Annotated in this window: 54 protein-coding genes (2 of these 54 running past the window's edge); 29 read left to right on the top strand and 25 right to left on the bottom strand. The window is 63.3% G+C overall.

The window, feature by feature from the left end:
- The 6 genes from C8E00_RS12510 to C8E00_RS12485 all read left to right on the top strand — a co-directional run.
- A protein-coding gene (locus C8E00_RS12510) for an NfeD family protein (protein WP_133697856.1) crosses the window boundary here: on the top strand, positions 1–1,059 show its 3' portion. It extends 318 nt beyond the left edge of the window; 1,059 of the gene's 1,377 nt are visible here — the last part of the coding sequence; its start codon lies beyond the left edge, outside the window; its stop codon occupies positions 1,057–1,059.
- Positions 1,060–1,111: 52 nt separating this feature from the next.
- A complete protein-coding gene (locus C8E00_RS12505; protein WP_133697855.1) occupies positions 1,112–1,966 on the top strand; it encodes a slipin family protein in 855 nt (284 codons plus the stop codon).
- 60 nt (positions 1,967–2,026) lie between these two features.
- Positions 2,027–2,752, top strand: a complete 726-nt coding sequence (locus C8E00_RS12500; protein ID WP_133697854.1) for an HAD family hydrolase — start codon at positions 2,027–2,029, stop codon at positions 2,750–2,752.
- 293 nt (positions 2,753–3,045) lie between these two features.
- Positions 3,046–4,536 (top strand): SulP family inorganic anion transporter, encoded by a 1,491-nt coding sequence (locus C8E00_RS12495; protein WP_133697853.1) that lies wholly within the window; start codon positions 3,046–3,048, stop codon positions 4,534–4,536.
- A gap of 98 nt (positions 4,537–4,634) precedes the next feature.
- Positions 4,635–5,492 (top strand): universal stress protein, encoded by an 858-nt coding sequence (locus tag C8E00_RS12490; RefSeq protein ID WP_133697852.1) that lies wholly within the window; start codon positions 4,635–4,637, stop codon positions 5,490–5,492.
- A gap of 25 nt (positions 5,493–5,517) precedes the next feature.
- Complete coding sequence (locus tag C8E00_RS12485) at positions 5,518–5,880, top strand: RidA family protein (protein WP_133697851.1); 363 nt, start codon at positions 5,518–5,520, stop codon at positions 5,878–5,880.
- 22 nt (positions 5,881–5,902) lie between these two features.
- On the opposite strand, the gene C8E00_RS12480 is transcribed toward C8E00_RS12485, so the two are convergent.
- The 19 genes from C8E00_RS12480 to C8E00_RS12390 form a co-directional block, all read right to left on the bottom strand.
- On the bottom strand, positions 5,903–6,526 hold the full coding sequence (locus tag C8E00_RS12480; protein ID WP_133697850.1) for a hypothetical protein: 624 nt from the start codon (positions 6,524–6,526) through the stop codon (positions 5,903–5,905).
- Positions 6,527–6,609: 83 nt separating this feature from the next.
- On the bottom strand, positions 6,610–7,335 hold the full coding sequence (fabG, locus tag C8E00_RS12475; RefSeq protein ID WP_133697849.1) for a 3-oxoacyl-ACP reductase FabG: 726 nt from the start codon (positions 7,333–7,335) through the stop codon (positions 6,610–6,612).
- A complete protein-coding gene (locus C8E00_RS12470; RefSeq protein ID WP_133697848.1) occupies positions 7,332–7,805 on the bottom strand; it encodes a hotdog family protein in 474 nt (157 codons plus the stop codon). Before C8E00_RS12470 ends, fabG begins: the two co-directional genes overlap by 4 nt.
- A gap of 1 nt (position 7,806) precedes the next feature.
- A complete protein-coding gene (locus C8E00_RS12465; RefSeq protein ID WP_133697847.1) occupies positions 7,807–8,997 on the bottom strand; it encodes a beta-ketoacyl-ACP synthase in 1,191 nt (396 codons plus the stop codon).
- Positions 8,994–9,590 carry a DUF3261 domain-containing protein gene (locus C8E00_RS12460; protein WP_133697846.1) on the bottom strand — a complete coding sequence of 199 codons (597 nt, stop codon included), beginning with the start codon at positions 9,588–9,590 and terminating at the stop codon, positions 8,994–8,996. The genes C8E00_RS12465 and C8E00_RS12460 overlap by 4 nt, the downstream gene beginning before the upstream one ends.
- Entirely contained in the window at positions 9,587–10,858 is a 1,272-nt protein-coding gene (locus C8E00_RS12455) for an NAD(P)/FAD-dependent oxidoreductase (RefSeq protein WP_133697845.1), read from the bottom strand. Before C8E00_RS12455 ends, C8E00_RS12460 begins: the two co-directional genes overlap by 4 nt.
- Positions 10,855–13,170 (bottom strand): MMPL family transporter, encoded by a 2,316-nt coding sequence (locus C8E00_RS12450; protein WP_133697844.1) that lies wholly within the window; start codon positions 13,168–13,170, stop codon positions 10,855–10,857. Before C8E00_RS12450 ends, C8E00_RS12455 begins: the two co-directional genes overlap by 4 nt.
- Positions 13,171–13,190: 20 nt before the next feature.
- Positions 13,191–13,784 carry an outer membrane lipoprotein carrier protein LolA gene (locus C8E00_RS12445; RefSeq protein WP_166638318.1) on the bottom strand — a complete coding sequence of 198 codons (594 nt, stop codon included), beginning with the start codon at positions 13,782–13,784 and terminating at the stop codon, positions 13,191–13,193.
- 32 nt (positions 13,785–13,816) lie between these two features.
- A complete protein-coding gene (locus C8E00_RS12440) occupies positions 13,817–14,791 on the bottom strand; it encodes an LpxL/LpxP family acyltransferase (protein ID WP_133697842.1) in 975 nt (324 codons plus the stop codon).
- Complete coding sequence (locus tag C8E00_RS12435) at positions 14,788–15,546, bottom strand: glycosyltransferase family 2 protein (RefSeq protein WP_133697841.1); 759 nt, start codon at positions 15,544–15,546, stop codon at positions 14,788–14,790. Before C8E00_RS12435 ends, C8E00_RS12440 begins: the two co-directional genes overlap by 4 nt.
- Positions 15,539–17,341: an ApeI family dehydratase gene (locus C8E00_RS12430; protein ID WP_133697840.1), complete on the bottom strand. Its 1,803-nt coding sequence runs from the start codon at positions 17,339–17,341 to the stop codon at positions 15,539–15,541. The genes C8E00_RS12435 and C8E00_RS12430 overlap by 8 nt, the downstream gene beginning before the upstream one ends.
- Positions 17,331–17,906 carry a COG4648 family protein gene (locus C8E00_RS12425; RefSeq protein WP_133697839.1) on the bottom strand — a complete coding sequence of 192 codons (576 nt, stop codon included), beginning with the start codon at positions 17,904–17,906 and terminating at the stop codon, positions 17,331–17,333. The genes C8E00_RS12430 and C8E00_RS12425 overlap by 11 nt, the downstream gene beginning before the upstream one ends.
- Before the next feature lie 8 nt (positions 17,907–17,914).
- Positions 17,915–18,178 carry a phosphopantetheine-binding protein gene (locus C8E00_RS12420; RefSeq protein ID WP_133697838.1) on the bottom strand — a complete coding sequence of 88 codons (264 nt, stop codon included), beginning with the start codon at positions 18,176–18,178 and terminating at the stop codon, positions 17,915–17,917.
- 154 nt (positions 18,179–18,332) lie between these two features.
- Positions 18,333–19,040 (bottom strand): beta-ketoacyl synthase chain length factor, encoded by a 708-nt coding sequence (locus C8E00_RS12415; protein ID WP_133697837.1) that lies wholly within the window; start codon positions 19,038–19,040, stop codon positions 18,333–18,335.
- Between the two features lie 426 nt (positions 19,041–19,466).
- Positions 19,467–19,787: a YnfA family protein gene (locus C8E00_RS12410; RefSeq protein ID WP_133697836.1), complete on the bottom strand. Its 321-nt coding sequence runs from the start codon at positions 19,785–19,787 to the stop codon at positions 19,467–19,469.
- Positions 19,781–21,307 (bottom strand): PhnE/PtxC family ABC transporter permease, encoded by a 1,527-nt coding sequence (locus C8E00_RS12405; protein WP_133697835.1) that lies wholly within the window; start codon positions 21,305–21,307, stop codon positions 19,781–19,783. Before C8E00_RS12405 ends, C8E00_RS12410 begins: the two co-directional genes overlap by 7 nt.
- Complete coding sequence (locus C8E00_RS12400) at positions 21,304–21,996, bottom strand: ATP-binding cassette domain-containing protein (RefSeq protein WP_133697834.1); 693 nt, start codon at positions 21,994–21,996, stop codon at positions 21,304–21,306. The genes C8E00_RS12405 and C8E00_RS12400 overlap by 4 nt, the downstream gene beginning before the upstream one ends.
- A 2-nt stretch (positions 21,997–21,998) precedes the next feature.
- Complete coding sequence (locus tag C8E00_RS12395; RefSeq protein WP_133697833.1) at positions 21,999–22,850, bottom strand: putative selenate ABC transporter substrate-binding protein; 852 nt, start codon at positions 22,848–22,850, stop codon at positions 21,999–22,001.
- A 94-nt stretch (positions 22,851–22,944) separates the two neighbouring features.
- On the bottom strand, positions 22,945–23,805 hold the full coding sequence (locus tag C8E00_RS12390) for a MurR/RpiR family transcriptional regulator (RefSeq protein WP_133697832.1): 861 nt from the start codon (positions 23,803–23,805) through the stop codon (positions 22,945–22,947).
- A 243-nt stretch (positions 23,806–24,048) separates the two neighbouring features.
- Between C8E00_RS12390 and zwf the strand changes: the two genes are divergently transcribed.
- The 7 genes from zwf to ugpC all read left to right on the top strand — a co-directional run bounded on the left by zwf (position 24,049) and on the right by ugpC (position 31,385).
- Positions 24,049–25,524: a glucose-6-phosphate dehydrogenase gene (gene zwf, locus C8E00_RS12385; RefSeq protein WP_133697831.1), complete on the top strand. Its 1,476-nt coding sequence runs from the start codon at positions 24,049–24,051 to the stop codon at positions 25,522–25,524.
- Positions 25,525–25,576: 52 nt separating this feature from the next.
- Positions 25,577–26,254, top strand: coding sequence for a 6-phosphogluconolactonase (gene pgl / locus C8E00_RS12380; protein ID WP_208291933.1), 678 nt, complete (start codon positions 25,577–25,579; stop codon positions 26,252–26,254).
- A gap of 30 nt (positions 26,255–26,284) precedes the next feature.
- Complete coding sequence (locus C8E00_RS12375; RefSeq protein ID WP_133697830.1) at positions 26,285–26,947, top strand: bifunctional 4-hydroxy-2-oxoglutarate aldolase/2-dehydro-3-deoxy-phosphogluconate aldolase; 663 nt, start codon at positions 26,285–26,287, stop codon at positions 26,945–26,947.
- A gap of 172 nt (positions 26,948–27,119) precedes the next feature.
- Complete coding sequence (gene ugpB / locus C8E00_RS12370; protein ID WP_133697829.1) at positions 27,120–28,433, top strand: sn-glycerol-3-phosphate ABC transporter substrate-binding protein UgpB; 1,314 nt, start codon at positions 27,120–27,122, stop codon at positions 28,431–28,433.
- A gap of 67 nt (positions 28,434–28,500) precedes the next feature.
- A complete protein-coding gene (gene ugpA, locus C8E00_RS12365) occupies positions 28,501–29,376 on the top strand; it encodes a sn-glycerol-3-phosphate ABC transporter permease UgpA (RefSeq protein WP_133697828.1) in 876 nt (291 codons plus the stop codon).
- Positions 29,376–30,221: a sn-glycerol-3-phosphate ABC transporter permease UgpE gene (ugpE, locus tag C8E00_RS12360; RefSeq protein WP_133697827.1), complete on the top strand. Its 846-nt coding sequence runs from the start codon at positions 29,376–29,378 to the stop codon at positions 30,219–30,221. Before ugpA ends, ugpE begins: the two co-directional genes overlap by 1 nt.
- Positions 30,222–30,275: 54 nt before the next feature.
- Positions 30,276–31,385, top strand: a complete 1,110-nt coding sequence (ugpC, locus tag C8E00_RS12355) for a sn-glycerol-3-phosphate ABC transporter ATP-binding protein UgpC (RefSeq protein WP_133697826.1) — start codon at positions 30,276–30,278, stop codon at positions 31,383–31,385.
- Here the strand turns inward: ugpC and C8E00_RS12350 are convergent.
- Entirely contained in the window at positions 31,379–32,311 is a 933-nt protein-coding gene (locus C8E00_RS12350; protein WP_133697825.1) for a 2-hydroxyacid dehydrogenase, read from the bottom strand. The genes ugpC and C8E00_RS12350 overlap by 7 nt on opposite strands.
- Positions 32,312–32,374: 63 nt before the next feature.
- A complete protein-coding gene (gene ehuR / locus C8E00_RS12345; RefSeq protein ID WP_133697824.1) occupies positions 32,375–33,778 on the bottom strand; it encodes a MocR-like ectoine utilization transcription factor EhuR in 1,404 nt (467 codons plus the stop codon).
- 181 nt (positions 33,779–33,959) lie between these two features.
- On the opposite strand from ehuR, the gene doeA reads away from it, so the two are divergent.
- From doeA to C8E00_RS12290, 11 genes are all read left to right on the top strand, one after another.
- Positions 33,960–35,159, top strand: a complete 1,200-nt coding sequence (doeA, locus tag C8E00_RS12340) for an ectoine hydrolase DoeA (protein WP_133697823.1) — start codon at positions 33,960–33,962, stop codon at positions 35,157–35,159.
- Between the two features lie 31 nt (positions 35,160–35,190).
- The gene (doeB, locus tag C8E00_RS12335; RefSeq protein ID WP_133697822.1) at positions 35,191–36,207 is read left to right on the top strand and encodes a N(2)-acetyl-L-2,4-diaminobutanoate deacetylase DoeB; all 1,017 of its coding nucleotides are present in this window, start codon (positions 35,191–35,193) and stop codon (positions 36,205–36,207) included.
- Positions 36,208–36,226: 19 nt separating this feature from the next.
- Complete coding sequence (locus C8E00_RS12330) at positions 36,227–36,703, top strand: Lrp/AsnC family transcriptional regulator (RefSeq protein ID WP_133697821.1); 477 nt, start codon at positions 36,227–36,229, stop codon at positions 36,701–36,703.
- A 91-nt stretch (positions 36,704–36,794) separates the two neighbouring features.
- Positions 36,795–37,574 (top strand): formate dehydrogenase accessory sulfurtransferase FdhD, encoded by a 780-nt coding sequence (locus C8E00_RS12325; protein ID WP_133697820.1) that lies wholly within the window; start codon positions 36,795–36,797, stop codon positions 37,572–37,574.
- A 76-nt stretch (positions 37,575–37,650) separates the two neighbouring features.
- Positions 37,651–40,065, top strand: coding sequence for an FdhF/YdeP family oxidoreductase (locus tag C8E00_RS12320; protein ID WP_133697819.1), 2,415 nt, complete (start codon positions 37,651–37,653; stop codon positions 40,063–40,065).
- Between the two features lie 192 nt (positions 40,066–40,257).
- Complete coding sequence (locus C8E00_RS12315; RefSeq protein ID WP_133697818.1) at positions 40,258–40,914, top strand: hypothetical protein; 657 nt, start codon at positions 40,258–40,260, stop codon at positions 40,912–40,914.
- A 232-nt stretch (positions 40,915–41,146) separates the two neighbouring features.
- Positions 41,147–42,616 (top strand): NAD-dependent succinate-semialdehyde dehydrogenase, encoded by a 1,470-nt coding sequence (locus tag C8E00_RS12310; protein ID WP_133697817.1) that lies wholly within the window; start codon positions 41,147–41,149, stop codon positions 42,614–42,616.
- A 272-nt stretch (positions 42,617–42,888) separates the two neighbouring features.
- A complete protein-coding gene (locus C8E00_RS12305; RefSeq protein ID WP_133697816.1) occupies positions 42,889–44,295 on the top strand; it encodes an aspartate aminotransferase family protein in 1,407 nt (468 codons plus the stop codon).
- A gap of 58 nt (positions 44,296–44,353) precedes the next feature.
- The gene (eutB, locus tag C8E00_RS12300; RefSeq protein WP_133697815.1) at positions 44,354–45,349 is read left to right on the top strand and encodes a hydroxyectoine utilization dehydratase EutB; all 996 of its coding nucleotides are present in this window, start codon (positions 44,354–44,356) and stop codon (positions 45,347–45,349) included.
- Positions 45,350–45,410: 61 nt separating this feature from the next.
- Positions 45,411–46,370, top strand: coding sequence for a cyclodeaminase (locus C8E00_RS12295; RefSeq protein ID WP_133697814.1), 960 nt, complete (start codon positions 45,411–45,413; stop codon positions 46,368–46,370).
- 125 nt (positions 46,371–46,495) lie between these two features.
- A complete protein-coding gene (locus tag C8E00_RS12290; protein ID WP_133697813.1) occupies positions 46,496–48,046 on the top strand; it encodes an alkaline phosphatase D family protein in 1,551 nt (516 codons plus the stop codon).
- Positions 48,047–48,116: 70 nt separating this feature from the next.
- On the opposite strand, the gene C8E00_RS12285 is transcribed toward C8E00_RS12290, so the two are convergent.
- Entirely contained in the window at positions 48,117–48,725 is a 609-nt protein-coding gene (locus C8E00_RS12285) for a LysE family translocator (RefSeq protein ID WP_133697812.1), read from the bottom strand.
- A gap of 17 nt (positions 48,726–48,742) precedes the next feature.
- The gene (locus tag C8E00_RS12280) at positions 48,743–49,573 is read right to left on the bottom strand and encodes an AraC family transcriptional regulator (RefSeq protein WP_133697811.1); all 831 of its coding nucleotides are present in this window, start codon (positions 49,571–49,573) and stop codon (positions 48,743–48,745) included.
- A 210-nt stretch (positions 49,574–49,783) separates the two neighbouring features.
- Between C8E00_RS12280 and C8E00_RS12275 the strand changes: the two genes are divergently transcribed.
- The gene (locus C8E00_RS12275) at positions 49,784–50,386 is read left to right on the top strand and encodes an exopolysaccharide biosynthesis protein (RefSeq protein ID WP_133697810.1); all 603 of its coding nucleotides are present in this window, start codon (positions 49,784–49,786) and stop codon (positions 50,384–50,386) included.
- Between the two features lie 10 nt (positions 50,387–50,396).
- Here the strand turns inward: C8E00_RS12275 and C8E00_RS12270 are convergent, their stop codons facing one another.
- Positions 50,397–51,326 carry a LysR substrate-binding domain-containing protein gene (locus C8E00_RS12270; protein ID WP_133697809.1) on the bottom strand — a complete coding sequence of 310 codons (930 nt, stop codon included), beginning with the start codon at positions 51,324–51,326 and terminating at the stop codon, positions 50,397–50,399.
- A gap of 104 nt (positions 51,327–51,430) precedes the next feature.
- On the opposite strand from C8E00_RS12270, the gene C8E00_RS12265 reads away from it, so the two are divergent.
- Entirely contained in the window at positions 51,431–52,426 is a 996-nt protein-coding gene (locus C8E00_RS12265) for a DMT family transporter (RefSeq protein WP_133697808.1), read from the top strand.
- Between the two features lie 68 nt (positions 52,427–52,494).
- Entirely contained in the window at positions 52,495–53,184 is a 690-nt protein-coding gene (locus C8E00_RS12260) for a DUF4396 domain-containing protein (RefSeq protein ID WP_133697807.1), read from the top strand.
- A 53-nt stretch (positions 53,185–53,237) separates the two neighbouring features.
- Here the strand turns inward: C8E00_RS12260 and argC are convergent, their stop codons facing one another.
- The gene (gene argC / locus C8E00_RS12255; protein ID WP_133697806.1) at positions 53,238–54,185 is read right to left on the bottom strand and encodes an N-acetyl-gamma-glutamyl-phosphate reductase; all 948 of its coding nucleotides are present in this window, start codon (positions 54,183–54,185) and stop codon (positions 53,238–53,240) included.
- A 200-nt stretch (positions 54,186–54,385) separates the two neighbouring features.
- Here argC and C8E00_RS12250 point away from each other — a divergent pair, with 200 nt between their 5' ends.
- Together C8E00_RS12250 and C8E00_RS12245 are read left to right on the top strand one after the other, a co-directional pair.
- On the top strand, positions 54,386–55,066 hold the full coding sequence (locus C8E00_RS12250; RefSeq protein ID WP_133697805.1) for a haloacid dehalogenase type II: 681 nt from the start codon (positions 54,386–54,388) through the stop codon (positions 55,064–55,066).
- Positions 55,067–55,200: 134 nt separating this feature from the next.
- Positions 55,201–55,719: the beginning of a DUF748 domain-containing protein gene (locus C8E00_RS12245; RefSeq protein WP_133697804.1), read on the top strand. It continues 1,254 nt past the right edge of the window; only the first 519 of its 1,773 coding nucleotides appear in the window; it begins with the start codon at positions 55,201–55,203; its stop codon lies beyond the right edge, outside the window.

Genomic DNA, 55,719 nt, shown 5'->3' with positions numbered 1-55,719 from the left:
TCGCCTGCCGGAGCGCGTGCCGCCAGCGCCGGCACTTACCTGCTCTACGCCAGCCATGTCGCCGCCATGGCGCCGGCCACGCATCTCGGCTCGGCGACGCCGGTGCAGCTCGGCGGCGGTGGCGGCGAGCCGACGCCGGATGAAGCGCAAGAGGGTGACGATCAAGAGACGTCGTCGGCCATGGAGCGCAAGGTGCTCGAAGATGCCGTGGCCACCATTCGCTCGCTCGCCGAACGCCATGGGCGCAACGCTCGGTGGGCCGAACGCGCGGTCCGCGAGGCGGCCAATCTCACGGCCAACGAGGCGTTGGAGGCCAATGTCATCGAGATCGTGGCGAACGACCTCGACGCTCTGCTGACCCAGCTCGACGGGCGGCGCGTGGTCATGGACGACGGGACGCGCACGCTCTCGACGGACAACATGACGCTCGAGCGTCAACCGCCCGATTGGCGTGCCCGGGTACTGGCGTTCATCACCGATCCCAACGTCGCCTATTTCCTGATGATCATCGGCTTCTACGGGCTGATCTTCGAATTGCTGAGCCCGGGTACGTTGTTCCCCGGTGTCGTCGGCGCGATCTGTCTGGTGCTCGCCATGTATGCCTTCCAGGTGCTGTCGGTGGGGTATGCCGGCTTGGTGCTGATTTTCCTGGGCATGGCGCTGGTGGTGGCCGAAGCGTTCGTGCCCAGCATTGGGGTACTGGGATTCGGCGGCCTGGCGGCCTTCGTGGCCGGTTCGGTGATGTTGATGGACGACACGCACCAGGCGCTGGCACTGCCATTGGTGGGGGGCGTGGCTCTGGTGGCCGCTGGGTTCTTGCTGTGGGTCGTGATGGGAGTCGTGAGGCTACGCGAACATCGTCCTCAGGGCGGCCAGGAGGAGATGATCGGGCAGGAGGCCACGGTGCTGGCGGATTTTCAGGGGCAAGGCAAGGTCATGGTTCACGGTGAGCGCTGGCAGGCGCGCTGTGCCGCTCCCGTGGCCCGTGGCCAGCGAGTGCGAATCGTATCCAACGAAGGCTTGACGCTGGTGGTCGAGCCGATGACGACAACCCCCTAGCCGTTGAACGGCACATGGGGCGCGCCAACGCTTAGCGAGAAGGAGTGACGCCATGTTCGCGAGTTATGCCTATCTAGTCCCGATTGTTCTCGTGGTGCTGTTGCTGTTTGCGGCGATACGCATCCTGCCGGAGTACAAACGCGGCGTGGTGTTCTTCCTGGGACGCTTTCAGGCGGTGAAGGGGCCGGGGCTGTTACTGCTGATTCCCGGCATCCAGAAGATGCAGGTCGTCGACCTGCGCACCGTGACCCTGGACGTGCCGGAACAGGACGTCATCTCGCAGGATAACGTCACCGTGCGCGTCAATGCGGTGCTCTACTTTCGCGTGGTCGATCCGGAGAAGGCCATCATCCAGGTCGAGAACTTCGGGGTCGCCACCAGCCAGCTGGCGCAGACCACCTTGCGTTCGGTGCTCGGCAAACACGATCTCGACGAGATGCTCTCCGAACGCGACCGTCTCAACAACGATATCCAGGAGATTCTCGATGCCCAGACCGAGTCGTGGGGCATCAAGGTCGCCAATGTCGAGATCAAGCATGTCGACCTCGACGAGAGCATGATTCGCGCCATCGCCCGGCAAGCCGAAGCGGAGCGCGAGCGGCGTGCCAAGGTGATCCACGCCGAGGGCGAACTGCAGGCCTCGCACAAGCTGGTCGAGGCGGCGGATGTCATGGCCAGCAATTCGGCGGCATTGCAGTTGCGTTACCTGCAGACGCTCAGCGACATGAGCAACAAGAACGCCTCGACCATCGTGTTTCCGTTGCCGATGGACATCATGGAGGCCTTCAAGGGGCATTTGAACACGTCGGGCACCGTATCGTCGGGAGACAATTCCCAGAACGGCACCTCCGGCACGGCCTCGGGTCGCGCCTCGACGGGTGATGAGGCGACGGGCAACGAAGTGTGACAGACGTTTGTCATGAAGAGCGGTTAGAATGACGCCTCGTTTTTCCAGGAGCCAGTCGCCATGACCGCTGATAGCCGCCATCTGGCGATATTCGATCTCGACGACACGTTGCTCGACGGCGATTGCACGGGCCTGTGGATTGCCTGGCTGGTGAGACGCCGCTGGGTGGAGGATGGCGAGGCCTTCATGGAGCAGGTGGCGCGTCACGACCAGCAGTATCACGCCGGCACGCTGGACATGCAGGCACACCTGCGCTTCGTGCTGGCACCGTTGATTGGCCGTCAGCGCGAGACGGTGCGCAACGAGGTGATGACGTTCATCGAGGCCTGGATCCGGCCACGTTTGATGCCGGGCGCGCTCGAACGTTTGGCCTGGCACCGTGCGCAGGGCCATGACACCGTGATTATCTCGGCGTCGATGCATCACCTGGTGGCCCCCATCGCCGACGTCGTCGGTGCCGACGAGGCGTTGGCCACGCACCCGGCCTTCGATGCCGAGGGGTGTTTCACCGGTGAGCCGTCCGGTATCGTCACCTATCAGGCGGGCAAGTTGAAGGCGCTCGAGGCCTGGCTCGCCGAGCGCAAGGCCGCCCATCGGCCCGATGTCCTGTGGGGCTACAGCGATTCGCACAATGATCTGCCGCTGCTCGAGCACGTCGATCATGCGCATGTCATACAGCCAGATGCGCGCCTGGCACGCGCCGCAGAACGACGTGGCTGGCCGCGATTCGATTGGCGTGCTGCGTCTTCCTCTACGACCAAAGGTGCAAAGACGGCGTCGAGTTGATAGAATCCCGCGTTTTCTCGGGCACATGCCGCCATGTGTCCCCAACCGACCGTTCAAGGCCGATTGATTTCATGAGCGCAACGCCGCCCTAGCGTTTCCCCTCTCTCTGGAGCATTTCCTCGCTCCTGCGCGGCCCCGCGACGCATCAAGCGTTGCGGGGCCGTATCCGGCCGTCTTTTCGGTTTTCGTCGCATTCTCGACATCGGCACATGACACGATGCCGTGGCCTGGATCAGTCGTCGCCAGGCGCGCCGAGCGAAATATCTGACCTTTCTCATCGATGGACACAACGCATGTACGCATCAATCAAACAACGCTGGTTCTCGAACGTCCGATCGGACGTCCTGGCCGGCGCCGTGGTGGCGCTGGCGCTGATCCCCGAGGCGATCGCTTTCTCGATCATCGCCGGGGTCGACCCCAAGGTGGGGCTCTTCGCGTCCTTTTCCATGGCCGTGGTGATCGCCTTCACCGGCGGCCGGCCGGGGATGGTTTCCGCCGCTACCGGCGCCATGGCGCTGCTCATGGTGACCCTGGTCAAGGAGCATGGACTCGAATACCTGCTCGCCGCGACCCTGCTGACCGGGGTGTTGCAGCTCGTGGCCGGCTATCTACGCCTGGGCGCCTTGATGCGCTTCGTTTCGCGCTCGGTGGTCACGGGCTTCGTCAACGCCTTGGCGATTCTGATCTTCATGGCGCAATTGCCCGAGTTGACCGGCGTGACCTGGCATGTCTACGCCATGACCGCGGCCGGGCTGGCGATCATCTATCTGTTTCCTTATGTCCCGGTCATTGGCCGCATGCTGCCGTCGCCGCTGGTGTGCATCATCGTGCTCACCGCGGTCTACATGCTGGGCGATTTCTCCATGGTGCGCACCGTAGGCGACATGGGCGAGCTGCCGGATACGCTGCCGGTGTTCCTGTGGCCGGACGTGCCACTCAACTTCGAGACCCTGGCCATCATCTTCCCGTATTCCGCCGCGCTGGCGGTAGTGGGGCTGCTCGAGTCGCTGATGACCGCGACCATCGTCGACGAGCTCACCGACACGCCCAGCGACAAGAACCGTGAGTGCAAGGGCCAGGGCGTGGCCAACATCGCGACCGGTTTCCTGGGCGGTATGGCCGGCTGTGCGATGATCGGGCAGTCGGTGATCAACATCAAATCCGGCGGACGCACGCGGCTTTCCACGCTGTGCGCCGGGGTCATCCTGTTGATCATGGTGGTGTTCCTCGGCGACCTCGTCGCGCAGATTCCCATGGCGGCGCTGGTGGCGGTGATGATCATGGTCGCCATCGGGACGTTCAGTTGGGAGTCGCTGCGCGACATGCGCAAGCATCCGATGTCGACCAACATCGTCATGCTCGCCACGGTGGCCGTGGTGGTGGCGACCCACAACCTGGCCATCGGTGTGCTGGTCGGCGTGTTGCTGGCATCGCTGTTCTTCGCCAACAAGGTCGGCCAGATCCTGTACGTGGGCAGCGAGACAGGCGATGACGACAAGACACGCGTCTATCGTGTCGTTGGCCAGGTATTCTTCACCTCGGCGGATCGCTTCACCGACGCCTTCGACTTCAAGGAAACCGTGGAGCGTGTGCGTATCGACCTGACGCGTGCCCACTTCTGGGACATCACCGCCGTGGGCGCGCTCGACAAGGTGGTCATCAAGTTCCGCCGTGAGGGGACCGAGGTAGAGGTCGTGGGGCTCAACGAGGCCAGTGCCACTCTGGTGGACCGTTTCGCGGTACATGACAAGCCCGACGCCGTGGAAAAACTCATGGGGCACTGAGTTGCGGGGGAGACGACAAGTCTCCCCGACCCTGAGTATCATGCAGTCAGCCCCATCGCGATGGGACCCCGACAAGAAGATGGAAAGGAGCTCGCCACATGAAAGCCCCCCACGTCATGGCGTGTATCGATGGCTCGAACTATGCGGAAACCGTGAGCGATGCGGCGATCTGGGCCAGCCAGCGCATGGAAGTGCCGCTGTCGTTCGTACATGTGCTGGACCGTAATCAGGCACCCAGCCAGTTCGATCCGCGCGGCAATATCGGGCTCGGCTCGCGCGAGCATCTTCTCGAAGAGTTGGCGACCTTGGACGAGCAGCGTGGCAAGGTTGCCCAAGAGCATGGCCGCTTGATGTTGAGCGCCGCACGCGAGCGCGCCGAGGCTGCCGGTATCACTGAAGTCGAGACGCGTCAGCGTAACGGCGAGCTGGTCGAGGCCTTGACCGAGATCGAAGAAGAAGCACGGTTGATCGTGCTGGGCAAGCGCGGAGAGTCGGCGGACGCCTCGCCGGAGCACATGGGAAGCAACCTCGAACGCGTGATTCGTGGGCTGCATCGCCCCATTCTGGTGGTACCGGAGTCTTTCACGACGCCGACACGCTATCTGATTGCCTTCGATGGCGGCCCCACCACGCGCAAGATGGTCGAACTGCTCTCGGAGCGGCCGTTGCTGCGCGACCTGGAATGCCACCTGGTACTGGTGGGGGCGGATACCGATGAGCATCGCGAGCAACTGGCCTGGGCGGAGAAACAGCTAACGCCCACCAGTAGCGCCGTGCAGTCGCACATCATCGCCGGCGAGGTCGAGAAGGTGCTGTGCGACTATCGGCAGCAACATGATATTGACCTGCTGGTCATGGGCGCCTACGGTCACTCGCGCATTCGCCAGTTCCTGGTCGGCAGTACCACCACGGCGATGATTCGCCGCGCCCAATCTCCTTTACTCCTGCTGCGCTAAGCGCTGCGCATGACGAGGCACTACGATGATCATTCAACGTCACGACACCAAGGCCCGCATGAGCCGGGCCGTGATGCACAACGGCATTGCCTATCTATGCGGTCAGGTCGCCGGGCCGGATGCCCGCCACGACGACATCACCGTGCAGACCGAGAGCATGCTGGCACGTGTCGATGCCTTGCTCGAGGAAGTCGGTTCGGACCGTGAGCATCTGCTCACGGCGACGGTCTATTTGGCCGATGGCGGCGATGTGGCGGCCATGAACGCGGTGTGGGATGCCTGGGTGCCCGCCGGTCATGCGCCGGCGCGTACCTGCGTGGTGGCGCCGATGCCTGCCGATGAGCTCAAGGTGGAAGTGACCGTGACGGCGGCGATCAAGGGGCAGTGAGACGCATGACGCAAGGCGTGGGTCACGTCGGCGGTGTTTCCTCCTCCTCTTGCTGAGTCACCGCCGGCGGCTGGTGACTCAGGAATTCGCCCACGCGTTGCGGCTCGCTTTCACCGACACGGCATAGTTGGTCGGCGACATCTGCATATTGCATCAACACCGGTACCAGCAGGCGCCGCCGTTCGACGCCGTCGTCGGTGGCACGTGCCTCACCGTCGAACCATTCGAAGAGCCGTGCCAGACGCGCATAGTTGGGATCGCCACGCCCGCTGTTGCCGCGTAACGCATCGATGGCCAGGCAGCGCAGCACATTGCGCTTGTTCGGGTCCAGTCCTTCCTTCTCAAGCAAGCGTTCGGCATGTTGCATGAAATGCTCGGCCAGCAAGGCCGTGGTCTGCGTACGTCCATGGTGCGCCAGGGCGTCGAGACTGTCGCGTAACGCACGCTGTTGTTGCACGAGCTGCTGCCAGAACGCCAGGCCGAGCAGCGCCAGGATCGCCAGCGCGCCCAGCGCTAACACGAAGGCGCCCAGGGGTATCAAGGCCGCCGGCGGCAGCGGCCAGGCGAGATCGGTGGCCGACAGCAGCGCGCCCCCCAGCAGGGCGGTCGCGAGAAGCACGGCGAGCGTCAGAACCAAGCGTTTCATTGTGTCGTATCCATTGCCTCAGGCGTATGCCTCATTATCGGCCCCGTCGCGCCAAGCTTGATGGTGGTAAGCGACATGCCTGCTCAACACATGCCGCCGTTAACCGGCAACACCTGACGCGTCATGTAAGCGGCGTCCTGTGAGCAGAGAAAACTCACCACGCCGGCGATGTCCTCGGCCTGGCCGGTGCGGCGCATAGGAATCAACTTGCGCACCTCTTCCTGGGATAGGTGGTGCGTCATGTCGGTGTCGATCCAGCCTGGCGCGACGCAGTTGACGGTGATATGGCGCTTGGCCAGTTCGATGGCCAGCGCCTTGGTAGCGCCGATGACCCCCGCCTTGGCGGCGCTGTAATTGACCTGGCCGCGATTGCCGATGAGCCCCGACATCGAGGCGATGGTAACGATGCGCCCCGGCTTGCGGCGCTGGATCATCGGCATGACCAGCGGGTGCAGCACGTTGTAGAAGCCATCGAGGTTGGTATGTACCACGCTATCCCAGTTGTCGCCGGTAAGCGCAGGGAACGGGTTGTCGGCGGTGATGCCGGCGTTGCAGACCACGCCGAAATAAGTGCCGTGGGCCTCGATGTCCGCTTCGAGGAGAGTGCGTGCCTGGTCGCGATCGGCGACGTCGAAGCATAAAAGGCGCGCCTCGCGGCCAAGCGCGCGAATCTCCTCGGCGACGCGTTCGGCGTCCTGTTCGCGTGAGCGGTAATGAAGGACGATATCGAAGCCGTCGTGCGCGAGGCGCAGGGCAGTGGCGCGACCGATGCCACGGCTGGCACCGGTCACCAGGATGGTGTCGGTCATCGAGCGTTGTGCCTTTGTGCAGGGAAAGAAGACGCGTCCGGCGTCGGCTGGAAGATGCTCAGGCGTCCTTCGGCGAGCGGCTGGCCCGCCGGCGTCGAGAGTATGCCGGCGAAAGCACGGACGCCGTTGTCGGCGACGAATTCCCGCGTGACCCGAACATGCACCGGTTCGCCGAGGGCAAAGTCATCCACATGGGCATGATAACGCCGGCTGGCGATCAAGAAGCCGGGTGGCGGCGGGGAACCATCGATATGTGCCCAGACCCCGGCCCAGGCGGCGACGCCTTGCGCCATCCATTCGAGGCCGACCCAGGCCGGAATCGCACCGTTCTCGACGAAAAGATCGCCGCCCCCGGGCGTGATCGCCAGCGTGGCCCCCTCGGCGTCGTAATCCAGCAGGGTGTCGAGCAGGCACATCGCACCGTCATGGGGAACGAAGGGCCCTATATCGCAAGGCGTGTGGAGCGCCATGTCAGTACTCCTCGCGCGTCATCAACAGCGCGGCGTTATTGCCGCCGAAGGCGAAGGAATTGCTCAACGCGGAGCGCATGCGGCCGGCGGCGCGTGCGGAGGCGACCAGGTCGAGGCATGGCAGTTCGGGGTCGGGATGGCCGTCGAAGACATGCACCGGCCACTGTTGGTGTGTCAGCGCCAGCCAGCAGAAGGCGGCTTCGAGCGCCCCGGCGGCGCCCAGCGTATGACCGGTGAGCCCCTTGGTGGAGCTGCACGGCGGCGGTGTCTCGAACAGTGCCGTCACCGCTCTGGCTTCCATGCTGTCGTTGTGGGGCGTGCCGGTGCCATGCAGGTTGAGATAGTCGACTGCCTCGGGTGCATAGCCTCCCATCGCCAAGGCTTGGCGCATTGCCTCATGGGCGCCACTGCCGTCGGGCCGCGGGGCGGAGATGTGGTAGGCGTCACTGGATTCACCCACGCCGGCGAGCTGGATACCGCCGTCCTCCTCGGTGACCACGAACAGCGCCGCCGCCTCGCCGATATTGATGCCGTCGCGGTGCGCGGAGAACGGCAGGCAAGGCCGCTCGCTGATCGCTTCCAGGCTGGCGAAGCCATTGACGGTCAAGCGGCAGAGGCTATCCGCGCCCCCGGCGACCACGGCGTCGCAGGTACCACTGGCGAGCAGGCGTCGCGCACTGGCCAGGGCCCGCGCGCTGGAACTGCATGCCGTCGAGAGGGCATAGACCGGCCCGCGGGCGCCGAGGCGATCGGCCACGAAGTGTGCCGGCGCGCCGAGCTCCTGATTGGCATAGCGGAACGTCTCGGGTAGCGGACCCTCTCGGCCTGCTTGGGCGATGGCATGTTCGGTCTCGCCGATACCCGAGGTACTGGTGCCGATGACCACGCCGATGCGCTCGGGCGCCACCGATTCACGCAGCGTCATGAGCGTGTCGTGCAGTCGCTGCATGGCGAGTGCCAACAAGCGGTTGTTGCGGCTGCGCTGCTCGGGCGGCCAATCGTGCCAGTCGGGCAGCGCGCAGGTGACCATGCCGAGCGGCAAATCGCGTTCGGGCGTGAAAGCGGCGCTGGTCGTCAGCCCGCGTTGCCCGTTGAACAAGGCGCCGGCGATGGTGTCCAGATCGTCTCCAAGGCTACACACCACGCCGGGGCGCGATAGACGACAGCGTTGACGGTCGGCGGATAGGCTCATCGCGAGGCCTCGTGATCGGTGGACGAATCGAGTGGGGCGATGCGTAGTCGATAGTCGCCTTGAAAATCTTCCAATACGACGGTGGCAGCACCGTTCATGTCGCGTTGAGCCGGTGGCGGGGCGATGCGTGCGACCGGCTCGCCGCGATAGGTGATCAATCGCCGCTGGCGATCCTCGTCGAGCGTCCATTCGCTATCCGCGAAGGCGTCTTCGAGCGCCGCGCGGGGCCACAGCGACCATTCCAGCCGCGTCGCCAGCCAGTCCGGTGGAAACGGCAAGGCATCCCGGCGCGGGGCGTCGCCCTGTTCGAAGCGACTGCCCGAGGCGTCGCGTACCAGCGTCGTCAGGCGCTGCCCGTAGGGCGTGGTGAGTACCACGCGCAATTCGTCCGGAGCGAGGCGCAGCACGGCGATCAGCGTCTGTGTGTCCGCCTCCGCGTCGTTCGGTATGAACGTCAGGCGCCGGGTGAGCGTTGCCGAGCGTGCGGCGTGATCCAGCGCGGGATGGGGCGCGATGGGGGGCACCAGGGAGCAACCGCCGAGCAGCATTAGCCCGCACAGGGCGAGCGCCAGAGGATGACGTGTCAGGTTCATGAGCGTACCTCGTCGCGCTGCGCGCAGACTTCGGCAAGGGCCGCCAGGCGTCGTCGCGACGCGGTGACGAAAGGATTGTCGTGGTCCCAGGCGTAGCCGGCGAGGACGCCGCTGATCCAGCGTTTGAAACGTGGCGGCGGTGCCTCGTGGAAGACGATGGTCTGCAGCGTCCCGGCGTACCAGGCCTCGACGAAGGCGCGGAAGGTATCCACCCCGGCGCGCAGCGGCGCCTCGAAGTCGGCGTGCCAGTCGATTGACTCGCCGCGTAGCTGGCGATCGACCAGGGGCGCGGCCAGGTGTGCCGAGTGCAGGGCGATGGTGACGCCGGAGGAAAACACCGGGTCGAGAAACTCCCCGGCATTGCCGAGCAGGGCGTAACCGGGTCCGTGCAACTGTGTGACGCTGGCCGCGTAGCCACGTATCTCGTTGACCTCGCGCACGCGCCGGGCCTGGTGCAGGAGCTGTCGAAAGCGGGGCTCCCGGTCGATCAGGGTTTGCCAGCGCGCCTCGGGGCAGTCGCCATGTGCGGTAAGCGTCTCGATATCGCCGACGACGCCCACCGACGCGCGGCCGTCGGCGAACGGGATCAGCCAATACCAGATGCCGGCATCCTCGGGGTGCACGCCGATCAGGATTTTCTCGCGGTCGTAATCGGCGTCCTCGATACCGTCCTCGACGTGGCTGAAGATCGCCATGCGCGGCTCGGCGCGCGGGTCGCGTTCGAGTCCCTCGAGGCGTGCCAGGACCCGGCCATACCCGCTGGCATCGAGAACGTAGCGTGCGTTTAGGCGACGCGCCATGCCCTGTTCGTCCTCGAGCTGCAGCGTGGGGTGCATGGCGTGGGCATCGAACGCGGTGACGGTGGTACCGAACTCGAGCGTCGCCCCCAGGGCCCCGGCGGCATGGATCAGGCGCTGATCGAAATCCGCGCGCGGCACCTGATAGGTGGTGCCCCAGCCGGGCGTGGACTTGTCGCGGAAGTCGATGGCGGTAGTCCGCGAGCGGCGTGTGAAAGCGGCGCCGTTCTTGGGCTGATAGCCGGCCCGTTGGACGGCCTCCAGCAAACCGGCGGCTTCGAGATAGGCCATGCTCTGCGGCAACAGGCTTTCGCCGATGGCAAAACGTGGGAAATGGCTGCGTTCGATGACATGCACCCGCCATCCGAGGTGACTCAGGCGCGCGGCGGCGGCCGCGCCGGCGGGGCCGGCACCGATGATGGCAACGTCGCAATCGGTGTCATGGGAGGGTGCGTCGGTGTGCATGTTCATCCTGCGTCTCCTCGTGGGCCAGGCCTGAGCAAGTAGACCAGCCCCCACACCGCGGCCAGGCCAATCAGGCAGGTCAGGCCGAGATAGTGAAGCGCCGGGGTCGCACTGAATGCGAGCAGCCCGAAGGCCAGCAAGCTCGTCAGGGTGGACAGACTGATGGCCAGCCAGGCGGCGGCCTGCCGGGGGTGCTCGGCATTGAAGATACCCGCGTCGAGACCGATGCCCAAGACCAACAATAGCCCCAATTGACTGAACACGTTGAGCGGTATACCGGCCACCGCGAAACTCGTCAATACGATTAGCGTAGCGCCCAGTGGGGGAAGCAGCACCCGCCAGGTACGATGCCGATAGCGCAGGGTCAGCGCCGCGCTCAGCAGGATCAGGCCCAGCGTCAGCCATTCGGCGATATGCGTGCGCAGTTCGCCGAGCAGGCCGGACAGGCGTTCGATACGATCGACATAGGTGACGCCGGACCTGGACTCGGCCAGCGCCCGCAGGGGGCCCTCGCCTGCGCCGTCCTCGACGCCGCGCAGCACCACCGTGGCGGCGACGCCACCGTGGGGAGTCTTGCCCAGCCACAAGCGTTGCTGTGCTTCGCCCAAAGGAGTGTCGAGCCATGTGGCGACATCCAGCACCGGGCTGGCGTCGAGGCGCGCGCGGGCGCGTTCGGCCAGCGTCTTGGGCAACCCCGCACGGGCGAGGAGTGTGTCGAGCGGCGCCTGGTACAGGCGTCTGACGCGCGCGAGGTTGGCGTTTTGCTGTGTGGGCGGCGGCACGTTGTCGGCGAGATCGGCGTGCCCGTTGATCACGCCTTGGCGTTGCAGGCGGTCGAGGGGTGCGTGCAGGGCAGCGAGCCGTGCGAGCAGCGCGGCCTCGTCGTCGCCACGTACCAGTAAGTAATGGGTACCGGTGTCGTTGCCTAGATGTCGTTGCACGATACGTTCTTGTTCGAGCAAGGCATCGGGCGATGAACTGAGCAGGCGCAGGCTATCGTCGCTATGCAGCCGCCATACACAGAGCGCGAGCATCAGCATGACGACCACACCCACCCAGCCGGGCGTGAGATGCCAAGACGTTCGGGTGAGGTGCTCCCAGCGGGTCGCCAGGTGTGCGGTGGTCGGCGAGATGGGGAGGCGCAAGTGGGGCAGCCATAGCACCACCGAGAGCCAGGCGCCGAGCAAGCCCAATGCGGCAAAGACCGCCATCTGGCGCAATCCCGGCAGCGGCGTGAGGGTCTGGGCGAGATACGCGACCAGGCTGGATATGAGGCCGAGCGTGAGGCCGGGTAATAGCGCGCGAAGACGAAAGGCACGACCGGCGATGGCCCGATGGCTCTGCAGGTGCAGGGCGTAATCGATGGCAATCCCGATCAGACTGGCGCCGAACGCGAGGGTCAGCAAGTGCAGGCTGCCGAACAGCACCAGGGTCGAGGTCAGGGCCAGCAGCAGCCCGCTGCCCAGCGGCAACAACAAGGCAAGCAACACCTTGGCGGAACGAAACACGAATAACAGGACCGCGATCAGGCCCAGCAAGGCGCCGAGGCCGATGGTCGACATTTCCTGCTTGGCCTGTTCGGCCCCGGCGGCAGCGTGGAAGATCAATCCCGAGCGTAATAGCGTCGCCTCGGGGTGTGCCGCCTTGAAATCCGCCAAGGCGGTGGTCAGGCGTTGTTGGGCGTCCGGCGCGTAGGGGGAGGCGGCGAGTTCGCCGATCAGGAGATCGAAGCGCTGGCCGTCGATGTCGATACCCAGGCGGCCGTCGCGCGGGGTCACGCGACCTTGGGTACGTTCCTCGAGCCAGGCATCGAGGAGTCCAAAGGGGTCGCGCACGGGGTCGGGGCTTGCCACCGGCGAAAACAGTGCCTGCAGCGCGGGAGCGATCAGTGATTTGCCACCATCGGCATCGATGGCCTGGCGGATGGCGGGGGTCAGCAAACGATACCGATAGACATCGAGCGCTGCCCGTGGGTCCTTGTCGATGAGGTCGGTATCTCGCCAGACGAGCGCATTGAGTCGCGGTGCCGTGCCATTGGCGTCGGTGAGTGCGTCGGCCAGTGCCGGCGTGGCACTCGACAGATCGTCGGCGTGCAACAGCAGGACGAAACGGTCCTCGAAACTCGTGCCCAGCTTGGCGCTGGCACGTTCTACCAGCGGTGCCTGACGGTCCTCGGGGAGCATGGCGGTCAGTCGCGTATCCGCAGGCAGGCCGTCGCGCAGCAGCCAACCGAGCGTCACTAGACACAGTACATGGACAATCAGCCAGGCCCAGGCAAGATAGCGGGGCGTGCGCGTGGCGTTGGGTAACGGCGACATGGGCGGTTCTCCCGATCCGGTCAACGGGGAGTGGCGTCGGGGAGGGCGTCGATTGCCTTGGGCGTCAGGGGCTTCTGATCGCGGAAGTCGATGCGCAAGCGATCGCCGCCGGTAGTGTCCATTTCCATGTGGTCGATGTAGCGGCCGCCGGACAGACGAATCTCGGCGATGCGTTCGGCGAGCGCCGGGTCGCGAGGCGTGAGTCGCATCCGCCAGTCGTCGGCACTCCCTTGCAGGTGCTGCTTGAAGCGCGATTCGAGTGCCGACCAGTCTCCACCGAGCAGTTGCAGCAATAACGCGGCGATCTGCTCGCGACCGCCCTGTCGAGCGCTATTCGAGGGCGCGCTTTCGTGGGCATCCGGCGTGAGTACCAGCGTATCTTCCACGGGCATTGTCAATTGCCAGACGACCTTCTCATCGCGCACATAGGCAAAATGGCCTTGGCTTTCGAGGGTGGTGTCGACATCGGAGAGCCAGCGGGTCTGCGTGAAATGGCCTTCCAGCGCCGGCACCTGCTCGATACGGTCCTGGAGCGCCTGGCGATCGAAGGCGTGCACGACGAGCGGCAGGCCGACGAGACCCAGGCAGGCGTAGGCAATCAAGTGACGGATCATGTGTTCTCCCGTGTCGAACATGATGGCGAGACTCAGTCGTCGCGGCGTGCATGCGTTGTCGAAGAAGCCCAGAAAGGGAAGAAATTGAACCATTGCAAAGGCTGGCGCCGGCATTGGTCGGTCAACCATTGTACGTAACGGCGCATGGCTTGTTCACGCCAGGCGTCGCGCTCGACCCGCCTGACGTGGGTGGTGTCATCGAAGTCATTGAATTCCACCCGGTAGCCCTCGGCATCGCGTAGGCAGGCCACCGTGTACAGCGGACAGCGCAGCAGGGTGGCCAGGTGGAACGGGCCTTCGGGGAAGGCGGCGGGGGCGCCCAGGAAGTCGAGCGTCTGGGTACGGCCAGCGTCGTGAATCGGCACGCGGTCGGCGGCGATCATCACGAAACGTCCTTGCTGAATGCGCTCGGCGAGCAACATTGCGGTTGCCGGGGTGATCTCGCTGACCTCAATGATCTCCGGCGCGCGTCGCAGGTTGCTGCGGGCCAGCAGCTCGTTGAACTTGCTGGCGTTGCGGGTGTGCATGATCTGCACCACGTGGAAGTCGTCGCGGCGTTCTTGCATGGCACTGCAGATTTCCAGATTGCCGACGTGAGAGACCAGCACCAGACCGCCGCGCCCGCTGCGGATGGCGGCGTCAAGGCGGGCGCGGTCCTCGCCGTCGACCCGTGCTTCCAGGGTACGCCCGCTCCAGGCATCGATCTTGTCCATCAGCATGCCCCCGAAGACCAGAAAATGGCGCAGGCTCAACCAGTGCACGCAACGCGGTGCATGCCCGGCATGCAACGGCCAGATGCGCTTGAGATAGTCCTGAGAGGCCTGACGGGGAATGTGGCGCACCGCATAGTAATAAAGGATGACCGGTACCAGCATGAGCCGAAACGGCCAGCGGCCCAAGTGGCGGCGAATCCAGATCATCAGCCGCATGCCGGCTAGGGTCCCGGACTCCTGGACGCGCGACCAATGGTGTGTCTCGCGCTGCGTATCATTGTCGCCGGGGGTCATTCGTTGCTCCTCGTCATTCGTGCGTTGCGACGCAGCAGGCGTGGCAGCCGCCATAACATGCCGGCGAACAGGCGCAAATGCATGGCCGTGAGTTGGCGGTTGTCGCGCCACATGGCGAAATGCGAGATACCATCCAGCGGGTAAACCACCCGTACCGGCAGATTCTCGACCCGGTGCCCCTCCCATGCCCAGCGTACGGGCAGCTCGGTGTCGAACTGCATGCGGTTCCCGCAAGGATGTCGCGCGACCAGATGGTTGACCGCCGCCACCGGATATAATTTGACGCCGCACATGGTGTCGCGCAGCGCGAAGGACAAGGTGTTCAACCACACCAGCGAGTGGGTCAGATAACGCGCATAGAAACGGTGGCGCGGTACGCTGGCATCGAAACGTGGGTAGCCAATGCGCAGCGTCATGTCGTCGGCATGCAGGTCGGCGAGAAACGGCGGCAGGTCATCGGCATCGTGCTGGCCGTCGGCATCGACTTGTAGTGCGTGCGTGAAACCCAGCCGTTGTGCCTCGCGCAAGCCGGCCCTGACGGCCGCGCCCTTGCCCTGATTGCATGCCAGCGTGAGCAAGTGTGTGTCGGGCGCGTCGGCGAGTCGCCGGAGCACGGTGACACAGGCGGGCTCGCAGCCGTCATCGATCAACAGCAATGGGACGCCCAGCCGGCGCAGGGCCTGACAGGTGCGGCCCACCGCATCGGCGTGGTTGTAGACCGGCACGATGACACAGGGGCGGGCCTCATCACGCATGGTGGGCGCCCTCCGTCAGGGTTAGCGTACCGGTGCCGTGGGTGCCGCGCTGGCTGGCGAATGTGAAGCGCAACTCGATCATCATGCCGCTGCCATGCGCATCGTTCTGGACATGGTGCTCGACATGGTTCCGTGCCGTTTCATGCGTGGCGTTGAGCGTCAGCGTGACGCGTTCGCCCGGAAGCAGCAGCAAGGGAAATTTGATGCGTGTCATGTCCCGGCACACGCCGTGCAGGCCAAGGCTATCGCGTGCGGCGTGCAGCGCCCAGCGCACCATGACCACGCCCGGTACCACTGGCTGCGCGGCGAAATGGCCTTCGACGTAGGCAAGCCGCTCGGGGACTTCAAGGGTCAGGCGTGCGCTATGCGGGCCGTTCAGCGTTTCACCCAGCCAACGGGGGGTACGGGGATCGTCGAGGTCCGCGAACAGGCGCGACAGGCATGTCGCACCGAGCTTGCCCTGGGCGTCGCGGGGCCAGGCCTCGACGAATCGCCAGTAGCGTGGCAGCACGGCGTTCTCGAAGCGCGGCGCCAGGGCCGCGCGCAACGACTGAGTCAGCCGGCGTCGAGTGTCATGATCGTGCGGCACGGCCTCGGGAGCGAGCTCGACGATGACGCCGAGACGGCCATCACGCTTCGGCAGGGGCGTGCAATGGGCCTGGCGCACACCCGGCAACTCGCCGAGGGCACGCTCCAAGGCGGTGAGCGAGACACGCTTGCCGCCGACCTTGGCGATGCGGTCGCTGCGCCCAAGCAAGCGAAAGCGCTCGCCCTCGACGGTCACGTGATCGGCCTGCGGCGTCCAGGTGTCGGGTGTGCTCAACCAGGGGGTGCGTAACCACAGTCGATGCGCGTCGTCGTTGCGCACCTCGACGCCGGGAAATGCGGTCCAGCCGGTATCCCGTGATTGCACGCGCCATGCGATGCCGCCGGTTTCGGAGCTGCCGTAGACTTCGCGAACCTCGGCGCCGAGCAGGCGCTGGGCATGCGCGGCGGCAGCGCGCGGTAGAGGGGCGCCGGAGGAATGAATGCGTGCCAGGACACCCTCGACGGTTGACCAATCGAGTGTTTCTGGAAGCCGCTCGAGCGTCGGCGGAGCGCTGATCAGTACCGCCTCGCGTCGGGTTTGCGAATGCCAGCGCGCCAACCATAGAAGCAAGGTCTCTGGGTAGCGGCATACGTCGGTGGCGAACGGGCTGCGCTCGCATAAAGGACGCAGTACGCTGAACAACAAGCCGTAAATATGTTGGTGACTGACCTGGCTCAGGGTCAGGCGTGCGTCGAGCGGCCATAGCGCGGCATGCATGCCCAGCTCTGCGTCGAGCTGGGCGAAGCTCTTGTCGAGACGCTGTGGCTCGCCCGTGGAACCCGAGGTGTAAAGAGACACGGCGACGCGCCGTGGCGCTAACTGCCCCCAGCGAGGGGCACGCGGCGTGGCGCTTGCCATCAGGCCACCGGGGAGGTCGCCCAGACGCGTGGCGCCTAGGTTATCGAGGGCCTCGAGCGTCGCGGGCCGTGTGTCGGCGGGGAGAATGACATGATCGCCGCGTTCCCAGGCGGCGATCAATGCACAGCCGAACCGGTAAGGGTCATGGGTGCTCAGCATCCACCGACACGGGGACTCGGCATGCATGTCCAGCGTCGCCTGCCAAGCGCCGATGTCGGCCTGGAAGGCCTTCAGCGTTTGCCAGGATGGCTCGGCATGCGCATCGGTTTGCCACGCCACGGCGCGGGCAGGGGCGTGTTCGCGCCACGGTGCGGCCAGTAGCGGGCCGTGTGCCATGTCATTCGTCATCGGGCGTTTTCCTCACCTGGCGGCGGATCCCCCATTCGCCGCCCAACATCATTGCCAGCAGGGCGTAGACGATGCCCCCGTTGTAAAGCGTCCATGTGGCCAGGTCAGCGTAGAGGGCAGTCCACAGCGCGATGCTGCCATTGAGGGCGAAAAAAACGCACCAGGCCTGTGTGACACGACGCGTGTAGCGAACGCCGCGTGGCCCGAGGCCGGGTTCGCGGCGGCGTGCCAGGCGCTCTATTGCGCTGGGCGGGCGTGCCAGGCTGTACGCGAAGGCGGTCAGCATGGCGGCATTGAGGAGTACTGGCCAGGCGCGCACGCCGAGTTCGGCGTGGCCGGCAGCGAGCACGGCCACGCCCGCAATCAGCAGCCCCCATCCCCAGACTCGGCGTTCGGCCGGCAACCGCCACCAGGCCAGTGCCACAAGGGCCATCAGCAGTGGCCAGGCCCCCAGACGTGGCAGCAAGGCGTGCACGGCCAGCGGCCATCCCAATGCCAGGAGGCCTAGTAGCAGACTGAACAGGGTCGAGCGGGGGGCGGTCGACGACACGATACGGGAACTCATGCTGGGCACTACGCGGTACGACGCGCCTCGACCAGTGCGGCTAGCGTGCGCAGGTTGCGGAAGTGGTGGCGTGTTTCGTCGCTATCGGCGTCCAGCTTGATGCCGTAGCGCTTTTGCAAGGCGAGCCCCAGTTCCAGGGCGTCGATGGAGTCCAGGCCGAGGCCGTCGACGAACAGCGGCTCGTCGGGATCGATATCTTCCGGTGTGACGTCCTCGAGCTCGAGGGTATCGATGATGAGGTGCTTGAGCTCTTGTTCCAATTCGCTCGTCATGGGCGACTCCATTCTCGTCGAGGCAGCATAAGGCGTATGTCGTGTGCGTACACGTTGCCGAGGGCGGACATTCTACCGATTGACCCATGATACAAGGTGTAAGTGGGTATAGGGCAGGGCGTCGATGGGCACATGGGGCGATCTCGTCCATGCGCTATTCGGCGCGAACCAACGACCATGCCTGGTGTGGTCGTTGGCAATGGAGTTCATCGCGTGTGCCGCATAGCCAGTCGATGAGATCGCTGGGCTGTGGGCTCTCCTCGCGGGGAGCGTCGCGCGCCAGCGGGCGTGGCGTGAGCGCCCAGGCGCCTTGTGCAGGCGTCAATGACAAGCGCAGCGCAACGGCGGCGCTTTCAACCGGGGGCGTGAAGTGCGCCGCAAACCGCTCGGGAATCGCTTGATCGGCGAAGGCGACGATCACGGCCGGCTCGCCCTGCGCCAGATAACCTCGGGCGTCGGCGAGCAGTGCGGCGAACTCGTCGCCCGAAGCGGCGATCGCCTGCTGGGTGCGACGGTTGCCGCGTCCGATCGAATAGACGCCGGGAATGGCGTTATGCACCGAGAGTCCGAAGCGTGCCGGCGACAATGGTGCTTCCTCGGCCAGCGCGTTGAGCATTTCCAGGGTGCGTTCGCCATCGCCGTGGCGTGAGGCATACAGCAGGGGGCAGTCGGCATCGACATCGAGCTCGGCCAGCATGTCACAGAGGGCGCGCCCGATGCCGGTCAAGCGACGACGCAACATGGCCGGCACATGGCCGCCAGCGGGTTTCTCCGCGATGCTGATGCGAGGCTGCGACGTACCGCGGCGGCCGGGCTGCCAGGCGCGCCAGTCATGCACGTACATCATGGCCGGTGTCGTCATGCAGACGTTTTCCCTTTCGTCGGCGAATGCCGCTGGCTTGATCCGTGGAGCGAGTGACAACGTATACGGACGCTTACCCTACCCGAGTCGCGGCATGATGGCTACTGTCTCGGCGTGCCGACACGAGGGCGACGGGGGCTGCCGAGGCGCCAAAAAAGACCGCCCTGGCGGGCGGTCCGGCCAGAGGCCAAACCCGCATGTGCGGGTGCAGGGAAACGGCCCTTGGCGCTGCGGATAGGCAGCGCGCATGGTGTGGGCTGTCAGGTGTCAGTCTATGCCCGCGCTGTGCAGCGGGCTGTCAGTCATGGTGGCAAAAGGCGTAGGCAATGCCCGTGGGGTGGCGCAAGCGACTCGCCATGCACTGGGTGATCGTGACGGGGCAGGGGTATAGAGGTGCTTTAAAGCGTCATCTTCTGCGAGGTTTTCTTATCGCCATCCGCTGGCGATGACGCCCATCCCGGCAAGCGCGAGGCCCGCGCCGATCCAGTCGGTGGGGTGCAGCGGTTCGCCGTCGACTGCCCATAGCCAGCCCAGGGCGCAGACCACATAGACACCCCCGTAGGCGGCATAGATACGTCCGCTGGCGGCGGGATGCAGCGTCAAGAGCCATGCGAACAGCGCCAGGCTGGCGGCCGCCGGGATCAGCAGCCAGGGCGAGCCTTGCTGGCGGAGCCACAGCCAGGGCAGATAGCAGCCGACGATTTCCGCCAGAGCGGTGGCGATGAACAGCAGTGTCGTGATCAGCATGTGGCTTCTCCCGCGGGGTGGTCGCGTTCGCTTGCGGTGTCAGCGGTTTCGCGCGGTCGGTAGCGGCGCGCCAGGGCGTCGACGGCGATGTTCAGGCCGGCGGTGACCAGCAGCAGGAAGAACGCCTGATCGAACATCAGATAGGCAAAGCTGGAGTCGATATGAAAGCCCAGCGTGGCGATGCCGAGCATGCCCAGCAATGCGGTTTCACGGATGATCGTCTCGGCGCGGTAGAACAGCAGGGCCAGCAGGCCGCCATAGAGACGCGGCAGCAATTCGTAGGCATAACAGGCCGATGCCGGCAGTGCGTGGCTGCCCGGCACGATGGCATCGGCATGGCGTGCCACCAGGAAGGCGATCAGTGCGCCGTTGTGCAACGACAACGCCAGCCAGGCGGGTAGCATCGAGGGACCGAGCACCAGCAGGAAGATGAACGCCAGCATCAATTCCGGTGTCGAGCGCATCAGGATCAAGACGCCTTTGCCTGCCATGCGGGTCGGGCGGTTACCGAAATGGCGGCTGGCCAATGGCCACAGCAGCAAGGCCACCAACAGACTACCGGCGGTGCCCATCAGCCCCAACAGCAGGGTATTGCCGATGGCGGGCAGCAGATCGGGTATTTCGCCGAACCATTGCCAGAGCCCGCTCCAGTTCCCTTCGAGCAGGGGCTTCGGCCATAGATCGACACTCACGAACCGCCATAGCAGCGCGCCGTCGATGTCCGGCCAGGGCCCGAGCAGAAACAGGCTCCCTAGTGCGATCCACGGCAGCAGGCGGCGGTGTCCCCATAGAGCCAGCGACGCGATCATGAGATAGAACACCCATAGCAAGGCACCGGCCTCGGCGTAGCGCCCTTCGCGGAAGGCGCTTTCCAGATGGAAACCCAGCGTCGGCAGGCCCACGAAGCCCAGCAGTACGCTCGAGCGCATGGCGCATTCGAAGCGATAGCGGGTATAGCTCGATAGCCTCGCCCAGACCATGGGCAGTTCGGCATACACGAAACGCGAGAGACGGCCCACGCCCTCAGGAAGGGCATCGACCGGCGCACGTGGCGTGAGTTCGAGAATCTCGGCGTAGACCTTGGCGAAGATGCCGGCGTAGGGAATCGTCAAGGCGGCGATGGCGGTGAGCGCGGAGAGCCCGAAGACCTGCAGCAACAACAGAGCCCAGAACAGCTCGTGGATGGCGCGCACGAACGCGCACCCGGCGCGCACCAGTCGCGAACGGTGGAAGAGCAGTGCCAGGGGGAAGCCCAGCAGCATGCCGAGCAGCGTCCCCCACAGCGCGAAGCCGATGGTCAGGGCGATGGCGTGTGGCAGCGACTCGGTCGCCAGGATGTCGGGGTGCAACAAGCCGGTGAGCATACGCCCCAGCTCGGCCCAAGGGTCGTGGGTGGTGATCGCCAGATCGGCGAATGGCAGCACCATCAGACAGAGGGCGATCAGCCCCAGGGAGCGCCGGGCAAGGCGCAGATTGAGTGAGTTCCCGGCAAGCAGGCCTGGTGCGCGTTCGTCACTCATGCCGGCTCCGGTCGGGTATCCGTCGAACCGGCGTCGGGGTAGAGCGTGTCGAGGTCCGCGAGGGTTAACTCGTGCGCCGGCGCGTCGAGTATCAGTTGGCCGTCACGCAACCCCCACACATGATCGAAATGCGTCAACGCCAGTTCGCGCTGATGCAGGGCGATCACGCAGGTCGCGTGCTGACGCTGGATCATAGTAAGCAGGCGGCGTGCCTGGTACGGGTCGATGCTGGCAACCAGCTCGTCGCCGAGAAATACGTCGCGCACCTGATAGAGTGCCCGGGCGATGGCCACGCGTTGGCGCTGGCCGCCGGAGAGCTGTACCACGGGGCGTTTGAGCAGTCCCGAGAGGCCCAGCTCTGCGCATAGTGCCTGGATGTCACGCCAGGCGTCGCGTCGCGGGCGCAGTAAGTTGACGAGGTTGGCGAGCGCGGAGTGGTGCTCCAGGCGGCCCATGTAGATATTGTGATAGACCGACAACGGCGGTACCAGGCCGTGCTCTTGTGGGCACCAGGCCGCGCGCTGCCCGAGGCGCTCGCGCAAGGTGGCCAGCAGGGTCGATTTACCCACCCCGCTGGGCCCGAGCAATGCCACGCGCTGGCCGTCCTGAAGCCCCAGCGTGAGGTCGGCGAGGACGGTGTGGCGTGCGTGGCCCAAGGCCTCGCCATCGAAGTGCACCAGTTCCTTCATGCTCAACGCAATAGGCCTAGTTTCTCGCCGATGTCCTCAATGGGTTGGTAGTCGTCATTGTCGGCGGGAATGAAGTCCTGACGCGGGAAGCTCTCGAGCAGTTCGGGGTCATCCATGTCGAGCAGTGCCTGACGCACCTTGTCGGTGAAACCGTCGCCATAGCGAGCATCGATGTCGCCACGAATGGTCCATTGATAGTCGGGGTAGGTGGGGGTTTTCCAGATCACATCGACCTTGTCGGTATCGACGCGATCTTCGGCGACGGCGTCTTCCCAGACCTTGAAGTTGACCGCGCCGAGGTCGTATGCACCTGATTCGACGAGCGCGATGGTGCGCGAGTGGTCGCCGGAGAAGCCGACTCGCGAGAACAGCGACTTGGGCGGCGCCCCGAATTGCTTGCGAATGAAATACTCGGGCATGAGCCGACCGGAGGTGGAAGTCTTGGCGCCGAAGGTGAACGTCTTGCCCTGCACGTTCTTGGGCAGGTCATCGCCCTGAGGTTTGATGCCGGCATGGGTGTTGGCAATGAAGTAGGTGCGGAATTCGGCGTCTTCCTTGCCTTGGGCGATGGCGCGGGAATCGGGCACCAGTCGACGTGCCTGCACGCCGGTCAGTCCGCCGAACCAGGCCAGTTGCACCTGGTCGTTGCGAAAGGCCGAGACGGCGGCGCTATAGGATTTGACCGGTACGTATTCGACGTCTACATCCAGTTGCTTCTCGAGGTAGGCGGCCACCTTGTCGAAGCGTTCCTGGAGCCGCGACTGGTCGGCGTCGGGGATGGCCGTGAAGCGGAACGTTTCCGCCGAGGCAGCGGTGCTGACGAGAATCAGCAGGCAAGCGAGGAGCCAACGCATGGGCATACTCCTTTCAAATAGGCACGATTGGATGAAACGGCAAGACGCTCATTGTCGTGACTGCGCAGCGTGGCGGCAAGCGACCCCCTGACGCCTACTCGTCGTGGATCGGAAACCGCGTGGCCTGCAGGCTGTCCTTGATCTTCTTGAGGTGCGGCAGGAAATCCTCGCCGCGACGCAGCGTGACCCCGGTCGCCAGTACATCGATCAAGGCCAGGTGGATCATGCGCGAGGTCATCGGCATGTAGACGTCGGTGTCTTCCGGGGTGATGACTTCGAGGGTTTCGGTACACTCATGGGCGAGCGGCGAGTCGGGCGCGGTGATGCCCAGCACGATCGCGCCGTTGTCGCGGGCGACACGAGCGATGTCGACCAGTTCCCGGGTGCGCCCGGTGTAGGAGACGATGACGATGACGTCGCCGGTATGGGTGGCGGCGGCGACCATGCGTTGCATCAACACGTCTTCGTAGGCGGTGACGGGCAGGTTGAAGCGAAAGAACTTGTGTTGTGCGTCCTGGGCCACGGGGCCCGAGGCCCCGAGGCCGAAGAAGCTGATCTGCTTGGCCTGGATCAGATAGTCGACGGCGCGCTCGACGCGCTGGGCATCCAGCGTGCGGCGAGCGTCGTCAAGGGCGGCGATGGTGGCGCCGAATATCTTGTCGCCATAGCTTGCGGCGCCGTCGTCGCGTTCCACGCTCCGGCTGACATAAGGCGTGCCGCCGGCTAGGCTTTGGGCCAGCTTGATCTTGAAGTCGGGGTAGCCCTTGGCATCGAAGTTTCGGCAGAAGCGATTGACCGTCGGCTCGCTGACCGCCGCCGCTTGTGCCAGCGTCGCGATGCTCATTCCGGTAGCAGCGGCTGGGTCGTGAAGAATCACGTCGGCCACTTTGCGTTCGGAGCGATTGAGTTCGTCCAAGCGGGAGCGGATACGGTCGATCAGATCGAAGGCTGGCATGCGTAATGAGGGTCTCTGTCTGCCGAGGGTGTCGAAAGGTAGTCAATTAACTACGTTATCAGGTAACCACGCTGTGTTAGAAAGGCATCCTAGCGTGGTGGTGCAGGGTCGCCAAGCCAAGTCGGTCGCGACGCCGTGCCAATTTGCGCCGTCATGGTAGTAAAGTTACATAATTTATTTGCTCAGGAGCCCTGGAATGGCTTATTTTATAGGTAAATTAACCAGATTTTGGGGGGCCACGTCATGAGTCGAGATACCACGCCCGATGTCGATCTGGCCCTTTTCGGGGCGCTGGGTGATCTGGCGCTGCGCAAATTGTACCCGGCATTGTACCACCTGGATCGCGAAGGATTGCTGGGCGATACCACTCGGATCCTCGGACTTGCACGCCAGGAACACGATGTCGATAGTTTCCGCGCCAACGTCAAGGAGGCACTCGGCAAGCGCCTCAAGTCCAATGAGCTGGAAAAAACCTGTCTCGAGCGGTTTCTGGCGCGTCTCGACTACCAGCAGCTCGATTTTGCCACCGTCGCGGGATATGACGCCATTCGCGATTGGCATGCTCCGAAAGAGCGCCCCATGGTGGTGTACCTGGCGGTTCCGGCCAGCATTTATGGCGACATATGCGCCAATCTCGAGGCGAGTGGCAGCCTCGATGACGAAACGCGCGTCGTGGTCGAGAAGCCCATCGGCTACGATCTCGACTCTTCGATTCAGATCAACGATGCCATTGGTGATGTTTTCCCTGAATCGCGCATTTATCGCATGGATCACTATCTGGGCAAGGAGACGGTCCAGAACCTGATCGCGTTGCGTTTTGCCAATCCCCTGTTCGGTAATCAGTGGAATCAGAACCAGATTTCACATGTGGAAATCACGGTCGCCGAGAAAGTCGGTATCGAGGGGCGCTGGGGCTACTTCGATCAGGCCGGTCAGTTACGCGACATGGTCCAGAATCACCTGTTGCAGCTGCTGTGTTTGATCGCCATGGACCCACCGTCGAATCTGGATGCCGACGCGATTCGTGACGAGAAAGTCAAAGTGCTCAAGGCCCTCAAGCCTTTGGTGGGCGAAGAGCTGTCGCGCAATGTGGTGCGAGGACAGTACATCGGCGGCTCCGTGGACGGCGAGAGTGTGCCGGGGTATCTCGACGAGGAAGGCGCCAACACCTCGAGCCATACCGAGACCTTCGTCGCCATGAAGCTCGAGGTCGCCAACTGGCGCTGGGCGGGTGTGCCGTTCTATCTGCGCACCGGCAAGCGCATGCCGGAAAAGATGTCGCAGATCGTCATTCACTTCCGCCAGCAGCCGCATTATATCTTCGATCCCGACCAGCGCGGGCTGGCGGCGAACAAGCTGGTGATCCGCTTGCAACCTGAAGAAGGGATCGCCTTGCAGGTGCTGACCAAGGATAGCGGGCTCGACAAGGGCATGCGTCTACGGCCCGGGCCGCTGCATCTGGATTTCAATCACGCCTTTCCCAAGACACGGATTCCCGATGCCTACGAGCGCTTGTTGCTTGAGGTCATGAAGGGCCAGCAATACTTGTTCGTGCGTCGCGACGAGGTGGAATACGCCTGGAAGTGGGTGGATCAACTGATTGCTGGCTGGGAAGCCCGGGACATGACGCCGCGCCGTTATCCGGCTGGTTCATGGGGCCCCGTGGCGTCGATCGCCATGATTACTCAGGACGGTCGCTCCTGGTATGAAGATTATTGATTGATCATGACACATGTGATTCCCGACAACGCTTGAGCATGGTGAGCAGCTGATGATGACAAGCATCGACGAAGGCCGTCGTTACCTCGCCGAGCGCCTCGCGGATACCGTGGCCAAGGCGCTCGAAGCCGATCTGGCCAGCCGCGAACGAGTGCTGCTGGTCGTCTCCGGTGGCTCCACGCCGAAACCGTTCTTCAGCGCTCTGGCCAGCAAGGCACTGCCCTGGTCGCGTGTCGATGTGACACTGGCCGACGAACGCTGGGTGGCCGATGACGATGCCGACAGTAATGCGCGCCTGGTCCGCGAAACGTTGCTCGTCGGGCTGGCCGCCGAGGCGTGTTTTCATTCCCTGACCACCGACGACGACACCCCCGAGACCGGTGTCGAGGCGGTGTCGGCGCGTGTCGCGGCACTGCCGTGGCCGGCCAGCGTGGTCGTTCTGGGCATGGGGGGCGATGGACACACGGCCTCGCTGTTTCCGGATAGCGAGCAACTGGCCACGGCACTCGAGACGACCGAGGCGACGGTGGCGGTGCGCGCGCCCAGCGTGCCGCAGGCACGCATCACACTGAGTGCTGCACGACTGGCCGATGCCCACCTCCACGTTCTGCATATCAACGGCGAGGACAAGCGTCGTGTTCTGGCCGACGCGTTGGGGGGCGATGATGCCCGGCAATTGCCGATTCGCACTTTCCTTGCCCAACCGATTGCGACGTATTGGGCGCCCTGAGCCCTGCGTTTACGAATATCCGGAGCACTCATGACTATCGACAAACAGCTTCCTTCCACTCGCACGACGGAACTCGACAGCATCTGCCAGAAGGTAGAGGTGATTCCGGTGCTGGTGATCAATCGCCTCGAGGATGCCGTGCCCCTGGCGCGTGCCCTGGTCGAGGGCGGGCTCAACGTGCTCGAGATCACGCTGCGCACCGATTGTGCGCTGGATGCCATCCGGCGCATGCGAGCGGCGCTACCAGGCGTGAGCATCGGAGCCGGCACCGTGCTGACGCCTGCCCAGTACCGCCTGGCCGAAGAGGCCGGTGTGGACTTCGTGGTCACGCCCGGCACGACCGAGGCGCTTTATCGCTACGGCGTGGAAAGTCCGGTGCCGATGCTGCCGGGGGTAGCCACGGTATCCGAGTTGATGACCGGCTGGCAGTATGGCTATCGACGCTTCAAGTTCTTCCCGGCGGAAGCCAGCGGCGGTGCCAAGGCGATCAAATCCATTGGCGGCCCGATTCCGGAGGCGCGTTTCTGCCCCACCGGTGGTATCAGCGTGGATAACGCCGACGACTATCTCAGTCTACCCAACGTGATGTGCGTGGGCGGCTCATGGCTGACGCCCAACGACCTGGTCGAGAACGAAGACTGGGACGGTATTCGCGAGCTGGCGCGCCAAGCGGCTGAGCGCTTTCATCACTGACACTTCTTGCTTGAGCAAGTAACCGCTTCTCTCTCGACAGCTGATGCTGTTTTTCCGACCCGCCGATTGGCGGGTCTTTTTTTTGCCACGGAAAGGTCACCTGATTGAAAGGTTGCTTGTCTAGGGTGGGGTGATTGACGTCGAGCCTCGCGTACTGAACAAGGAGCCTTTCATGCAACGTGCTTGCCTGCTTTCTACCTTCGGCACTGCCCTCGTCCTGTTGACCACCGGTTCGGCCCAGGCCGCCACCCAGATTGATTGGTGGCATGCCATGGGCGGTGGGCTGGGGGAGAAGGTCAACGACATCGCTGCCGACTTCAACGCTCGTCAAGATGACTATGTCGTCAACCCGGTCTTCAAAGGGGATTACACCGACACCATGATGTCGGCGATTGCCGCCTTCCGCGCCGGCAAGGCGCCCGAAATCGTGCAGATCTATGAGGTCGGCACGGCGACCATGATGCACGCCAAGGGCGCTATCATACCCGTCTATCGGTTGATGGCCGAGGAGTCCGCCGACTTCGATCCGTCCGCCTACCTGCCCGCGGTTACCGGCTACTACACCACCCCCGAGGGCAAGATGCTGTCGCTGCCCTTCAACTCCTCCACGCCGGTGACCTACGTCAACCGCGACATCCTGGAGAAGGCTGGCGTCGACGAGGTGCCGATGACCTGGCAAGGGCTCGGCAAGGCGCTCGAGAAAGTGGTGGATTCCGGTGCCGCCGATTGCGGTCTGACCACTACCTGGCCGTCGTGGGTGATGCTCGAGAACTATTCGGCGCGCAACGACATTCCCTTCGCCAGCGAGGCCAACGGCTTCGAAGGCCTGGACGCCCGCCTGCAGTTCAATGAAACGGCGGTGGTCGATCACATTCAGCGCCTCGCGCAGTGGCAGCAGGACGGCCGTTTTGCCTACGGGGGTCGCAAGGACGAGGCAGCGCCCAAGTTCTACTCCGGCGAGTGCGCGATGATGATGGGCTCCTCGGCCTCCTACGCCGGGGTGCGTGACAATGCCAATTTCGACTTCGGCGTCGCACCGCTGTCCTATGACGCCGAGGTGATCGAGTCGCCCAACAACACCATCATTGGCGGCGCCTCGCTATGGGTGCTCAGCGGCGCCAGTGAGGCGCAGAAGAAGGGCATCGCCGAGTTCTTCGAGTATCTTTCCTCGCCTGAGGTGCAGGCCGACTGGCACCAGTTCACCGGGTACCTGCCGATCACCACCGCGGCTGCCGAGTTGACCCGCAAGCAGGGCTTCTATGAAGAAAACCCCGGTACCGACGTGGCGATCGAGCAGATGACCGGCTCCGCCCCTACCGAGAACTCCAAGGGGCTGCGCTTGGGCAACATGGTGCAGATCCGAGACGTCATTAATGGCGCGTTGGAAAAGATCTTCGCTGGCGAGGTCGGTGTGCAGCAGGGGCTCGATCAAGCCGCCGAGAAGGGCAATGCGTTGCTCGAGAAGTTCCAGAACGCCAATAGCTGATGCGCTGATCATGCCCGTCCGTCACCCGTGGCGCCGGTGATGGACGGGTGCGTCGTGGAGATGTCCCATGGCTTACTTCCAACGTTCTCATTTCATGCCCTGGTTGCTGTTGGCTCCACAGCTCATCATTGTCAGCGTGTTCTTTTTCTGGCCGGCATGGCAGGCGGTCGAGCAGGCCTTTTACATCGAGGATGCCTTCGGCCTTGCGCGGCATTTTGCCGGCCTGTCCAACTTCATGGCTGTGCTCAGTGATCCGGCGTATTACAGCGTCATATGGACCACGGTGGTGTTCTCATTGTCGGTGGCGCTAGGGGCGATGAGCATTGCCCTTTTTCTGGCGGTGCTCGCCGACCGTGTCATCAAGGGGGGGAGTACCTACAAGACGTTTCTGATCTGGCCTTATGCAGTGGCGCCGGCGGTAGCGGGGGTGGTATGGCTCTTTCTCTTCGATCCTTCGCTAGGGCTGGTCACCGCCTTGTTGGAACGCCTGGGGATCGAGTGGAACCATAACCTGAACGGCGGCCAGGCCCTGCTGCTGGTGATTCTGGCGTCGGTCTGGAAGCAGATGAGCTATAACTTCGTGTTTTTCTTGGCTGGGTTGCAAGCGATTCCCAAGAGTTTGTTGGAATCCGCGGCGATTGATGGTGCCAGTCCCATGCGGCGTTTTTGGACCATTACCTTTCCGTTGTTGTCGCCAACGAGCTTCTTCTTGCTGGTCATGAACAGCATCTATGCCTTCTTCGAGACGTTCGGCACCATCGATACCGTGACCTCTGGGGGGCCGGGAAGCGCTACCACAACGCTCGTCTACAAGATCTATCAGGATGGTTTCGTGGGTCAGAATCTCGGTACCAGCGCGGCTCAATCGGTGTTGTTGATGGTGCTGGTAGGAGGGCTGACATTCATTCAGTTTCGTTTCGTCGAACGTCGAGTACAGTACTGATGCGCTATCAACGCCGAGGACTGGACGTGGTCAGCCATCTCTTGCTGGCTGCGGGATGTGGCCTGTTCTTCCTGCCGGTGTGGCTGGCCTTTACGGCAAGCACGCACTCGATGAGCGATCTTTACACGCACATTGCGCCGCTATGGATCGGCGATGTCGGTCTCGCCAATTACGCACGATTGTTAAGCGAACCTGTCAATGGTTTGAATGCCGGAGTGCTGCGGCTTCTATTCAACTCATTGGTAATGGCGACGGGGATCGCCGTAGGCAAGATCGTTATTTCCGTGCTGGCGGCTTATGCCATTGTGTTCTTCCGTTTTCCTTTTCGTCGCTTATGTTTCTGGCTGATCTTCATCACGCTGATGTTGCCGGTCGAAGTGCGCATTCTCCCTACTTACGAAGTGGTCGCGAATCTGCAGATGCTCGATAGTTATTCAGGGTTGATTCTGCCGTTGATCGCCAGTGCGACGGCAACGTTTCTGCTACGTCAATTCTATCTGACGATTCCCCCCGAACTGGTCGAGGCCGCGCGTATCGACGGCGCGGGCCCTTGGCGTTTCCTGAAGGACATTTTGTTGCCGCTGTCGAAGACCAACCTCGCGGCATTGTTCGTGATCATGTTCATTTATGGCTGGAACCAGTATCTATGGCCGCTGCTGATTACCACCGACGCCGACTACATGACCGTGGTGGTGAGCCTCAAGCGCATGCTGACGACCGGTGATGCCTTGGTGCCGTGGCAGGACGTCACGGCGACCGCAATACTCGCCATGGGGCCTCCTGTCCTGGTGATCCTCATTTTGCAGCGCTACTTCGTCAAAGGGCTGGTCGACGCCGAAAAGTAGGCGCGCCTGTCGCAGCTAGCGTGAATTCGAACCGAGTCAACGAGATAACGACCGATGGCTACCTTGCAATTGACGCGCCTCAAGAAGCGCTATCCCAATGGTTTTGTCGCCCTGCATGGCGTCGATCTCTCGGTGGCCGAGGGAGAGTTGATCGTCATCGTGGGGCCCTCGGGGTGTGGCAAGTCGACCTTGCTGCGTACATTGGCGGGATTGGAGTCGATCAGCGATGGCGAGCTTACAATCAACGATCGGCGCGTCAACGAGTTGGAGCCTGCCGAACGCGATATCGCCATGGTCTTTCAGAATTATGCGCTCTACCCGCACATGAGCGTGGCCGGGAACATGGGCTATGCCTTGAAAAATCGCGGCATTGCCAAGGACGAGGTTCGCCGGCGTGTGGCGGCGACCGCCGAATTGCTGGGGCTCGGTGAGTTGCTCGAGCGACGTCCGAGACAGCTATCCGGGGGACAGCGTCAGCGTGTCGCGATGGGGCGGGCGATCGTGCGTGAGCCGCAGGTCTTTCTCTTCGATGAGCCACTTTCCAACCTCGATGCCAAGCTGCGCGTGCAGATGCGTCTGGAAATCCGGCGTCTTCAGAAACGGCTCGGCGTTACCGCCGTGTATGTGACGCACGATCAGGTAGAGGCCATGACCTTGGCGGATCGTTTGGTCGTGATGAACGGCGGCCACGTCGAGCAATGTGGTGAGCCGATGACGCTCTACGCACAGCCGGCGACGCGTTTCGTGGCGAGCTTTCTGGGCTCGCCGGCCATGAATTTCCTGCCCTTGACGGCCCATCAGGGCGGCGTGGTGCTGCCTAATGGGATACAACTGGCGTTACCGTTTACTTTGCCCGAAGGACGGGCAGCGACCCTGGGCATTCGCCCTGAACATCTCTGCGAAGCGGCGTCCACGACGGAGGGGGCGATCCTGGAGGTGACGGTCGAGATGCTCGAGCCGCTGGGGGCCGATATGCTGGCCTATACGCGGTTGCCTGGGCTCGATGAATGGTTGGTGGTACGCCTGGACGGTGCGCACGCTGCCCATGAAGGGCAGCGTTTGTCACTCACGTTTTCGCCGGCGCACTGTCATGTCTTCGATGCCGAAGGGAGGCGCGTTGCGATGGCCGAGGAAACGGATGCCAAGGTACGGGCGGTTCAGTAACCGGCTTTGGGGTCCACGGTGTCGATGGCCTCGCCGGCCTGCATGGCGGTGAGGGCCTTGGCGACCTGGTCGGCGGCATCGTCGATAGGCGTCGGACCGGCCATGTGAGGAGTGATCCACAGGCGTGGATGTCGCCACAGGGGGCTGTCCTCGGGCAGCGGTTCCGTGGGGAAGGCATCGAGCAACGCGCCGCGCAGGCGACCACTTTCCTCCTCACCGTGACCGAGTGCCTCGAGTAAGGCGGCTTCGTCGATCAGCGTGCCGCGGCCGGGATTGATCAGGTTGGCGCCGTTGGGCAACGCGGCCAGGGCGTTGCGGTCGATGATGCCGCGGGTGGCAGGCGTATCGGGCAGCAGCGTGACCAGCGTAGTGACCTGGCCGAGCAAGGTCTGGAGGCCGTCATCGCCGTGATGGCAGGTGATGCCTTTGAGGGTCTTGGGCGAGCGGCTCCAGCCGTGCACGGGGTAGCCGTCCTCGGCGAGCCGGTGGGCGACATGATAGCCGATGGCACCGAGTCCGAGCACTCCGACGCCCCATTCGCGCTTGGGCGTGAGCGCGTGTTCGTGCCAGGTGGCGCGATGTTGTTGGCGGCGATAACGGTCGAAGTCGCGCTGAAAATGCAGCACGCCGTAGCGTACATAGTCGGCGATCAGTTCTCCCATGCCGGCATCGCGTAGCTTGACGATGGGGATATCCCGGGGAAGCGCGGGATTATTGAGCAATGCATCCACGCCGGCGCCGAGATTGACGATGCCCTTGAGGGCTGGCTGGGCCTCGAAAAGCGACGCGGGCGGCTTCCAGGCCGCGAGGTAGTCAGCCTGAAAATCACGCGTTTCGCCACTGATGGCGAACTCCGCCGAGGGTAAACGCGACGCGAGCCTGTCTTTCCAGAGCGCGGCGTCGTCGGCATGGATCAAGATGCGCATGAAGTCCTCACGAGGTGGTCGTGGATGATGGATGCGAGGCGGCGCTGACGCGTGCCCATCGCGTTATATGATTTGTAGCATTGGTGGCGGTGCCTCGCCGAGCAAACGAGCGAGAATGGTCAACCCTTGAGCGAAGCGTTCGGGATCGTTTTCCCCTCCCAGGCTCACGCGAATGCGCCGAGGTGGAGGGCCTTGATCGACCATGAACGACTGCGCCGTGGAAATCGCCAGGCCTTCCTGAAGCGCCTGTTGCTGCAGTTCTTCCGCGCGCCATGCCCCGGGCAGGGCCAGCCAGATATGCATGCCCGTCGGGCGTGAGGCCATGGTGTGGCCTGCCAGGTGTGTGCGGGTCAATTGCTGACGTTCGGCGAGCAAGCGCCGCTGCTCGCTGGCCAAGGCATCGACGGTGCCATCGGCCAGCCAGCGGTCGGCTATCTCGAAGACGAGCGGCGTCGCCATCCAACTGGTGGCGCGCAACCGTGGCAGTGTGTGGTGCAGCTGCCCACGCGGCACGCTGAGATAGCCGGCGCGCAACCCCGAGACGGTGGCCTTGGTCAGGCTGGTGACATGAAAGCTCTGGCGTGGCAGGCGCGCGGTCAGCGGGGTCAAGCCTGGCGGTTCGAGCAGGGCGTGAACGTCATCCTCGATCAACCAGGTGCCGTGTCGGGCCAGTACCTCGGCCACGGCATCGCGACGTGCGTTGTCCATGGTCGCGCCGGTGGGGTTGAGTTGAGTGGGCGTCAGGCATACGACACGCGGTCGATAGCGGCGACACGCAGCATCGAGGGCGTCGGGCATCACCCCTTGTTCATCGATGGCCACGCCGCGCAGTTGCAAGCCCAGCGTGCGTGACAAGGCAATCAAGCCGTGGTCGCTGAGCGCCTCGGTCAACACTACGTCGCCATGCTGGACCAGCGTCGCGATGGCCAACATCACGCCATGGGCGGCGCCGTTGCACAGCACGCGGTCGTCGGGCGTACCGGGGACGCCGAGCGTGTCGTGCAACCACTGGCTGGCACGCTCGCGTTGGTGGAGCAGCCCCGCGATGGGCCGACAAGCATCGATGACATCGGGATGTGCGTTATCCGCCATGTCACGAAGCGTTTCGCGAAAGCGCAGATGATGCCCGGGCGGGCAGATCGGGTGCGCAATGGAAAGATCCACGGGCGAGACGTCCATGGCCATGTTGGCGCCGCGTAGATAGTCGGTTTCCTGGCCGTCGTCGAGCGTGTTGATCCAGGTGCCGCTGCCCACGCGGGCCTGTACCAGGCCCATCTTCTCGGCCTGGGCATAGGCACGCGAGACGGTTTGCACGCTGACTGCCAAGGTCTCGGCCAGGCAGCGGTGTGGCGGCAGGCGCGTGCCGGGCGTGAGGTCGCCCTGGCGAATGGCCTCGGCGAGCGCTCGGGCGATGGCCAGATACTTGGGCCCGTGGGTCGGGAGATAGGGTGTCAGGTCAATTGTCATGACACAATAAAGCCTTTGACGGCAAGCAGCGCGTGAATGCTAGTATCGCGGTTAACGCATTGATCGACAATTGTACTGATTTTATCTTCCTTTCGTCAGTACGATTCATTTCATCGAATGCAGGGTCCTGCCTCCCGTCCGGGAGATCAGGGATGAGCAATTCTGTCGGGCGAGTGGTGCCATGTCTGAGGTTTCCCTGCCTTTCACTCGTGAGGAATACGCCAGCCGTCTGCACAAGGTGCGTTCGGCCATGGCCCATCGAGGGATCGACGTCCTGATCGTCAGCGATCCGTCCAACATGGCGTGGTTGACGGGGTACGATGGTTGGTCCTTCTATGTGCATCAGTGCGTGCTGCTCGGCCTGGAAGGCGAGCCGGTGTGGTATGGGCGCCGCATGGATGCCAACGGGGCGTTACGTACCTGTTGGATCCATCCGGAGAACATTACCTATTATCCGGATTATTACGTTCAAAATCCCGATATGCATCCCATGGAGTACCTGGCGCAGTCGATCCTGCCGGATCGCGGCTGGCATGAGGGTACCATCGGCATGGAGATGGATAATTACTACTTTTCTGCCAAGGCGTATTTGAGCCTCCTGCATGAGTTGCCCCATGCGCGTTTCGCGGATGCCAATGCGCTGGTCAACTGGTGCCGGGTCATCAAGTCGCCGCAGGAAGTCGAGTACATGCGTATCGCGGCGCGGATCGTCGAGGGCATGCACTCGCGTATTCTCGACGTGATACAGCCGGGAGTGCCCAAGAGCAAGGTGGTGTCCGAGATCTATCGCGTGGGCATCGAGGGCTGGACCGATCCGCAAGGACGTGTCTTCGGTGGCGACTATCCGGCTATCGTGCCGATGTTGCCGACCGGCGAGGATGCCGCCGCGCCGCATCTGACCTGGGACGACACCCCCTTTCGCAAGGGCGAAGGTACCTTCTTCGAGATCGCGGGGGTATATCGTCGCTATCATGCGCCGTTGTCGCGCACCGTGTTTCTGGGGACGCCGCCGAGCCAGTTCCTGCGCGCCGAGTCGGCGCTGCTCGAGGGCATCGACAACGGACTGGCGGTGGCCAAGCCAGGCAACCGTGCCGCCGATATCGCCATGGCGCTGGGCGCGGCGATGGACAAGTATGGCTTCGACCGTGGCGGGGCGCGCTGCGGTTATTCCATCGGCATCAGTTATCCGCCGGATTGGGGCGAACGCAACGTGAGTCTGCGTCCCTCCGACGACACCATTCTCGAACCGGGGATGACGTTTCATTTCATGCCGGGGCTCTGGGAAGAAAACTGGGGCCTGGAAATCACCGAAAGCATTCTGATTACCGAGACTGGCTGCGAGACGCTGGCCAACTTTCCACGCCAGCTGTTCGTATGTTGAGCCGTGGGACGCGAGACGAGGAGAATAGGATATGAGCAAGCGACCCAGCCCGGTGTCACCCACTGTCGATTTCGAGGTCGACGGCATTCAGCACGGTTTTCTCAAACTGCCGATCTCCACCGATGAATCGGCCTGGGGCGCGGTGATGATTCCGATAACCGTCATCAACAACGGCGCGGGCCCCACGGCCCTTCTCACCGCCGGCAACCACGGCGATGAATACGAAGGCATCACCGCGTTGCTCAAGCTCAGCAATACGCTGCGCGCTGAAGATGTGCGCGGCCGCGTGATCATCGTGCCGATCATGAACGTGCCCGCTGCCACCGCCGGCAAGCGTACCTCGGGGCTGGATGGCGGCAATCTCAACCGTAGCTTCCCTGGCGATCCAAACGGCAGTGTCACCGAGCAGATTGCCGATTACTTCACGCGTGAGCTGGTGCCGATGTGCGACGTGGCGCTGGATCTGCATTCCGGTGGCCGCACGCTGGATATCCTGCCGTTTGCCGCCGCACACCGGCTCGACGACGCTACCCAGGAAGCGCAAAGCCTTGCCGGTGCGGTTTCCTTCGGTGCGCCGGTCGCGATGATGATGTTCGAGCTCGATGCCACCAAGCTCTATGACACGGCCGTGGAGTCCCAGGGCAAGACCTTCGTGACCACCGAGTTGGGCGGTGGCGGCACCACGACGCCGGAACGCATGGTCATTGCCGAGCGGGGCGTGCGCAATTTTCTGATTCATTACGGATTGATAGAAGGCACGCTGGAAGCCCCCGCCGAGCCGCAGGTGTACGTGGATATGCCCGATGCGTCTTGCTACGTGCAGAGCGAGCATAGCGGCCTGCTGGAGCTGGTGTTCGCACTGGGCGAGACCGTGAGGCGCGGCGATGTGATCGCGCGGATCTATGACATGACGCGCACCGGTAGCGAGCCGATCGTCTACCATGCTCAGCGCGACGGTGTACTGGTGGCGCGTCGCTTCCCGGCGCAGGTGAACATGGGCGATACGATCGCGGTGATCGCGAAAGTCGTCGATCGTCTCGCGCGTTGAGGATGGGCCGCCACACCACATGAAACTCGACCGCTATGATCTCAAGATTCTCGATATTCTGTCGCGCGATGGACGCATCACCAAGTCGAAGCTGGCCGAGGCGATCAACCTCTCGGTCAGCCCTTGTTGGGAACGTGTACGGCGACTGGAAAAAGCCGGCGTCATCGAAGGCTACGGCGCGCGGATCAATCCGGCGCTGGTGGTCAAACGCACGCCGGTATGGGTGCAGATAGAGCTTGCCACGCATCAGGCGGCGAGCTTCGCGCGCTTCGAGAAAGCCGTCGCCGACACGCCGGAGGTGACGGAGTGCGTGGCGGTGGGCGGCGGTGTCGACTATCTGGTCAAGTTCGAAACCGACTCCATCGATGCCTACCAACGCACGATCGATGCCTGGCTGATGGACGGCTTGGGGATCGAGCGCTACTTCACCTATATCGTCACCAAGACCGTGAAACGCACCTCGCCACCGCTGGACGTGCACGACGACGCTTCGTAGCACGCCAGAGGTCGCTGCGCATCATTGAGCGACGCTGACGAAGTAGTAGGATGCCAATGTGGTTGCCTCGTTTTCGCCATGGGATAGTCGTATGCCGTCAGAACGCGTGACCTCTCATTCATTTTCCGCTGCCACACGCTATGACGATCAGCGCGCTCGGCCCTTGCGGACGCTCGAAGGCCCTCAGGAACAGCCGCTGACCCTGTCGCTCAACGATACCGCCATGGTGACGTTGCTGGCGACGCCCGACGCCCTCGAGCCGCTGGCGGTAGGGCATGCGTTTACCGCAGGCTGGATCGAACGCGCCGAGCAAGTCGAGGACATTCAGCTGTCGCGGCTGCGTCATGGATTGGCGGTACGTCTGTCGGTGTCATCCCGGACCGAGGCGCGTGCCGCCGAGTTGCAGCGTGCCGGGGCCTCGGTGTCGAGCTGCGGTGCCTGTGGCGTGGCCGAGGAGTCGCAGTTGATGCAGGGCCTCAAGCGCTTGCCGGCGTGCGGGCCCCTGGCGCCCGAGGCCCTGATGCGCGGAGTGGAGAGCCTGCAGCGTCACGCACGTGCCGGGCTGCATATGGCGTTGGCCCTCGATGGCGAAGGCGAGGTGTTGATGCGCGGCGTGGATATCGGACGCCACAATGCCCTGGACCGGATCATCGGCGAAGGGTTGGCACATGGCGAAATGCCTGCGGCGGTGCTGCTTTCCAGTCGCTGCAGCATGGAGCTGGTGCAAAAAACCGTACGTGCCGGCATCGCGACCTTGGCCACGTTGTCGTTGCCATCGGCGCTGGCGGTGGAAATCGCGCGTGCCTGTGACCTCAACTTGATCTGTTGTCATCGCGGCCGGCATCTCGAGCGCCTGAGCGGGGCGGCTTGACGCCCGAGCTTTTCTGGCGCTTTACCCACGTCATCGTACCTCCTTGTCATCCTTCTATTACGTTACCGAGATCGTCATGGCTTCTCATCATAAGACTCCGTTACCCGACGACCGCAGGGCGTCTTCCGCACCCGAGGTCGAGGAGCGGCTTCCCGACGCGGACGCCGCCTTGACCCGCGAACCGCGCGTGGAAACCTACACTGGGCCGGCCGGTGGCTGGGGCGCGATGCATAGCGTGGGGCGCCACCTCAAGCGTAGCAAGGCGCCATTCAAGGGCGCGCGGGCGCTGCTCTCCACCAACCAGCCGCATGGCTTCGATTGTCCGGGCTGTGCGTGGGGCGACCCGTTGCATGGCTCGTCGTTCGAGTTTTGCGAAAACGGTGTCAAAGCCGTGGCCTGGGAAAGCACCAAAAAGCGTGTCACGCGGCGTTTCTTCGAACGCCACACGCTGAGTGAGCTGCGCGACTGGGATGACTTTCGTCTCGAGGATCAAGGCCGGCTCACCGAGCCCATGCGGTACGATGCGGCCAGTGATCGCTATGTGCCCATCGGATGGGAGGCGGCGTTCGCGCTGATCGCCGACCGCTTGGCGGCGCTGCCCGACCCCAACCGCGCGTTGTTCTATACCTCTGGACGGGCCAGCAACGAAGCGGCGTACCTGTATCAGCTGTTCGTGCGCCTCTATGGCACCAACAATTTTCCCGACTGCTCGAACATGTGCCACGAGGCCAGTGGCGTGGGTATGGATGCCAGCCTGGGCGTGGGCAAAGGCACTGTCCAACTGGAAGATTTCGAACATACCGATACCATCTTGGTCTTCGGCCAGAACCCCGGTACCAACCATCCACGGATGCTCGGCGATCTGCGTCGCGCGGCGGAGCGAGGCGCGCGTATCGTCAGCTTCAACCCTCTCAAGGAACGTGGCCTGGAACGGTTCGCCGACCCCCAGAACAAGCGCGAAATGCTCACCCAGGGCAGCCATCGCATCTCCTCGCATTACTATCAGCCCAAGATGGGCGGCGACATGGCGGCGGCGCGCGGCATCGCCAAGGCCTTGTTCGCGCTGGAAGCGCGAGGTCGCTTCACGCCGGATCGCGCCTTCATCGCGTCGCATACCGCCGGTTATGATGAGTGGCGGACCCAGGTCGAGGCCACGCCGTGGGCGGACATCGAGGATCAGGCCGGCCTGGCACGCACGCAGATCGAGGAGGTGGCGGATATCGTCGCCCGCGCCGAGCGCATGATCATCACCTGGGCGATGGGCATTACCCAGCACGAGCATTCGGTGAATACCGTGCGCGAGTTGGTCAATCTATTACTGCTGGGTGGTCACATCGGACGTCCCGGTGCAGGAGCGTGCCCGGTGCGGGGGCATTCCAACGTGCAGGGCGATCGCACCATGGGGATCGACGAAAAAGCGCCCGGCCGGCTGATCGCGGCGTTGGAGAGCCGTTACGGTGTGGCCATGCCGCGGGCCCCGGGTTACAACACCGTAGGGGCCATCCGCGCGCTGGAAGAGGGCGATGCCGATGTCTTCATCGGCCTGGGCGGCAACTTTACGCGTGCCACGCCGGATAGCCAGCGTACCGAGCGTGCCTTCCGGCGCCTTGGCCTCAATGTGCAGATCAGCACCAAACTCAACCGTAGCCACCTGATCACCGGTGGCGATGCGTTGATCCTGCCGTGCCTGGGCCGTACCGAGATCGACCGCCAGGGCGAGGCCGGCGTGTCGCAGCAAGTCAGCGTCGAGGATTCGATGTCGATGGTGCATGGCAGCGCCGGCATTCAGGCGCCGGCTTCCGAGTGGCTGCGCTCTGAGCCGGCGATCGTGGCGGGGATCGCCGAGGCTACGCTGGCACGGGTTCTGCCGCGCCGCGGGGTGGCGTCCGATGTCGTCGACTGGGCTGGCCTGGTGGCGGATTATGATCGTATCCGCGACGAGATCGAGGCGGTGATTCCCGGCTTCGAAAACTTCAATGCGCGTCTGGGGCAGGTGGGTGGGTTCTGGCTGGAAAACGCCGCCAGCCAACGCCGCTTCAACACGTCATCCGCACGGGCGACATTCTGTAGCGCACCGTTGCCCGAGGCGGTGATGCACCAACGCTTGCAGGCCCGCCGCGATGACGGCTGGCTGACACTCCAGACGCTGCGCAGCCACGATCAGTACAACACTACCGTATACGGTTACGACGACCGTTACCGCGGCGTCAAGGGGCAGCGTCGGGTGGTGTTCGTCAATCCTGCCGACCTCACGCGGCTGGGGCTCGAAAGTGACCAATGGGTGGATCTGGTGGGCCTCGATCATGAGGGGGAGCCCCGGCGCGCCCCGGCCTTCAGGATCGTTGCCTACGAGACGCCCGAAGGGTGCGCCGCCGCCTACTATCCAGAAACCAATGCGTTGGTTCCCCTGGAAAGCGTCGGCGTGGGCACCGACACGCCTACCTCCAAGGCGGTCGCGGTACGCCTGGAGCCGAGTCGGCGGATCGCGTGATGCGCCGATGATCCGCACCTTGCGACCAAAGTCGGGACGCATGACCGGTGTCATGGCGCTATGCTGTCAAATACTACATAAGCGTCGCTACATGAGATGGTGTGACATCCACCCGTCGGACGACGCCACTCACACCCTCACATGATGGGGGCACGCCGCTCAACTCAATGAGGTCACCCGGGAGGTGCCGTCATGGAATTGTTCATCCAGACTGCATTGGGGTTTCCGTTCGCCTTCTTTCTGGTCTTGCTGGCACTAGTGGCCCTCTACTGGTTGCTGGTCGGGCTGCGCGTCCTGCGCGTCTCGTGTTTCGACCATGACAGTCTGCGCGACGATCATCTCGCCAGCACCTTGATTTCACTGGGCTTCGCAGGGGTGCCGGCGTCATTCGCGCTGAGTGCCTTGATCGTCACTGCTACGCCCGTCGCATTCGTGCTGAGTTTGATATTGCACTGGTTACCGTTGGGGCTGTTGCGCTTGCCGCTGGGCTTTCTGGCCATCTGGGCGGCGTTCGCGCTGGCGTCGTCACCGAGCGTGGTTGCGTGCCACGCCCTGGCGCGGCGTTTCCATCATGCGCGTCGGGCTTCTCCACGCTGGCTGCTGGGCGAAACCGTCGTCGTGCGTCAAGCAAGCGATAGCCAAGGGCGTTGCCAAGCGACGCTGGAAAGCGATCCCGAGGTCGTCGTCACCCTGCATGGCAAAGGGGCCGGCTGCCTCGCCGGTGAACGTCGCGTGCTGGTCAAGCATGTCGTCGCTGAAAATGCGTACCGTGCGGTACCCGCCGAAGAGTATTTGGACGCGCACGTGCGCCTGCGCAAGTTGCATTTACTGCCGCGCCACGATATTTGAGCGTTTCACGCCTGCTGCCGCCCCTGCTTGCGGCAGTGGGCGAGCGCAGAAAAAAACGCCTTTCCTGAGGCATGACTCGAAAAAAAACGGTGTCGATCACCCCACCAGACAAAAACTCTCCTGCCTTGTGCTGCTTTATCCTGTGGGCATCGGATGAACGTCATCCGCCACGACCTATCCGGGCCAGCTGTTCGCCAATCCAGGCCCGGTTCGTTTTCGGGAGAGGTAGCGCATGAAACTCAACGATCCGCGTCTATTGCGTCAGTACGCTTATATCGACGGTAAATGGACTCATGGCGACGCCGGTCGCGAAGAAGCGGTCGTCGATCCTGCCACGGGCGAAGTACTGGGGCACATTCCCTGGCTCGAGGCCCCGCAATTGCGAGAAGCGGTTGATGCCGCGGATGCCGCCTTCGTCCAGTGGCGGGCACTGCGCGCCGACGAGCGTGCCGAGCGTCTGCAGGCGTGGTATGACTTGGTGATCGAGCATCGCGAGGATCTGGCGATCATCATGACGCGCGAGCAGGGTAAGCCGTTGCCCGACTCTCGCGGTGAGATCGAATACGGCGCCAGCTTCATCAAATGGTTCGCCGAAGAGGGAAAGCGTACCTTCGGGCAAACCATTCCCAGTCATATCCCCAACGCTGCCCTGGGATCGCTCAAGGAGCCGGTGGGGGTGGCCGCATTGATTACGCCCTGGAACTTCCCGCTGGCGATGATCACGCGCAAGGCCGGTGCCGCGCTGGCCGCCGGCTGCACGGTCATCGTCAAGCCGGCCGGCGAGACGCCGTTCTCGGCCTTGGCGCTGGCGGAACTCGCCGAACGTGCCGAGATTCCGGCCGGGGTTTTCAACGTGGTGTTGGGTGAGCCCGCCGAGGTGTCCAAGCTGTTGTGCGAAGAAGAGCGCGTCAAGGCGCTGTCGTTCACCGGCTCCACCCGCGTCGGCCGGCTGTTGCTTGAGCAGTCCGCGAATAGCGTCAAGCGCGTCTCACTGGAACTGGGTGGCAATGCGCCGTTCATCGTCGGCCCCGACATGGAGCCCGCCGAGGCCGCGCGTGCCGCAGTCGCCGCCAAGTTCCAGACCGGCGGGCAAGATTGCCTGGCCGCCAACCGGATCCTGGTGCACGAGTCGATCCATGACGAGTTCGTCGAGCAGTTCGTCGCCTGCATGGAAACGCTCAAGGTCGGCAATGGCTTGGTGACCAATATCGATATCGGGCCGCTGATTCATCAGCAGGCGGTGGAGAAGGCGTCGAGCATCGTCGATGACGCCCTTTCGCGCGGTGCGACGCTGGTACATGGCGATCAGTCCATGGCGCCGGGACCGAATTTCTTCATGCCTACGTTGCTCACTGGCGTGACGCCGTACATGAAGGCCTGGCGCGAGGAAAGCTTCTCACCGGTGGCGGGGGTGACGGCCTATAAGGATGACGATGAGGTCATCAAGCTGGCCAATGATACCGAGTACGGCCTGGCGGCCTATGTCTATACCCACGACATCCGGCGTATCTGGAAGCTCCTGCGTGCCCTGGAGTACGGCATGGTGGCGATCAACTCGGTGAAGATGACCGGGCCGCCGGTACCCTTCGGTGGCGTCAAGCAGTCCGGCCTGGGTCGCGAAGGCGGCACCGCCGGCATCGAAGAATACCTGGAGACGAAGTTTTATTGTCTGGGGGCCCTGGGCTCCGTGTCCGGGAGCTAGGCTCGTTGTCACGAATCACGAGCTAACAAAGTGCTCGTGACTTGATAAACGTTTCTTTCACGACCCGGCAAGATCAAGAGGGCTTTGCCGGTGACAAGACGTCGCGAGGGCGCTGTGACCCCTTCCCTGGGCGCTACCTTTGCCATTCATGGCAAAGGACCCTCACGCCGCCTTGCCACCGGCGCTCGTCATCGTGGGTGGGACATGAATTCTACGTCGTGCTTGACGTTCGGTTTTATCGGCGTGAGCCGAGACAGTTACGGGAGAATGATATGAGTCAGCACCAAGACCTGATCGATCGCGACCGCAAGGTGACCTTTCACGCTTCAACACATCTGCGCGATTTCGCGCATGGCGATGTGCCGGGGCGGGTGATCAGCGGCGGTCAAGGCATCAATATCGTCGATAAGGACGGTCGCGAGTTCATCGACGGTTTCGCTGGTCTTTATTGCGTCAACATCGGTTATGGGCGTACCGAAGTTGCCGAGGCGATCTATCGGCAGGCGCTGGAGCTGTCCTATTACCATACCTATGTCGGCCATTCGAACGAGCCGCAGATCCAGCTTTCCGAGAAGATTCTCGAGCTGGCCGGGCCGGGCATGTCCAAGGTTTATTATGGCATGTCGGGGAGTGATGCCAACGAGACGCAGCTCAAGATCGTGCGCTATTACAACAATGTGCGTGGCTTGCCGCAGAAAAAGAAAGTGATCTCGCGGCAGCGCGGCTATCACGGCTCGGGTATCGCTTCAGGGTCGCTGACCGGTCTCAAGGCGTTTCACGATCATTTCGACCTGCCCATCGAGGGCATCCTGCATACCGAGGCGCCGTACTATTATCAGCGTGGCGCCGAGCAGGCGGGCATGAGCGAGCGCGAGTTTTCCGCGCATTGCGCCGCCAAGCTCGAAGAGCTGATCCTCGCCGAAGGCCCGGACACCGTGGCAGCCTTCATCGGCGAGCCGGTATTGGGCACCGGGGGCATCGTGCCGCCGCCCGAGGGTTACTGGGAGGCGATCCAGGCGGTGCTCGCGAAGTACGACGTGCTGCTGATCGCCGATGAAGTGGTTTGCGGCTTCGGGCGCATCGGTACCGATTTCGGCAGCCATCACTACGCCATCAAGCCCGACCTGATCACCATCGCCAAGGGCCTGACCAGTGCCTATCAGCCATTGTCCGGGGTCATCGTCGGCGATCGCGTGTGGCAGGTGCTGGAGCAGGGCGCCGGTGAATACGGCCCCATCGGTCACGGCTGGACCTATTCAGGCCATGCGCTGGGTTGCGCCGCCGGGCTTGCCAACCTGGCCATCATCGAGCGCGAAGGATTGACCGCCAATGCCGCCGAGACCGGCGCTTATCTGCAGCAGCAAATGCAACAGACATTCGGCGAGCATCCGCTGGTGGGGAACGTGCGTGGTGTGGGCATGCTGGCGGCGCTGGAATTCTCGCCGGCCCCGGCTCATCGGGCGCTCTTCGATCCCGCGCTCAAGGTCGGGCCGCGCGTGAGCGCCGCCGCGTTGAGCGAAAACCTGATCGCACGCGCCATGCCGCAAGGTGACATTCTCGGCTTCGCGCCGCCGTTGGTGACGACTCGCGATGAGGTCGACGATATCGTCGCCCGCGCCAAGCGCGCCGTCGACAAGGTGACCGATGAGCTGACTCGTTCGGGAGACTTGCAAGCCTGAACGCGGCTTTTCTATCGTGGCAAGAGTGAGTCTGTGGCAAGCCGCAAGGACGTGATCCATGATCGAGCCCCGGCCTGATATCAACCTGGCGTCGATCTATGCCGCGCGTGCGCGTCTGCAAGGGCAGGTGGCGCGAACGCCGCTGATTCGATCGCAGGCGCTATCGCAACGTTTCGAGGCCGAGGTATTCCTCAAGCTGGAAACCCGTCAGCCCACCGGGGCGTTCAAGTTGCGCGGTGCGACCAACATGATCGCCGCGCTGATCGAACGCGACGGACGTGACACGCTGGCGCGCGGCGTGACCACGGCCTCGACGGGCAATCACGGGCGTGCCGTCGCCCACGCCGCGTACCAGTTGGGAATTCCCGCCGTCATCTGTCTGTCGCGGCTGGTGCCCGACAACAAGGCCGCGGCCATCGAGGCCTTGGGCGCCGAGGTGCGGCGTGTCGGGGAAAGCCAGGACGACGCCTTCGACGAGGTCGAGCGCCTGGTGGCTTCGGGCATGACGGCGATTCCGCCTTTCGACGACCCGTTGATCGTGAGCGGACAGGGGACCATCGGCCTCGAGCTGATGGAAGATCAACCCGCGCTCGATCGGGTCCTCGTCGGACTGTCCGGCGGCGGTTTGTTGGGGGGCATCGGCGCGGCGGTCAAGGCGATCCGTCCGGCGACGCGGGTGACCGGCATCAGCCTCTCCCGAGGTGCGGCGATGTGGGAAAGCCTCCAGGCCGGGCATCCGGTCAACGTGGCCGAAGTCGAAAGTCTCGGCGATTCGCTGGGCGGCGGTATCGGGTTGGACAACCGTTACACCTTCGCGCTGGTGCGCGAGGTCATGGATGATCACTACCAGGTCTCGGAACCCGCCATCGCACGTGCCATGGTCGACTTACTCGATGCCGAGAAGATGCTGGTCGAGGGAGCGGCGGCCGTGGGGCTGGCGGCGCTCGAGGAACATGGTCTCGACATTCGTGGCCAGCGCGTGGCATTGATCGTTTCCGGCAACGGTGTGGCATTGGAAACCTTTGACCGTGCCCGGGCGTTGGCGGGAGCCTGATGCTGCTCCCTACTTATTTACTCCCTCTCTTCATTCTTCTCTTTTGCGTCTGGAGGACGTCATGCAGCTCCATCAACGCGACGCCATCGAAGCCGCCGTTCAACTGGACATGGACGCCTTGACCGTCATCGAAGCGGGGTTCGCGGCCCTGGGGCGTGGTGAGGCCGTGCAGCCGCCGATCCTGTCGATGGCCATCGAGGAGACCAATGGCGAGGTCGACGTCAAGACTGCGCATATTCGCGGTTTCGAACGCTTCGCCATCAAGGTGAGTTCCGGGTTCTTCGACAATCCCAAACAGGGGTTGCCCAGCCTCAACGGGCTGATGATGATATTCTCGGCCCGCACCGGGCTGGTAGATGCGGTGCTCTTCGACGAAGGCTATCTGACGGCGGTGCGCACGGCTCTCGCGGGAGCGCTTTCCGCCCAGTATCTGGCGCGTGAGAACAGCCGCCGCGTGACGGTCCTCGGCGCCGGCGAACAAGCTGAGTTGCAGATCGATGCCCTGCGTCTAGTGCGAGACATCGAGACCGTCGATGTCTGGGCGCGTCGGCGCGAGGCCGCCGAGTCCTATGCCGAACGGCTGCGTCAGCGCGGCCTGACGGTCAATGTTCACGACGATATCCATGCGGCGTGTCGTGAGGCGGATATCATCGTCACCGCGACGCCTTCGCAACGGCCGATTCTCGAGGCCGCCGATCTCCCCGAGGGCGTGCATGTCACGGCGATGGGGTCCGACAGCCCGGACAAGCGCGAGCTGGACGATAGCGTGATGACCCGCGCCGATGCCTTCGTCTGCGATACCCGCGCGCAAAGCGAGCACAACGGCGAGCTCAAGGCCTTCGTCAAGCCCGGCGAAGCGGCGGCCAACGTGCCGTTCAAGGTCTTCGAGCTAGGCCAGGTGATCGACCGGGGGCTGACGCTGCGCCTCTCGGAGGCCGGCATCACCGTGTGCGACCTCACCGGCACCGGCGTGCAGGACACGGCCATCGCGGATTACGCCCTGCAGCGGCTGGAAGCCTAAAAATCCAGCTGCTGGCGCGACCGACCTGACATGTCGTGCCACTCAATCGTCATGGGGATGCCATGGCGTCGTCATCCCCTTTCGAGATACTGAGTGAACCATGGACACTCAGTGGAGAGTTGGCGATGCGATATTCTCGCCGTGATGTATTGGGATGGGGCGTCAAGGCTGGCGCGGCGTTAGGGGCCGTGTCGGTGGCGCCGTCGATCGTGCTGGCCGAGTCACGGCGTCCGCAGGTGACCTCGGGCGTGATGAGCGGTGACATGCTGAACGCCCGGGCGATGCTCTGGTCGCGCACTGATCGTCCCGCGCGGATGTTCGTCGAGCTGGCCGACAATCCTGCCTTTCGCAGTGCCCGCCAGGTGCGCGGTCCCGAGGTGCTGCCGAGCGATGGCCTGGTCGGCAAGCTGGACGTCGCGGGACTCGGCGACTTGGATACCCTGCATTACCGCGTGCGTTTTGCCGCCCTGGGTGACCCGCGTGCCCTGAGCGAGCCGGTCGAGGGGCGCCTGCGCCTGCCGCCGTCCCGGGCGCGGGACGTGCGCTTCGTGTGGTCCGGCGACACGGTCGGGCAAGGCTGGGGCATCGATGAATCGCGTGGCGGCATGACGATCTACGACACCATGCGCCGTCAGCGTCCGGATTTTTTCATCCACTCCGGCGATACGGTCTACGCCGACGGCCCCCTGGAAGAAAGCGTGACGCTTGCCAACGGCGAAACCTGGCGCAACGTGGTCACCCCGGCCAAGCGCAAGGTGGCGGAAACGCTGGACGAGTTTCGTGGCCAGCACACCTACAACCTGCTCGATGCCAATCTGCGGCGCTTCAATGCCGAGGTGCCCATGCTCGCGCAATGGGACGATCATGAGACGACCAACAACTGGTATCCCGGCGAGTGGCTCGAGGACGAGCGCTACACGGAAAAGAGCGTGTCGCTTCTGGCGGCGCGCGGGCGTCAGGCCTTTCTCGAGCATACGCCGCTGCGCCAGCGCCCGACGGCGCCGGGACGTATCCATCGGCGCTTTGCGTATGGGCCGTCGCTGGAGGTGTTCATGCTCGACATGCGTACCTACCGTGGTGCCAACAGTCGCAACCGACAAACCGAGTCTTCCGCGCAAACGGCCTTTCTGGGAGAAGATCAGTTCGACTGGCTGCACCGTTCTCTGAAAGCGTCCACGGCGACCTGGAAGGTCATTGCTTCAGATATGCCCATCGGTCTGGTGGTCAACGATGGCGAGGCGTACGAGGCCATCGCCAATGGTGATTCGGGCGCCCCCCTGGGTCGTGAGCTGGAGATCGCGAGGCTGTTGCGGTCGATTCGCGACGACAAGATCCAGAACGTGGTGTGGCTAACGGCGGACGTTCACTACACCGCGGCGCATCACTACTCGCCGGAGCGGGCCCGTTTCCAGGAGTTCACGCCTTTCTGGGAGTTCGTCAGCGGCCCGCTGCATGCCGGCACCTTCGGCCCCGGCGCGCTGGACGCGACCTTCGGTCCGGAGGTGGTTTTCCAGAAAGCCCCGCCTGATGGCGAGTCGAACCTACCGCCATCTCGAGGCTATCAATTCTTCGGCCAGGTCGACCTCGACGGCGAGAGCGAAGCGTTGACGGTGAGTCTGATGGATGCCGCCGGCAACACGCTGCATCGTCAGCAACTGACGCCGCAGACGGCGTAATACGCTATCGAGGCAAGATGCCCGTATTGCTACGTTCAAGAAATGGTGCCCGAGAATGGGCAGGCTGATGCTATGAACCGAGAAGCGGCAAGACGACGTATTCATACCCGATAACCAAGCCCGTCAGAGCCAAAAGAAGCGCCAGGATGATATTGATGAGCCGCAATAAGGAGTGATCACGAATGGCTTTTCCCATCACGCTACCCAGTAATGCGTAGCTTCCAGGTGCGCCAGTTGCCAGCACGCCGATGAGTAGCGCCACCATGATGAGGTCTGGCCCTTCTATATGCATTGCGGGTAGCTGGATGGTCGCGATGGGTAACGTGGCGACGATGCCTTTAGGGTTGAGTAATTGCATCAACACCCCTTCCTTGAAGCGCAAGGGACGCGATATCGCATCCACCTCGGTCCTGTGAGGAGTGGATCGGGCTATCTTGATCGACAGGTAAAGAATGTAAAACGTGCCGAGCGCACTGATGACCAGCAGTGTCTTTCCCTGGATGAATACGCTTCCCAGCCAGCCAAACAGCAGAAGCATCAGCCACATTGCTGTGCCGACGCCGATGAAAAATCCTGTCGATTCCTTGGCTTTGCCGTTGATTCCGGCATTCAGGCCAAGCAGGTTCACCGGCCCGGGCGTGTACATCACGCTTATGGCATAGGCGAGCATCGCGAGCATGAGGGTTTCCTGTCTTGCTAGGTAAAAATATGGGCTTGGTATTGTCGTGGTGTCATGCCGTAAATACGCTTGAAACGGCGGTTGAAATGACTGAGGTCAGAAAAGCCGCAGCATAAGGCAGCCTCCATGACGCTCTCGCCGTTTTCGAGGTGACGTCGGGCGGCATTGACCCTGCAGTTCAATACATACTGGTGCGGCGTAATGCCGTACTGTGTCCTGAATGTTCTCAGGAAGTGATACTTGGAAATGTTGGCGGAATGGCTGATGTCATCCAGGCTGATGTCATATCTGGCATTTTCATGGATGTAGTCCTTCGCCCTTTCGAGCAGCGAGTCCGACCGTCTGGCCCGCTCGTTGGGGGCAAAACGTCCGGCGCGCTCGGCCAAGTGAGCCGCAATGCGATACAGCGCATATTCTTGCTCGATCTGACTCGTCTCCTGTTCCTCGATCATGCGCGACAGGGCGATGATCTCGTCACGAAGGGGGACATTTTTCATGAGCGTCGGGGCCAGGCGAGTGGTCAGCAGGCCTTGCATGCCCATGGCATTGGCAATGAGCGGGTCGAGTTCGTCGGGATGGATATAGAGCATGACGTAATCGAGAGCGTCGCCGCCCCCGGCGTGACCGTCATGCACCTCATCGGGATGCAGGGTGATCACACTACCCGGCGGACTGCGATGAAACTCACCGTTGCTGAAGAAATCCTGACGTCCCGACAATGTGACACCCAGTGCATATTCTTCATGCGCATGGCGGTCGTACTGGAAATCGTTCATCGTGGCATGCAATGCCGTGATGCGTGCCACATGCCGGCTTTTCATGAACCGGAAACGACTCGTGGATTGCATGTGGTGTCCTCCTTACGTCCCGGTCGAGCCATGACAACGCCACTTTAGCGCGTCACGAGGGAGCGGGCTTGAACGATATTGCGCACTTCGTGCCTTCGGCGTCTCGGTGGCGTACCGCCAAGGCCAGTACGGACTTGTCTGCTGCATGTCGGCATGGAGGACCGGGCCTGCTAGGCTGCAAGCTCGGTTCATGAAAGGCAGGGCGCGTGCATGTCGGAAAGGGAACATCAGGAACTCGCGGGATTGGCTCACTTGCTCGAGCGGATCGAGCAGGCGCCCCGGCGCGATAATGGACGTGCTCAGCTCGGTGACTTGTTGGCGTCGGTAGGGCAGGGGTCGTTTGGTACCTTGCTGCTGGTGCCGGGGGTGATCACGCTATTCCCATTGGTGGGCGATATCCCCGGCGTGCCGACATTGATGGCGCTGCTAGTCCTGCTGGTGGCCGGGCAATTATTGATAGGACGTCGTACATTCTGGCTGCCGCAATGGCTTTTGAAGCGCTCGGTTTCCCGAGCCAAGCTGGACAAGGCGGTGGCCTGGATGCGTAAGCCGGCCCGGGCCATCGACCGCTTGTTGAAACCGCGCTTGCCTTGGTTGACGCAGCGTGCCGGGACCTATCTCATCGCGATTGTCTGCTTTCTCATCGCCCTGGCGATGCCACTGATGGAAGTGGTGCCCTTTTCGGCCAATGGCGCGGGGCTGGCCTTGATGATGTTCGGCCTGTCGCTGATGGCCAACGATGGTCTCTGGGCGCTGCTGGCGCTGATTCTCACCGGCGGCACGGTGGGGGGTGTCGCTTACACCTTGTTGTAATTCCCCACCTTTAGAAGGCGCTCTCACCGCCATGATCGGCGTGAAACTCGTGCTGCAGCCAGTCCAGCAGTGCCAGCGTTTCCACCCGTGATCGCGCGCCTTGTCGTGTATACACTGAGAGCGCGTCGCTGAGCGGCAGTGAGGCATCGATCGGGCGCACGAGTTGGCCGTTTTGCACCAGGCGCTCGGCCGTGCGCCGCCAGCCCAGGGCGATACCGTGCCCGGCAAGTGCCGCCTGGAGGACGAGCGGATAACTATTGAAGATCATGCCGTTTCCCAGGATGGGGACAGCGTGCCCCATGGCGCGTAGCCAACTATCCCACTCGAACCAGTCCGGTGTGTCTGCCCGATGGTGGAGTAGACGGTGCTCGGTGAGGTTCGTCAGCGTGATGGGAGCGGGCTGTGCGGCGAAATAGTCGGGGCTGCAAATCGGAAAGATCTCGTCGGAGGCGGTGAAGGACAGCGCGTGGCTGCCGCTGGGACGCCCGCTGGTCTGTAGCGCGACATCGAAATAATCGTGATGCTCGACTACCGGGCGCGTCGAGGTGACGAGACGTACCTCGATGTCCGGATGCTGCCGGTTGAACGCGGCGAGACGTGGCATGACCCAGTAGAAAGCCTCGCAGAGCTGGCAGAAGAGCACCACCACACCGTCATGCACTTCCTCTCGCAAGGTATTGGCATGCGTTGCGACGCTCTCCAATGCGGTACTCACCGTGCGACCGAATTCGCGACCGGCGGCGGTGAGGAAGACACCCCGGTTGCGACGCTCGAATAACGCTACGCCGAGGTTTTCCTCCAGCGCGCGAATCTGGCGGCTGACGGCGGCCTGGGTGAGATGCAGCTCATCGGCGGCACGCGAGAAGCTTTCCAGACGCGCAGCAGCCTCGAAGGGCATCAGGCTGGCGAGTGGAGGCAAGGCCTTGCCTAGACGGTTCATATGCGATTCATAACCACAGCTCATGGAAAGTGACGTATAACTCGTTTGTCGTGCATGCCTGGGACGCGCACCCTTGAGCGGCTTCTTGCTCAGGGAGAACGTCCATGAAGCCGATAATGGGGACACGAGCCTCAGAATGGCAAGGCCTCGGTTGTATCGTCGTCTCGGTCTTCTGTCTCTCGATGGCCGACGCACTGGTTAAGTATATCAGCGATGACGTGGGTGTTTGGCAGTTGTACATGCTGCGTGCGCTGTTGGCGTCGCCGCTTTTGGGGGTGTTGCTTGGAAGGCGTGGTGTGATGCGTCTGGGGCGAGCTCTGCGGCACCGTTGGGTGCTGGTCAGAACCGGCCTTTTGATGGCCATGTGGTTGACCTTCTATGCCGCGCTGCCAACGTTGACGCTCTCCATGGCGGCGGTGGCGTTGTACACCTCGCCGCTGTTCATTGCCTTGTTCGCTGCCTGGTGGGCCGGTGAACGCTTGTCGGCTGGGGGCTGGTGGGGGATTGCCCTGGGATTTGCCGGCGTGGTGTTGATATTGCGCCCGGGGACGTCGCATTTCACGCCCACGGTGGTCCTGCCGCTGCTGGCGGCGGTGTGTTATGCGCTGGCTTGTGTGGTGACGCGTGTTCATTGTCGCGACGAAGCGCCACTGGTGCTGTCCGGGGCCTTGAACGTGGGGTTTTTGGGCATGGGCGTCGCAGGATGTATTGGCGTGACGTTGTTCGCCGGAGTCCCCGTGCACACGACGTCCTTTCTGACGTTGCCCTGGCAATCCGTGGCGCCCGCTACCTGGGGAGTGCTCGGTGGCCTGGCGGTGCTGTTCGTGCTGGCCAGCAGCACGGTGGCCAAGGCCTATCAAATAGCCCCGGCCGCGCTGATCGGCGTGTTCGACTATGCCTATCTCGTCTTTGCGGCGGGATGGAGCTGGTGGTTGTTCGAAGCGCCCCCCGACATGCCCACCGTGCTGGGCATGGCTTGCGTGGGGCTGGCGGGTGGTCTCGTCTGGCGCTGCGGAGCGGGACGCGTACACGCGGATAGCGCCCTAGCGAGTCGTGATATCGCGCCTTGCCCACCAACCTATGGGCGGGAATCAGGTTGAGTCAGGCGCGATCATTCCCTATACCTAGGGGGCACGCTTTTATTTCAACACGGACAAGGAGTTGTCGCATGTTGACCCTCGTTTCCTGGCTATTCATCGCGCTGGGCGTAGCCACGGCATTGGCCATAGCACTGGATGTGGCCAAACGTCCGCAGCCGATGACGATCATGAACGTGACGTGGCCGGTCACCGGCCTGTATATGCCGATCGTAGGCTGGTGGGCGTATGCGAAAATGGGGCGCGCTGCACCCTCGGCGGGCGATGAAGAGCATCATGGTCACGGCCATGGTCATGCGCATCACCATCATGGTGACAAGCCCAAGTGGCAGGGCGTTTTCGTGTCGGCCACGCACTGCGGGGGCGGTTGCACCGCAGGCGATGTCGTCACTGCGCCGCTGGCGACGCTGACCGGGTTCGCCCTGCTTGGGTCGGCGACGTTGGGCCACTTCGTGCTGGCCTTCATCGGGGCGTATCTCTTCGGCATCTTATTCCAATACTTGCCGATTCGGGGCATGAGCGATAGCGGCCCACGCAAGGCCCTGATCGATGCCATCAAGGCGGATACGCTCTCGCTGATCGCCTTTCAGGCCGGCATGTACGTCTGGATGCTGATCGCCATTCATGGCTGGATGGGCGAGATGAACGCTTTCTCGGTGACGTTCTGGTTCATGATGCAGATCGCCATGCTGATCGGCTTCGCGACGTCCTATCCGGCCAACTGGTTATTGATCGACCGGGGTATCAAGCATGCGATGTAAGGCGGCGCGAGCGGCGCACGGTGTCCCGCGCGCCGAGCACTGAGTCGAGGGGGTCATGCCGAGAGGCCGCTGGCCTCGTCTAGGCCCAGGTGCAGGTTCATGCTCTGCACCGCGGCACCGGCGGCGCCCTTGCCGAGGTTGTCCAGCCGAGCGACGAGTGAAACCTGCTCATGGTTGCCGAACACGAACAGGTCGACCCGGTTGGTATCGTTGCAGCCCTGCACCTCGAAGAAGCCGCCATCGAGATTGGCCGGATCCTCGAGGGGCATGACGCGGACGAAGGTCTCGCCCGCGTAATGATCGGCGTATGCCTTGCGCAGCGCCTCCGCCGTGGTGCCGGGGCTAAGCTGGTCGACATGCAGGGGAATCGTCACCGAGAGGCCCTTGAGGAAGGGGCCGACGATCGGCAGGAAAACCGGGGCGCGCTCGAGCCCACCGTGCACGCGCATCTCCGGCAGGTGCTTGTGGGTCAGCCCCATGGCGTAGGGGCGCGGGGCGGCCAGGCGGTCGTCATGACCGGCCTCGTACTCGGCGATCAGCTTCTTGCCGCCGCCGCTGTAACCGGTGATCGAATGGGCCGTCAGCGGCGTGTCGGTGGGCAACAGGCCGGCCTCGACCAGCGGCCGGGTGAGCATGATGAAGGCACTGGCATGGCAGCCCGGATTGGCGATGCGCTTGCTGTCGCGAATGGCGTCACGCTGGCCCGGCGTCAGTTCGGGAAGCCCATAGGTCCACTCGGCATCGGTGCGAAAGGCCGTGCTGGCATCGATCAGGCAGGTGTCTGGGTTGTCGAGCAGCGCCGCGGCCTCGCGAGAAGCGGCATCGGGCAGGCACAGAAAGGCCACATCGGCGGCGTTGAGCAGGCGTGCGCGTTCGGTGGCATCCTTGCGCTTGTCGCTATCGATGCGCAGCAGTTCGATATCCTCGCGTGCCTCGAGATAATCCAGCAGCCGCAGCCCCGTGGTGCCTTCCTGACCGTCTACGTATACCTTGAATGCCATGGGAAATTCGTCGCCTCGTTGACCGGATTCGTGCATGCCGGCAGCGCCTGCCAGCGTATCGTCCTCCATTGTGCGTCGATGCGCCCGCGCTGTCATGTTTGCGGGTGTCAATCCGCTTGTCGTGGCTTGCAAAAACGACCAATCTGGGAGGAGTCAGGATGTTGCGTCACCCACTGAGAGAAGCGTGATAAGGACGACATATGAATAAGCGTGTGTTGGCTTTCGATGTCTACGGCACCTTGATCGATACCCACGGTGTCGTGGAAGCCTTGAACAAGGAATTGGGCGATACCGACATGGCGTTGCCTTTTTCGCAACGTTGGCGGGATAAACAACTCGAATTTGCCTTCCGCCGTTCGCTGATGGGGGCCTATGCGAGCTTCGCCGATTGCACGCGCGATGCGTTGGAATTCACCGACCGTGCCATGGGCAGCCAGCTTTCGGAGGTCGCCAAGGATCGGTTGATGGCGCTTTATGGGCGCTTGCCGGCGTTTTCCGATGTCGCGGCGGGGTTGGCCCGCTTGAGCGATGCCGGCATGCGCTGCGTGGCATTTTCCAATGGTACCCAGGAAGCGGTGACCGGCTTGCTGACCCAGGCGGGCCTGCGCGAGCGGTTCGACGCCATCGTCAGCGTCGACGCCATCAAGCGCTTCAAGCCCGACCCCGCCGTGTACGCCTACCTGCGCCAATGCACCGAGTCGCACGCTGCCGATACCTGGCTGATTTCCAGCAATTCCTTCGACATCATCGGCGCCAAGTATGCCGGCTTGCACGCGGCCTGGGTACGTCGCAGCGCGGAGGCGCCCTTCGACCCTTGGGGCGATGAGCCCGACATGACGGTGAGCGATATCGGTGAACTGGCCGAACGCCTGGTGAGATGATCTCGGCGAGATATGCTCAGCCACCCTGACGCCGGAAATCACGTGCCAACCCGTCGAGAAGGTGCTCAGACTGGGGGGCGTTTTCGACTGTCTGGATGCGCCTTCATCCATGATCCGACAAAGCGGGAAACGGTATGCCGCACTCCCATCGCAGCACGGCACCTTCGGCGCGCCAGCGTCGCCTTGGCATAGCACTGAGTATGCTGGCGGCGCTGGTGCTGCTCTTGCTGATCGCCTGGCTGTGGGCGTTGCCGGCGTATATCGATCAGCGCCTCAGTCAGGCACTGACCGAGCGTAGCGGTCGCCAGGTCACCATCGATGACGTCACCCTCACGCCGTGGCGCCACCAAGTGACGCTCGACGGACTGCGTATCGCCGGTCAGGCCGACACGCCGGTATTCTCGAGTCGCCGGGTGGTGGCGATCCTCGACTGGCATTCGCTGTTCGAGCCTGGCTGGCGTTTCGAGCGGATCGATCTAACAGCACCGCGGCTACAACTGATCTGGCGCGCGAGCGGGGAATGGAATCTGGTCAAGCTCTTCGGCGGCACCGGCAGTGGGGAAGCGATGCCGCTGCGCATCACCCGGCTCACCGTCAGCGATGGCCGGCTGGACTGGATCAATCGACGCCTTGACGAGCCGCTGACGCTGAGC

The sequence above is a fragment of the Chromohalobacter marismortui genome, assembly GCF_004364315.1.
In the GTDB taxonomy this organism is placed as follows: domain Bacteria; phylum Pseudomonadota; class Gammaproteobacteria; order Pseudomonadales; family Halomonadaceae; genus Chromohalobacter; species Chromohalobacter marismortui.
The sequence above is the reverse complement of the archived record's forward strand: the minus strand, read 5'-3'. Positions and strand labels throughout refer to the sequence as shown.

What these genes read in the sequence shown, in the direction of transcription:
- C8E00_RS12505 (WP_133697855.1), top strand. Translation starts at nt 1,112, where the DNA reads ATGTTCGCGAGTTATGCCTATCTAGTCCCGATTGTTCTCGTGGTGCTG.
- C8E00_RS12500 (WP_133697854.1), top strand. Translation starts at nt 2,027, where the DNA reads ATGACCGCTGATAGCCGCCATCTGGCGATATTCGATCTCGACGACACG.
- C8E00_RS12495 (WP_133697853.1), top strand. Translation starts at nt 3,046, where the DNA reads ATGTACGCATCAATCAAACAACGCTGGTTCTCGAACGTCCGATCGGAC.
- C8E00_RS12490 (WP_133697852.1), top strand. Translation starts at nt 4,635, where the DNA reads ATGAAAGCCCCCCACGTCATGGCGTGTATCGATGGCTCGAACTATGCG.
- C8E00_RS12485 (WP_133697851.1), top strand. Translation starts at nt 5,518, where the DNA reads ATGATCATTCAACGTCACGACACCAAGGCCCGCATGAGCCGGGCCGTG.
- C8E00_RS12480 (WP_133697850.1), bottom strand. Translation starts at nt 6,526, where the DNA reads ATGAAACGCTTGGTTCTGACGCTCGCCGTGCTTCTCGCGACCGCCCTG.
- fabG (WP_133697849.1), bottom strand. Translation starts at nt 7,335, where the DNA reads ATGACCGACACCATCCTGGTGACCGGTGCCAGCCGTGGCATCGGTCGC.
- C8E00_RS12470 (WP_133697848.1), bottom strand. Translation starts at nt 7,805, where the DNA reads ATGGCGCTCCACACGCCTTGCGATATAGGGCCCTTCGTTCCCCATGAC.
- C8E00_RS12465 (WP_133697847.1), bottom strand. Translation starts at nt 8,997, where the DNA reads ATGAGCCTATCCGCCGACCGTCAACGCTGTCGTCTATCGCGCCCCGGC.
- C8E00_RS12460 (WP_133697846.1), bottom strand. Translation starts at nt 9,590, where the DNA reads ATGAACCTGACACGTCATCCTCTGGCGCTCGCCCTGTGCGGGCTAATG.
- C8E00_RS12455 (WP_133697845.1), bottom strand. Translation starts at nt 10,858, where the DNA reads ATGAACATGCACACCGACGCACCCTCCCATGACACCGATTGCGACGTT.
- C8E00_RS12450 (WP_133697844.1), bottom strand. Translation starts at nt 13,170, where the DNA reads ATGTCGCCGTTACCCAACGCCACGCGCACGCCCCGCTATCTTGCCTGG.
- C8E00_RS12445 (WP_166638318.1), bottom strand. Translation starts at nt 13,784, where the DNA reads ATGATCCGTCACTTGATTGCCTACGCCTGCCTGGGTCTCGTCGGCCTG.
- C8E00_RS12440 (WP_133697842.1), bottom strand. Translation starts at nt 14,791, where the DNA reads ATGACCCCCGGCGACAATGATACGCAGCGCGAGACACACCATTGGTCG.
- C8E00_RS12435 (WP_133697841.1), bottom strand. Translation starts at nt 15,546, where the DNA reads ATGCGTGATGAGGCCCGCCCCTGTGTCATCGTGCCGGTCTACAACCAC.
- C8E00_RS12430 (WP_133697840.1), bottom strand. Translation starts at nt 17,341, where the DNA reads ATGACGAATGACATGGCACACGGCCCGCTACTGGCCGCACCGTGGCGC.
- C8E00_RS12425 (WP_133697839.1), bottom strand. Translation starts at nt 17,906, where the DNA reads ATGAGTTCCCGTATCGTGTCGTCGACCGCCCCCCGCTCGACCCTGTTC.
- C8E00_RS12420 (WP_133697838.1), bottom strand. Translation starts at nt 18,178, where the DNA reads ATGACGAGCGAATTGGAACAAGAGCTCAAGCACCTCATCATCGATACC.
- C8E00_RS12415 (WP_133697837.1), bottom strand. Translation starts at nt 19,040, where the DNA reads ATGACGACACCGGCCATGATGTACGTGCATGACTGGCGCGCCTGGCAG.
- C8E00_RS12410 (WP_133697836.1), bottom strand. Translation starts at nt 19,787, where the DNA reads ATGCTGATCACGACACTGCTGTTCATCGCCACCGCTCTGGCGGAAATC.
- C8E00_RS12405 (WP_133697835.1), bottom strand. Translation starts at nt 21,307, where the DNA reads ATGAGTGACGAACGCGCACCAGGCCTGCTTGCCGGGAACTCACTCAAT.
- C8E00_RS12400 (WP_133697834.1), bottom strand. Translation starts at nt 21,996, where the DNA reads ATGAAGGAACTGGTGCACTTCGATGGCGAGGCCTTGGGCCACGCACGC.
- C8E00_RS12395 (WP_133697833.1), bottom strand. Translation starts at nt 22,850, where the DNA reads ATGCGTTGGCTCCTCGCTTGCCTGCTGATTCTCGTCAGCACCGCTGCC.
- C8E00_RS12390 (WP_133697832.1), bottom strand. Translation starts at nt 23,805, where the DNA reads ATGCCAGCCTTCGATCTGATCGACCGTATCCGCTCCCGCTTGGACGAA.
- zwf (WP_133697831.1), top strand. Translation starts at nt 24,049, where the DNA reads ATGAGTCGAGATACCACGCCCGATGTCGATCTGGCCCTTTTCGGGGCG.
- pgl (WP_208291933.1), top strand. Translation starts at nt 25,577, where the DNA reads ATGATGACAAGCATCGACGAAGGCCGTCGTTACCTCGCCGAGCGCCTC.
- C8E00_RS12375 (WP_133697830.1), top strand. Translation starts at nt 26,285, where the DNA reads ATGACTATCGACAAACAGCTTCCTTCCACTCGCACGACGGAACTCGAC.
- ugpB (WP_133697829.1), top strand. Translation starts at nt 27,120, where the DNA reads ATGCAACGTGCTTGCCTGCTTTCTACCTTCGGCACTGCCCTCGTCCTG.
- ugpA (WP_133697828.1), top strand. Translation starts at nt 28,501, where the DNA reads ATGGCTTACTTCCAACGTTCTCATTTCATGCCCTGGTTGCTGTTGGCT.
- ugpE (WP_133697827.1), top strand. Translation starts at nt 29,376, where the DNA reads ATGCGCTATCAACGCCGAGGACTGGACGTGGTCAGCCATCTCTTGCTG.
- ugpC (WP_133697826.1), top strand. Translation starts at nt 30,276, where the DNA reads ATGGCTACCTTGCAATTGACGCGCCTCAAGAAGCGCTATCCCAATGGT.
- C8E00_RS12350 (WP_133697825.1), bottom strand. Translation starts at nt 32,311, where the DNA reads ATGCGCATCTTGATCCATGCCGACGACGCCGCGCTCTGGAAAGACAGG.
- ehuR (WP_133697824.1), bottom strand. Translation starts at nt 33,778, where the DNA reads ATGACAATTGACCTGACACCCTATCTCCCGACCCACGGGCCCAAGTAT.
- doeA (WP_133697823.1), top strand. Translation starts at nt 33,960, where the DNA reads ATGTCTGAGGTTTCCCTGCCTTTCACTCGTGAGGAATACGCCAGCCGT.
- doeB (WP_133697822.1), top strand. Translation starts at nt 35,191, where the DNA reads ATGAGCAAGCGACCCAGCCCGGTGTCACCCACTGTCGATTTCGAGGTC.
- C8E00_RS12330 (WP_133697821.1), top strand. Translation starts at nt 36,227, where the DNA reads ATGAAACTCGACCGCTATGATCTCAAGATTCTCGATATTCTGTCGCGC.
- C8E00_RS12325 (WP_133697820.1), top strand. Translation starts at nt 36,795, where the DNA reads ATGCCGTCAGAACGCGTGACCTCTCATTCATTTTCCGCTGCCACACGC.
- C8E00_RS12320 (WP_133697819.1), top strand. Translation starts at nt 37,651, where the DNA reads ATGGCTTCTCATCATAAGACTCCGTTACCCGACGACCGCAGGGCGTCT.
- C8E00_RS12315 (WP_133697818.1), top strand. Translation starts at nt 40,258, where the DNA reads ATGGAATTGTTCATCCAGACTGCATTGGGGTTTCCGTTCGCCTTCTTT.
- C8E00_RS12310 (WP_133697817.1), top strand. Translation starts at nt 41,147, where the DNA reads ATGAAACTCAACGATCCGCGTCTATTGCGTCAGTACGCTTATATCGAC.
- C8E00_RS12305 (WP_133697816.1), top strand. Translation starts at nt 42,889, where the DNA reads ATGAGTCAGCACCAAGACCTGATCGATCGCGACCGCAAGGTGACCTTT.
- eutB (WP_133697815.1), top strand. Translation starts at nt 44,354, where the DNA reads ATGATCGAGCCCCGGCCTGATATCAACCTGGCGTCGATCTATGCCGCG.
- C8E00_RS12295 (WP_133697814.1), top strand. Translation starts at nt 45,411, where the DNA reads ATGCAGCTCCATCAACGCGACGCCATCGAAGCCGCCGTTCAACTGGAC.
- C8E00_RS12290 (WP_133697813.1), top strand. Translation starts at nt 46,496, where the DNA reads ATGCGATATTCTCGCCGTGATGTATTGGGATGGGGCGTCAAGGCTGGC.
- C8E00_RS12285 (WP_133697812.1), bottom strand. Translation starts at nt 48,725, where the DNA reads ATGCTCGCGATGCTCGCCTATGCCATAAGCGTGATGTACACGCCCGGG.
- C8E00_RS12280 (WP_133697811.1), bottom strand. Translation starts at nt 49,573, where the DNA reads ATGCAATCCACGAGTCGTTTCCGGTTCATGAAAAGCCGGCATGTGGCA.
- C8E00_RS12275 (WP_133697810.1), top strand. Translation starts at nt 49,784, where the DNA reads ATGTCGGAAAGGGAACATCAGGAACTCGCGGGATTGGCTCACTTGCTC.
- C8E00_RS12270 (WP_133697809.1), bottom strand. Translation starts at nt 51,326, where the DNA reads ATGAACCGTCTAGGCAAGGCCTTGCCTCCACTCGCCAGCCTGATGCCC.
- C8E00_RS12265 (WP_133697808.1), top strand. Translation starts at nt 51,431, where the DNA reads ATGAAGCCGATAATGGGGACACGAGCCTCAGAATGGCAAGGCCTCGGT.
- C8E00_RS12260 (WP_133697807.1), top strand. Translation starts at nt 52,495, where the DNA reads ATGTTGACCCTCGTTTCCTGGCTATTCATCGCGCTGGGCGTAGCCACG.
- argC (WP_133697806.1), bottom strand. Translation starts at nt 54,185, where the DNA reads ATGGCATTCAAGGTATACGTAGACGGTCAGGAAGGCACCACGGGGCTG.
- C8E00_RS12250 (WP_133697805.1), top strand. Translation starts at nt 54,386, where the DNA reads ATGAATAAGCGTGTGTTGGCTTTCGATGTCTACGGCACCTTGATCGAT.